General features: G+C 67.5%; 45 protein-coding genes (2 of these 45 running past the window's edge). 17 read left to right on the top strand and 28 right to left on the bottom strand.

Annotated features, from left to right (window positions below; all coding sequences use genetic code 11):
• From ACF8ME_RS21035 to ACF8ME_RS21020, 4 genes are all read left to right on the top strand, one after another.
• Window positions 1-2202 carry the 3' portion of a HAMP domain-containing sensor histidine kinase gene (locus ACF8ME_RS21035; protein ID WP_310041244.1) on the top strand. Its footprint begins 15 nt before the window's first position, so 2202 of the gene's 2217 nt are visible here — the last part of the coding sequence; its start codon lies off the left edge, out of view; it ends in the stop codon at window positions 2200-2202.
• A 41-nt stretch (window positions 2203-2243) separates the two neighbouring features.
• Window positions 2244-4280: a DNA primase gene (gene dnaG, locus ACF8ME_RS21030; RefSeq protein ID WP_392418071.1), complete on the top strand. Its 2037-nt coding sequence runs from the start codon at window positions 2244-2246 to the stop codon at window positions 4278-4280.
• 260 nt (window positions 4281-4540) lie between these two features.
• Window positions 4541-6976 carry an RNA polymerase sigma factor RpoD gene (gene rpoD, locus ACF8ME_RS21025; RefSeq protein WP_016447584.1) on the top strand — a complete coding sequence of 812 codons (2436 nt, stop codon included), beginning with the start codon at window positions 4541-4543 and terminating at the stop codon, window positions 6974-6976.
• 151 nt (window positions 6977-7127) lie between these two features.
• Window positions 7128-7607 carry a CYTH domain-containing protein gene (locus ACF8ME_RS21020; protein ID WP_310041236.1) on the top strand — a complete coding sequence of 160 codons (480 nt, stop codon included), beginning with the start codon at window positions 7128-7130 and terminating at the stop codon, window positions 7605-7607.
• Window positions 7608-7721: 114 nt separating this feature from the next.
• On the opposite strand, the gene ACF8ME_RS21015 is transcribed toward ACF8ME_RS21020, so the two are convergent.
• Both ACF8ME_RS21015 and ACF8ME_RS21010 read right to left on the bottom strand, forming a co-directional pair.
• Entirely contained in the window at window positions 7722-8228 is a 507-nt protein-coding gene (locus ACF8ME_RS21015) for a GNAT family N-acetyltransferase (protein ID WP_016447586.1), read from the bottom strand.
• Window positions 8229-8306: 78 nt separating this feature from the next.
• Window positions 8307-9815: a PLP-dependent aminotransferase family protein gene (locus tag ACF8ME_RS21010; RefSeq protein ID WP_046985635.1), complete on the bottom strand. Its 1509-nt coding sequence runs from the start codon at window positions 9813-9815 to the stop codon at window positions 8307-8309.
• A 156-nt stretch (window positions 9816-9971) separates the two neighbouring features.
• On the opposite strand from ACF8ME_RS21010, the gene gabT reads away from it, so the two are divergent.
• The 3 genes from gabT to ACF8ME_RS20995 all read left to right on the top strand — a co-directional run bounded on the left by gabT (window position 9972) and on the right by ACF8ME_RS20995 (window position 13872).
• Window positions 9972-11300, top strand: a complete 1329-nt coding sequence (gabT, locus tag ACF8ME_RS21005; protein ID WP_392418069.1) for a 4-aminobutyrate--2-oxoglutarate transaminase — start codon at window positions 9972-9974, stop codon at window positions 11298-11300.
• Between the two features lie 31 nt (window positions 11301-11331).
• Window positions 11332-12789: an NAD-dependent succinate-semialdehyde dehydrogenase gene (locus ACF8ME_RS21000; protein ID WP_392418067.1), complete on the top strand. Its 1458-nt coding sequence runs from the start codon at window positions 11332-11334 to the stop codon at window positions 12787-12789.
• Window positions 12790-12894: 105 nt separating this feature from the next.
• Window positions 12895-13872: a ketopantoate reductase family protein gene (locus tag ACF8ME_RS20995; RefSeq protein ID WP_392418065.1), complete on the top strand. Its 978-nt coding sequence runs from the start codon at window positions 12895-12897 to the stop codon at window positions 13870-13872.
• Here ACF8ME_RS20995 and ACF8ME_RS20990 read toward each other — a convergent pair.
• The 6 genes from ACF8ME_RS20990 to ACF8ME_RS20965 form a co-directional block, all read right to left on the bottom strand.
• On the bottom strand, window positions 13860-16040 hold the full coding sequence (locus ACF8ME_RS20990; RefSeq protein ID WP_289240924.1) for a TonB-dependent receptor domain-containing protein: 2181 nt from the start codon (window positions 16038-16040) through the stop codon (window positions 13860-13862). The genes ACF8ME_RS20995 and ACF8ME_RS20990 overlap by 13 nt on opposite strands.
• 229 nt (window positions 16041-16269) lie before the next feature.
• On the bottom strand, window positions 16270-17655 hold the full coding sequence (locus ACF8ME_RS20985; protein WP_392418063.1) for a sulfite reductase subunit alpha: 1386 nt from the start codon (window positions 17653-17655) through the stop codon (window positions 16270-16272).
• 45 nt (window positions 17656-17700) lie between these two features.
• Window positions 17701-18777: an FAD:protein FMN transferase gene (locus ACF8ME_RS20980; protein WP_392418061.1), complete on the bottom strand. Its 1077-nt coding sequence runs from the start codon at window positions 18775-18777 to the stop codon at window positions 17701-17703.
• A 41-nt stretch (window positions 18778-18818) separates the two neighbouring features.
• Window positions 18819-19637 carry a DUF4198 domain-containing protein gene (locus ACF8ME_RS20975; RefSeq protein ID WP_160851797.1) on the bottom strand — a complete coding sequence of 273 codons (819 nt, stop codon included), beginning with the start codon at window positions 19635-19637 and terminating at the stop codon, window positions 18819-18821.
• Between the two features lie 186 nt (window positions 19638-19823).
• Window positions 19824-20351, bottom strand: coding sequence for a DUF2271 domain-containing protein (locus tag ACF8ME_RS20970; RefSeq protein WP_016447595.1), 528 nt, complete (start codon window positions 20349-20351; stop codon window positions 19824-19826).
• Between the two features lie 20 nt (window positions 20352-20371).
• Window positions 20372-21010 carry a PepSY-associated TM helix domain-containing protein gene (locus tag ACF8ME_RS20965; protein ID WP_026062185.1) on the bottom strand — a complete coding sequence of 213 codons (639 nt, stop codon included), beginning with the start codon at window positions 21008-21010 and terminating at the stop codon, window positions 20372-20374.
• Between the two features lie 372 nt (window positions 21011-21382).
• On the opposite strand from ACF8ME_RS20965, the gene ACF8ME_RS20960 reads away from it, so the two are divergent.
• From ACF8ME_RS20960 to ACF8ME_RS20950, 3 genes are all read left to right on the top strand, one after another.
• Window positions 21383-22459: a tripartite tricarboxylate transporter substrate binding protein gene (locus tag ACF8ME_RS20960; RefSeq protein ID WP_016447597.1), complete on the top strand. Its 1077-nt coding sequence runs from the start codon at window positions 21383-21385 to the stop codon at window positions 22457-22459.
• 220 nt (window positions 22460-22679) lie between these two features.
• Window positions 22680-22985, top strand: a complete 306-nt coding sequence (locus tag ACF8ME_RS20955; RefSeq protein WP_012206858.1) for a helix-turn-helix domain-containing protein — start codon at window positions 22680-22682, stop codon at window positions 22983-22985.
• Between the two features lie 79 nt (window positions 22986-23064).
• Window positions 23065-23418, top strand: a complete 354-nt coding sequence (locus tag ACF8ME_RS20950) for an FKBP-type peptidyl-prolyl cis-trans isomerase (RefSeq protein WP_012206859.1) — start codon at window positions 23065-23067, stop codon at window positions 23416-23418.
• Between the two features lie 132 nt (window positions 23419-23550).
• Here the strand turns inward: ACF8ME_RS20950 and ACF8ME_RS20945 are convergent, their stop codons facing one another.
• The 4 genes from ACF8ME_RS20945 to ppsA form a co-directional block, all read right to left on the bottom strand.
• On the bottom strand, window positions 23551-24066 hold the full coding sequence (locus ACF8ME_RS20945) for a hypothetical protein (protein WP_016451268.1): 516 nt from the start codon (window positions 24064-24066) through the stop codon (window positions 23551-23553).
• A 203-nt stretch (window positions 24067-24269) separates the two neighbouring features.
• A complete protein-coding gene (locus tag ACF8ME_RS20940; protein WP_016447599.1) occupies window positions 24270-26360 on the bottom strand; it encodes a VC_2705 family sodium/solute symporter in 2091 nt (696 codons plus the stop codon).
• On the bottom strand, window positions 26353-26700 hold the full coding sequence (locus ACF8ME_RS20935) for a DUF4212 domain-containing protein (RefSeq protein WP_392418059.1): 348 nt from the start codon (window positions 26698-26700) through the stop codon (window positions 26353-26355). The genes ACF8ME_RS20940 and ACF8ME_RS20935 overlap by 8 nt, the downstream gene beginning before the upstream one ends.
• A 17-nt stretch (window positions 26701-26717) precedes the next feature.
• A complete protein-coding gene (gene ppsA / locus ACF8ME_RS20930; RefSeq protein WP_034396373.1) occupies window positions 26718-29108 on the bottom strand; it encodes a phosphoenolpyruvate synthase in 2391 nt (796 codons plus the stop codon).
• A 208-nt stretch (window positions 29109-29316) separates the two neighbouring features.
• Here ppsA and ACF8ME_RS20925 point away from each other — a divergent pair, with 208 nt between their 5' ends.
• Window positions 29317-30138 (top strand): pyruvate, water dikinase regulatory protein, encoded by an 822-nt coding sequence (locus ACF8ME_RS20925; RefSeq protein ID WP_016447602.1) that lies wholly within the window; start codon window positions 29317-29319, stop codon window positions 30136-30138.
• An 8-nt stretch (window positions 30139-30146) separates the two neighbouring features.
• Here the strand turns inward: ACF8ME_RS20925 and ACF8ME_RS20920 are convergent, their stop codons facing one another.
• Window positions 30147-31091, bottom strand: coding sequence for a LysR family transcriptional regulator (locus tag ACF8ME_RS20920; protein WP_046986611.1), 945 nt, complete (start codon window positions 31089-31091; stop codon window positions 30147-30149).
• A gap of 144 nt (window positions 31092-31235) precedes the next feature.
• Here ACF8ME_RS20920 and ACF8ME_RS20915 point away from each other — a divergent pair, with 144 nt between their 5' ends.
• On the top strand, window positions 31236-31517 hold the full coding sequence (locus ACF8ME_RS20915) for a DUF2798 domain-containing protein (protein ID WP_016447604.1): 282 nt from the start codon (window positions 31236-31238) through the stop codon (window positions 31515-31517).
• A gap of 36 nt (window positions 31518-31553) precedes the next feature.
• Here the strand turns inward: ACF8ME_RS20915 and ACF8ME_RS20910 are convergent, their stop codons facing one another.
• The 5 genes from ACF8ME_RS20910 to ahpC all read right to left on the bottom strand — a co-directional run bounded on the left by ACF8ME_RS20910 (window position 31554) and on the right by ahpC (window position 37920).
• Window positions 31554-32675 carry a hemin-degrading factor gene (locus ACF8ME_RS20910; protein WP_017404638.1) on the bottom strand — a complete coding sequence of 374 codons (1122 nt, stop codon included), beginning with the start codon at window positions 32673-32675 and terminating at the stop codon, window positions 31554-31556.
• On the bottom strand, window positions 32672-33025 hold the full coding sequence (locus ACF8ME_RS20905) for a hypothetical protein (RefSeq protein WP_016447606.1): 354 nt from the start codon (window positions 33023-33025) through the stop codon (window positions 32672-32674). Before ACF8ME_RS20905 ends, ACF8ME_RS20910 begins: the two co-directional genes overlap by 4 nt.
• Before the next feature lie 70 nt (window positions 33026-33095).
• A complete protein-coding gene (locus tag ACF8ME_RS20900; protein WP_392418057.1) occupies window positions 33096-35384 on the bottom strand; it encodes a TonB-dependent hemoglobin/transferrin/lactoferrin family receptor in 2289 nt (762 codons plus the stop codon).
• Window positions 35385-35695: 311 nt separating this feature from the next.
• On the bottom strand, window positions 35696-37252 hold the full coding sequence (gene ahpF, locus ACF8ME_RS20895; RefSeq protein ID WP_016447609.1) for an alkyl hydroperoxide reductase subunit F: 1557 nt from the start codon (window positions 37250-37252) through the stop codon (window positions 35696-35698).
• A 104-nt stretch (window positions 37253-37356) separates the two neighbouring features.
• Window positions 37357-37920, bottom strand: coding sequence for an alkyl hydroperoxide reductase subunit C (gene ahpC, locus ACF8ME_RS20890; protein WP_016447610.1), 564 nt, complete (start codon window positions 37918-37920; stop codon window positions 37357-37359).
• Between the two features lie 368 nt (window positions 37921-38288).
• Between ahpC and bfr the strand changes: the two genes are divergently transcribed.
• Window positions 38289-38765 (top strand): bacterioferritin, encoded by a 477-nt coding sequence (bfr, locus tag ACF8ME_RS20885; protein WP_016447611.1) that lies wholly within the window; start codon window positions 38289-38291, stop codon window positions 38763-38765.
• A gap of 94 nt (window positions 38766-38859) precedes the next feature.
• Here bfr and ACF8ME_RS20880 read toward each other — a convergent pair whose 3' ends face one another.
• The 3 genes from ACF8ME_RS20880 to ACF8ME_RS20870 form a co-directional block, all read right to left on the bottom strand.
• Window positions 38860-40158, bottom strand: a complete 1299-nt coding sequence (locus ACF8ME_RS20880) for a sensor histidine kinase (protein WP_016447612.1) — start codon at window positions 40156-40158, stop codon at window positions 38860-38862.
• A gap of 97 nt (window positions 40159-40255) precedes the next feature.
• Window positions 40256-40981, bottom strand: coding sequence for a FadR/GntR family transcriptional regulator (locus tag ACF8ME_RS20875; RefSeq protein ID WP_392418055.1), 726 nt, complete (start codon window positions 40979-40981; stop codon window positions 40256-40258).
• Between the two features lie 86 nt (window positions 40982-41067).
• Window positions 41068-42402, bottom strand: coding sequence for an MFS transporter (locus tag ACF8ME_RS20870; protein WP_016447614.1), 1335 nt, complete (start codon window positions 42400-42402; stop codon window positions 41068-41070).
• 216 nt (window positions 42403-42618) lie between these two features.
• On the opposite strand from ACF8ME_RS20870, the gene ACF8ME_RS20865 reads away from it, so the two are divergent.
• A complete protein-coding gene (locus ACF8ME_RS20865; protein WP_046238231.1) occupies window positions 42619-43161 on the top strand; it encodes an ureidoglycolate lyase in 543 nt (180 codons plus the stop codon).
• A 62-nt stretch (window positions 43162-43223) separates the two neighbouring features.
• Here ACF8ME_RS20865 and ACF8ME_RS20860 read toward each other — a convergent pair whose 3' ends face one another.
• From ACF8ME_RS20860 to ACF8ME_RS20850, 3 genes are all read right to left on the bottom strand, one after another.
• On the bottom strand, window positions 43224-44192 hold the full coding sequence (locus tag ACF8ME_RS20860; protein WP_016447616.1) for an alpha-E domain-containing protein: 969 nt from the start codon (window positions 44190-44192) through the stop codon (window positions 43224-43226).
• Entirely contained in the window at window positions 44193-45662 is a 1470-nt protein-coding gene (locus ACF8ME_RS20855; protein WP_016447617.1) for a circularly permuted type 2 ATP-grasp protein, read from the bottom strand.
• A 143-nt stretch (window positions 45663-45805) separates the two neighbouring features.
• The gene (locus ACF8ME_RS20850) at window positions 45806-48325 is read right to left on the bottom strand and encodes a DNA internalization-related competence protein ComEC/Rec2 (RefSeq protein ID WP_392418053.1); all 2520 of its coding nucleotides are present in this window, start codon (window positions 48323-48325) and stop codon (window positions 45806-45808) included.
• Window positions 48326-48499: 174 nt separating this feature from the next.
• Here ACF8ME_RS20850 and ACF8ME_RS20845 point away from each other — a divergent pair, with 174 nt between their 5' ends.
• Window positions 48500-48958, top strand: coding sequence for a RidA family protein (locus tag ACF8ME_RS20845; RefSeq protein ID WP_012206880.1), 459 nt, complete (start codon window positions 48500-48502; stop codon window positions 48956-48958).
• A gap of 40 nt (window positions 48959-48998) precedes the next feature.
• Here ACF8ME_RS20845 and ACF8ME_RS20840 read toward each other — a convergent pair whose 3' ends face one another.
• From ACF8ME_RS20840 to ACF8ME_RS20825, 4 genes are all read right to left on the bottom strand, one after another.
• Window positions 48999-50768, bottom strand: coding sequence for a methyl-accepting chemotaxis protein (locus ACF8ME_RS20840; protein ID WP_392418051.1), 1770 nt, complete (start codon window positions 50766-50768; stop codon window positions 48999-49001).
• 128 nt (window positions 50769-50896) lie between these two features.
• Entirely contained in the window at window positions 50897-53284 is a 2388-nt protein-coding gene (parC, locus tag ACF8ME_RS20835) for a DNA topoisomerase IV subunit A (RefSeq protein WP_392418049.1), read from the bottom strand.
• 39 nt (window positions 53285-53323) lie between these two features.
• The gene (locus ACF8ME_RS20830; protein ID WP_277848830.1) at window positions 53324-54205 is read right to left on the bottom strand and encodes a lytic transglycosylase domain-containing protein; all 882 of its coding nucleotides are present in this window, start codon (window positions 54203-54205) and stop codon (window positions 53324-53326) included.
• Between the two features lie 5 nt (window positions 54206-54210).
• Entirely contained in the window at window positions 54211-56193 is a 1983-nt protein-coding gene (locus ACF8ME_RS20825) for a DNA topoisomerase IV subunit B (protein ID WP_310041136.1), read from the bottom strand.
• 170 nt (window positions 56194-56363) lie between these two features.
• Between ACF8ME_RS20825 and ACF8ME_RS20820 the strand changes: the two genes are divergently transcribed.
• A complete protein-coding gene (locus tag ACF8ME_RS20820) occupies window positions 56364-57590 on the top strand; it encodes an MFS transporter (RefSeq protein WP_392418047.1) in 1227 nt (408 codons plus the stop codon).
• 1 nt (window position 57591) lies between these two features.
• A protein-coding gene (locus ACF8ME_RS20815) for a hypothetical protein (RefSeq protein WP_016447625.1) crosses the window boundary here: on the top strand, window positions 57592-57671 show its 5' portion. It continues 70 nt past the right edge of the window; only the first 80 of its 150 coding nucleotides appear in the window; it begins with the start codon at window positions 57592-57594; its stop codon lies beyond the right edge, outside the window.

The following is a 57671-nucleotide window of genomic DNA, read 5'->3' as shown; positions in this document are numbered from 1 at the left end:
AACCCCAAACTGGAGCTGCCCCGGCTGGAAGTGCCGCGCCTGGGCCTGGCCGCCTTCCGCCAGCGCATTCTGCTGCGCGGCGTGTTCGTGCTGCTGGCCGTGGCCACGGTGGCGCTGAGCGTGGTGGTGCTCAAGGATGAGAAGGAACGCGCCTGGCAGGCCTACCAGCACGGCTTTGTGCGCAGCCAGGCCGAGGTCATGGCGCGGCTGCGCCATCCTTCGGGACGCTTGGCCCTGCTCAATGCCGGACACCTGGGCCAGGGCGTGACACCGCTGGCGCCGCTGCTGCTGCCCTACGCGGCCATCGACTTCGACGATCCGCAAAAGTCCCAGCAGGCCGTGGAGATGGCCGGCTGCTCGGTGCAGTATCCCGATGGCGCCTCGCTGTGCGCGGCCATCGGCAACAATCCCTACGCAGGCGGCTTCATCTATCTGGTGGGCAGCTTCTTCGCAGGCGAGCTGACACCGCGCGAGCGCGGCTCGCGCGAGCCCGCCCAGGCGCACCGCGCCCGCATCACGCTGGACATGCGCGGCAGCACCTACCGCTGGATCGCCCCCTATGAGGCCATGCCGCAGCAGGGCAACAGGGCCGGCAACGGCGAGCACGGCCGGCTCACCGGCTTTGTGGACAACGGCACGCCCCAGCTTGACGCCCGCGCGCGGCCCGTGCGCGATTTCCGTGGCTGGCTCTGGCAGAACGGCCATTGCCGCGACCTGCCGCCTGGCGTGCAGGGCCATGCGGGCAATGACAAGACGCCCCCTGCAGCCGATTGCCTGCGCCGCACGCACTACTCCATCCGCCTGCCGGTCGAGCTGTTCCGCGAGGCCCTGTTCCGCAGGGACGTGCGCCCCGTCTGGCCGCCCGAAGACCTGGGCAGCATGCGTGTGCGCGTGGAAATGCTGGCCCCCGGGGACACGGAGCCGCCGCTGTTCGACAGCAATGCGCCGGGAGCGCAGCTTGCGGCCTCGCTCAACGACATCTCGCGCAGCCTGCTGCCCGGCGAGCGCGTGCAGATCCGCAAGGTGGGTGCCGACGAGGCCAGCACCATCACCCTCAAGGGCGTGGATGTGCAGGCCGCGCCGTCGGCGCCCTGGCTGCTGCGCCTGATCAGCTGGCTGCCGCTGCATGCGGCCGGCGTCTCCGCCGCCACCATGACCCCGGCAGTGCCCACGGGCCAGGACATTCTGGACACGCCCACGGGCAACTACACCGTCAGCTTCACCGGCCACCCGCGCGATGTGGAGCAGGGCCTGGCCGCCGTGGCCACGCGCCTGTCCTGGTACCTGGGCGCCATGCTGGCCGCCATTGCGCTGGCCTGGCTGATCGTCGAGCTGGGGCTGATCCGCCGCGTGACCGCCCTCACCCGGCGCGCCGCCGCCGTGTCGTACAACGTGCAGGACGGCCATGTCGGCCCACGCCTGGGCGACCTCGAAGTGTCGGACCTGCGTGGTTCCGACGAGCTGGGCATTCTGGCCGGCGGCCTGGCCGACCTGCTGCAGCGCGTGAAGGACGACCTGCAGCGCGAGCAGCTGCGCGCCCAGCAGGAACGCGACATGTGGCATGCCGTGGGCCACGAAATCATGTCGCCCCTGCAATCGCTGATGGTGCTGTACGGCCCCGACGACCCCGGCCACCGCTATGTGCAGCGCATGCAGCAGGCCGTGCATGTGCTCTACGGCACGGCATCGCCGGCCGAGGCGCTGCAGGCCGCCACCGTGCCGGAGGGCCGGCTGGACCTGGACGCCTTCCTCAGCCACGTGGCAGCCAACGCGCACTATGCGGGCATTGCCGATGTGGTCTACGAAGGTGGGAACAAGAGCGGGAGCGCGGGAGCCGCCGGCGCCGTGATCGTGCGCGCCGACGAATTTGCCCTGGAGGACGTGGTCACCCACATCCTGCGCAATGCCGACAGCTACCGTCCGGCCGGCACGGCCATCACGCTGTCGCTGTCGGCCTCCGAGTCCACCGCCAGCGCCACGCTGCACAACCAGGGCGCCACCATTGCGGAGGACCTGCTGGAGCGCATCTTCGAGCTGGGGGTGTCCGCGCCCCAGGAGCCTTCTGCCGCCAGCGGCGCCGAGCACCGGGGACAGGGCCTGTTCGTGGCCAGGACCTACATGGCCAAGATGGGCGGCACGATCAGGGCCCACAACACGCGCGATGGCGTGGCCTTCACGCTGACCTTCCAGCGCCTGGGCTGAGGGCCGGGCGCTGCCGGCCAGTGCCCCCGGGGCACGGCCGGATGGCCCCGCGAAGGCACAATACGCGGGTGTCCATTCCCCAATCGTTCATCCAGGAGTTGCTCGCGCGCGTCGACGTGGTCGACATCGTGGGCCGTTACGTACAGCTCAGGAAGGGCGGCGCCAACTTCATGGGCCTGTGCCCTTTCCACAGCGAGAAGTCGCCTTCCTTCACCGTCAGCCCCAGCAAGCAGTTCTATCACTGCTTCGGCTGCGGCAAGAACGGCAACGCCATCGGTTTTCTGATGGACCATGCCGGCATGGGCTTCGTTGAGGCGGTTCAGGATCTTGCCGGCCAGGTCGGCCTGCAGGTGCCGCAGGACGACATCAGCCCGGCCGAGCGCGAGCGCCAGGCCGCCCAGAAGCAGAAACAGGCCACCCTCACCGACGTGCTGGAAAAGGCCGGTGAATCTTTCCGCAAGCACCTGAAGGCCTCCCCCCAGGCCATCGACTACCTCAAGCGCCGCGGCGTCTCGGGCGAGACCGCCAAGCGCTTCGGCCTGGGCTACGCGCCTGCGGGCTGGCGGTCGCTGGCCAGCGTGTTCCCGCAGTACGACGATCCGCAGCTCGAAGAATCGGGCCTGGTCATCGTTGGCGAGGGCGACGACAAGCGCTACGACCGCTTCCGCGACCGGCTGATGTTTCCCATCCGCAACGTCAAGGGCGAGTGCATCGGCTTCGGCGGCCGCGTCTTCGGCGACGAGAAGCCCAAATACCTGAATTCGCCCGAAACCCCGGTCTTTCACAAGGGGCGCGAGCTCTACGGCCTCTTCGAGGCCCGCACCGCCCTGCGCGACATGGGCTATGCGCTGGTCACCGAAGGCTATATGGACGTGGTGGCCCTGGCCCAGCTGGGCTTTGCCAACGCCGTCGCCACGCTGGGCACGGCCTGCACGCCCGACCATATTCACAAACTGTTTCGATTTACCGAAGCCGTCGTCTTCAGCTTCGACGGAGACGCGGCGGGTCGGCGCGCCGCGCGCAAAGCGCTCGATGCGGCCCTGCCCTATGCCAGCGACACGCGCAGCGTCAAATTCCTCTTCCTGCCCGCCGAACACGACCCGGACAGCTTCATCCGCGAATACGGCAGCGAAGCCTTTGCCCGCTACGTGGGCGACGCGCTGCCGTTGAGCCGCTTTCTCATCGAAGCGGCCAGCGAAGGCTGCGACCTGGGCCAGGCCGAAGGCCGCGCCCACATGGCCAGCAATGCCCGCCCGCTGTGGACGGCACTGCCCGACGGCGCGCTCAAGCGCCAGCTGCTGGGCGAGATCGCCGAACTCGTGCAGCTCGATGCGCGCGACCTCTCCGACCTGTGGTCGCAGGAAGCCGCTCGCAGCGGCCCGGCGCGGGGCTCCATGGCCGGCGGTGCTTCCCATCCGGGCCAGCAGGCCGGCCATGCACCGGCCGCGCCCGACTGGGGCCAGCCTGTCGAATACGGCGCGCCTTCGGGCTGGCACGAGCGTGGCGGCCATGGAAGCGGCGCGGGCGGCTGGCGCAGCGGCGAGCCCGGGCGCGGCGGCAAAAAGCCCTGGCCGCGCAAACCCTGGGACAAGAATGGCCGGGCCGACTTCAACCCGTCCCCCATGGGCCCGCGTGGCGCGCCAGCCACACGCACCGACCAGGCGGCACGCCTGCTCATGGCGCACATGGAATTCATGGAAGAACTCACCCACGAGGACTTCGAGGCACTGGCGCACTGCTCAGGCGAACATGGCGCCATGTTCCGCTGGATGGAGGCACAGTTCCAGGAATCCGGTGCCCGGCCCTTTGCCGTGCTGCGCGAACAACTGCGCGGCCTGCCTCACGAAACGCTGGCAGACAGGCTCATGAGCGGCCCCCACGCGCACCCCGAGGGCGAACTGCCCGAGCTGCGCCGTGAGTTGCGTGATGTCCTCAATCGCATGGTCATCGTCCACATCAAGGCCCAGATCGACGAAGCCTTGCGCGACATGGCACGGGACCCCAGCGCCGCCCAGCGCTATCGCGATCTCTTTGCCCGACAGCAGGCCCTGGAAAACCAGATGCGCACTTCCTCTTGAAATCGAGGTAAGCAGATATAATTGGGGGCTATCGGCAAGAGCGACAGCAGCACCTCCGGACCGGGCCCCGTGACGAACTCACGTGATTGCAGCAACTGCACGGCCCAATTTCCCGCAAGGACTGCACACCAAATGATCGCCCAGACATCTTGCCTGGAATATGTACGCTTCCCTGGCGGGCCTAGTCCGTCCGCGCGCGCTTAGGCGGCGCTTGTTTGAGTTTCCCTTTGTGTGTGTTCGCTCCCGACCGTGAGGTGCTCATGCCCGTTTCAAAGTCCGTGAAGTCCAAGCAGGCCCCCGAAGCTCCAGCGAAGCCCAAGACTTCGACAACCTCTTCAGCCCCGGCCGTCAAGGCCGGTGCCGGCAAAGCCGCTGCAGGACCGAAGAGCGCCGCATCTGCGGCCAAAGCAAAGAAAGATACCGACGTGGTAACCAAGTCCCAAGCCGAACTCAAAGCCATGGCCGACGAACTGCTCGCCGCCGCGACGCCCAAGCGTGGCCGCAAGAAGGCAGCCGAAGGCGACGACGCCCCCGCCCAGACAGAAAAGAAGCCTGCTGCCGCCAAGAAGGCGCCGGCCAAGGCCGCCACCTCCACCGCTGCAGCCAAGACTCCCGCCAAGCGCGGCCGCAAGCCCAAGGCCAAGGAAGCGGGCGACGACATGGACGACGCCGACCTGTCGGACATCGATGGCGACATCGATGGCGAAGTGGAAGGCGAAGTCGAGACCGAAGTGGAAGTCGAGGTCGAGGCCTCCTCGGCCCCGGCTGAAAAGGTCAAGCCCCTGCGCATGAAGATCAGCAAGGCCAAGGAACGTGCCTTGATGAAGGAATTCGGCCTGGACGAAACCGTCCTGACCGAAGAGGAAATGTCCACCCGCCGCCAGCGCCTGAAGGCGCTGATCAAGCTGGGCAAGACGCGCGGCTACCTGACGCACAGCGAAATCAACGACCACCTGCCCGACAAGCTGGTCGATGCCGAGACGCTGGAAGTCGTGATCTCCATGCTCAACGACATGGGCGTGGCCGTCTACGAGCAGACCCCCGACGCGGAAACCCTGCTGCTGAACAACACGGGCCAGTCCGCCACCACCGAAGAGGAAGCCGAGGAAGAGGCCGAAGCCGCCCTGTCCACGGTGGACTCCGAATTCGGCCGCACCACCGACCCCGTGCGCATGTACATGCGCGAAATGGGCACGGTGGAGCTGCTGACGCGCGAAGGCGAGATCGAAATCGCCAAGCGCATCGAAGGCGGCCTGATGGACATGATGGAGGCCATCTCGGCCTCGCCCGCCACCATCGCCGAAATCCTGGCCATGTCCGAGGAAATCCGCGAAGGCAAGGTCGTCATCTCCACCATCGTCGACGGTTTCGTCAACGCCAATGAGAACGACGACTACGTGGCCGAAGAAGACTTCGACGAATACGACGAAGAGGACGACGACGACGGCAAGGGCGGCTCCAAGGCACTGACCAAGAAGCTCGAAGAACTCAAGAATGAGGCGCTGCGCCGCTTCGACGCCATGCGCGAGAACTTCGACAAGATGCACAAGGTGTACGACAAGGAAGGCTACGGCACGCCCACGTACATCAAGGTGCAGAAGGCCCTGACCGAAGAGCTGATGACCATCCGCTTCACGGCCAAGACCATCGAGAAGCTGTGCGACCTCGTGCGTGCCCAGGTCGATGACGTGCGCAAGAAGGAACGCGAGCTGCGCAAGATCATCGTGGACAAGTGCGGCATGCCGCAGGAAACCTTCATCGCCCAGTTCCCGCCCAACCTGCTGAACCTGCAGTGGGTGGTGGAGCAGGTCGCGGCCGGCAAGCCCTGGAGCAGCGTGCTGGAGCGCAATGTCCCGCCCGTGCAGGAACTGCAGCAGAACCTGATCGACCTGCAATCGCGCGTGGTCGTGCCGCTGGACGAGCTCAAGCGCATCAACAAGCGCATGAACGACGGCGAGCGCGCCAGCCGTGACGCCAAGAAGGAGATGATCGAGGCCAACCTGCGCCTGGTGATCTCCATCGCCAAGAAGTACACGAACCGCGGCCTGCAGTTCCTGGACCTGATCCAGGAAGGCAACATCGGCCTGATGAAGGCCGTGGACAAGTTCGAATACCGTCGCGGCTACAAGTTCTCGACCTATGCCACGTGGTGGATCCGCCAGGCCATCACGCGCTCGATCGCCGACCAGGCGCGCACCATCCGCATCCCGGTGCACATGATCGAGACCATCAACAAGATGAACCGCATCTCGCGCCAGCATCTGCAGGAGTTCGGCTTCGAGCCCGATGCGTCCATCCTGGCGGCCAAGATGGAGATCCCGGAAGACAAGATCCGCAAGATCATGAAGATCGCCAAGGAGCCGATCTCCATGGAAACGCCGATCGGCGACGACGACGATTCGCACCTGGGCGACTTCATCGAGGACACCAACAACACCGCTCCCGTGGACGCCGCCATGCAGGCCGGCCTGCGCGACGTGGTCAAGGACATCCTCGACGGCCTGACCCCGCGCGAAGCCAAGGTGCTGCGCATGCGCTTCGGCATCGAAATGTCCACCGACCACACGCTGGAAGAAGTGGGCAAGCAGTTCGACGTCACGCGCGAACGCATCCGCCAGATCGAGGCCAAGGCCCTGCGCAAGCTCAAGCATCCGAGCCGCTCGGACAAGCTGCGCAGCTTCATCGACTCGCTGTAAGGCGCTGTGGATGCCGCCCCCCCGGGCCGGCAACCGCCCCCCTGGAAAGCCCCGCACTCCCCTGCGGGGCTTTTTGTTTGTGGCCGGCCATCTGCCGGGCAGGGCGATGGTGGCGCGATAGACTGCCGCCTTTGTCTGCAAGGGCATCAGCATGGCTATCGAAATCGAACGCAAATACCTTGTGGCCGACCCCGGCGTCGTGACCGGCCTGACCGGCGTGCGCATGGCGCAGGGATACATCGCCGACAACGGCATGTGGGTGCGGGTGCGCATCGCCGGGGACACCGGATTTCTCACGCTCAAGGGGCCGGCACGCGGCATGAGCCGCGCCGAATTCGAATACCGGATTCCGCTGGCCGACGCCGAGACGCTGCTGGCCCAGCACTGCGCGCATGGCGCACTCGAAAAGGTGCGCTACATCGTGACGGTGGACGGCTTCGACTTCGAGGTCGATGTATTCGAAGGCCCGCTGGCCGGGCTGGTCACGGCCGAGATCGAACTGGCCAGCGAGGATATCCAGCCGCCCTCGCCCGCCTGGCTGGGAGCGGAGGTCACCGCTGATCTTCGCTACAGCAACGCGCAACTGGCCAAGACCCGGCAGGTGCCTTCACCGGCCGTGCTGCCGGGCTGATGCAGGACGGCCTTGTGGACGCCCCGGGGCTACGGGGGGGCTACACGGGGGCCACCAGGGGGCGACAGAGGCCGCAGGGACTGACTGCCGGAACTTCCTGCGCTGTGCAGCGGTTCAGCCGCCGGCCCGGTCCAGGGCCATCGTCTGCACGCGCAGTTCGCAGCCCTCGCGCAGCGGCTGCAGCCCGCCCACAGGCCGGAAGCCGTTCGCCAGGTACAGGCGCATGGCGGGAGAGTCGGCATCGGTCACACCCAGCCGCACACGCTGCATGCCCTTGTGCCAGGCCCAGGCGACGGCCTGGGCCAGCAGGGCCTGGCCCGCACCCCGGCCACGCACGGCGGGATCGACCCACATCTGGAAGAGATCGGCCACGCCGGGCTCGGGGGCACACAGCTTGCACCAGAGCAGGCCGCAGGCCTGGCCGCCGTTGACGGCGAAGAGCACCCTGTCCCTGCCGCCGGCAACGGCGGCCTGCAGCCGCGCAGCCCAGTCCGCGTCAACCCTTGCGGCCTCCGACTCCCAGGTGCTGCCGAAGGCGTCGGGCGCATCGCGCAGGGCACGCAGGCGGATATCCCGGTACTGCGGCCATTCATGGGGTTCAACGGGGCGGATGGAGATCATGGTGCGTCCTTAGGCAGACAAAAAAGGGTTGGCATCGGGAGCCAAGGCGGTGCCCGGCCGGATGGTCCGGCCCGGGCCTCAGCGCCGGCCATGCCGGGCTCCGAGCACTGCCAGCATGCGGAAGAAGGCTGCGCCTATCTCTTCCTCGGAAACGCAGGCGTACCCCAGCAGCAGGCCACGCCGCCGGTGCGGACCCGCGTAGTAGCGCGACAGCGGCTTGACGAAGATGCCGGCCTGCCGGAGGTCCTCGGCGAGCACGACATCATCGTCCTGCCCGGGCAGCTGCATCACGAAATGCAGCCCTGCGCCGCTGTCCACCCAGGGCAGGTGGTCGGCGCCCAGATAGCGCTCGATCAAGGCCATCAGCATGCGGCGGCGCTTGCCGTAGAGCAGGCGCATCTTGCGGATGTGGGCGGCGTAGTGGCCTTCCACGATCAGTTCGGCGATGACCTGCTGCGGCAGCTGGTGACCCTCTCGGTACAGCTCGGAATGGATGCGGCGCAGCGGCTCGGCCAGGGTCGGGGGCAGCACCATGTAGCCCATGCGCAGTCCCGGGTAGAGGGTCTTGCTGAAGGTGCCTATGTAGATGACGGGCGCGTCCTCCTCCATGCCCTGCATGCTGGGCACGGGGCTGCCGGAGAACCGGAATTCGCTGTCGTAGTCGTCCTCGACGATCCAGGCACCCACCCGGCGCGCGTAGGCGATCAGCGCGCGGCGCCGCGCCATGCTCATGACGGCGCCCAGCGGGTACTGGTGCGAGGGAGTGACGAAGATCAGCCGCGGCACGGGCAGGCCGTCCGGCAGATGCATGCCCTCCTCGTCCACTGGCACGCTGTGCAGGCTCAGCCCGTGCTGCATGCGCAACACGTTGGCGATGCCCCAGTAGCCCGGCTCCTCCATCCAGACGCAGTCGCCAGGGTCGGCAAGGCTGCGCACCACCAGGTCGATGGCCTGGTGCACGCCTTCTGTGATCAGCACCTGGTCGGGCGCGCAGTTCACCGAGCGCGCCACGCGCAGGTGCTCGGCCAGCGCCTGCTTGAGCGCCTCCACGCCGCCGCGCGTGCCATAGGTGAGCAGCTGCGGCCCGGCGTGTCGCAGCAGGCGGTTGTGGATGCGCGCGTAGGCGGCGCGCGGGAACTGCGTCACGTCGGGCACGCCAGGCATGAAGGCGCCCCATTGCTGCTCCGAAGCCTGGGCGGTTTTCAGCAAGGCCTGTGCCTGCACGGACAGGCCGCCGCCAGGCGCAGGCGCTGCGGCGGCAGCGCGGCGGGCGGGTGCACGTCCGCCGCTCAGCAGCATGGCCGCAGGCAGGGTGTCGACCACCTGCGTGCCACGCCCGACCTGGCTGCGCACATAGCCCTCCACCTGCAGCTGCTCATAGGCATGGTTGACGGTGTTGCGCGACACATCCAGCTCGCGGGCCAGGTCGCGCGAGGCCGGCAGGCGGCTGCCCGGCAACAGGGCCCCGCTGTCCACGGCCTGGCGCAGCGCCAGGTACAGGGCCCGGTTCAGGCGGACGCGGTCCCCGCCCAGCCCGCGCCAGTCCATCTGGAGGATGAGGTCCGCGCACACGGAAGGTTTTGCCATGTCTGCCTTGCCTGCGTTGCCTGCGTTGCCTGCCTTGTGGAAGCGATGGTGGCGAACTCGATTGGCACCATCATCTTTTCAAAAGATGGCTCCATTCATGGAACCAATCGCCACTATAACCGTAAGCATTGCAGCCACCTCAACGGAGACCTTCCCATGTCCAGCGCCGCCACCAACGACACCACCAGAGCCTCGTCCGTCAACCAGCAACTCCAGAGCCGGCGCACCGCCGCCATGCCGCGCGGCGTGGGCGTGATGTGCGGCTTCCACGCCGTGCAGGCCGACAACGCCTTGCTGACCGATGCCGAGGGCCGCCAGTACATCGACTTCGCGGCCGGCATTGCCGTGCTCAACACGGGCCACCGCCATCCGCGCGTGGTGCAGGTCGTGCAGCGCCAGCTGGAGTGCTTCACGCACACGGCCTTCCAGATCGTTCCCTATGAAAGCGCGATTGCGCTGGCCGAGCGCATCAATGCACTGGCGCCCATCGACGGCCCGGCCAAGACCGCCTTCTTCACCACGGGCGCCGAGGCGGTGGAAAACGCCGTCAAGATCGCCCGCCATGCCACGGGCCGCTCGGCCGTGATCGCCTTCCAGGGCGCCTTCCACGGCCGCACCCAGCTGGGCATGGCGCTGACGGGCAAGGTGGCGCCCTACAAGCAGGGCTTCGGCCCCATGCCGGGCGAAGTCTTCCACGCGCCCTTTCCCAGCGATGTGCAGGGCATCAGCGTGCAGCAGTCGCTGGACGCCATTGCCATGCTGCTCAAGACCTCGGTGGACCCGCAGCGCGTGGCAGCCATCATCGTGGAGCCCGTACAGGGCGAAGGCGGCTTCAACCCCGTGCCTGCCGCGCTGTTCACGGGCCTGCGCCAGCTGTGCGACCAGCACGGCATGCTGCTGATCGCCGACGAGGTGCAGACCGGCTTTGCACGCACGGGCAAGCTGTTTGCCATGGAGCACTACAGCGTGCGGCCCGACCTGATCACCATGGCCAAGAGCCTGGGCGGCGGCCTGCCGATCTCGGGCGTGGTCGGCCGCGCGGCCATCATGGACGCACCCCATCCCGGCGGCCTGGGCGGCACCTACGCCGCCAACCCGCTGGCCGTGGCCTCTGCCCATGCCGTGCTCGATGTGATCGATGAAGAGCGCCTGTGCGAGCGGGCCCTGGCACTGGGCAGCCAGCTGCGCTCGCGCCTGCAGGCATTGCAGACGCAGGATGCCGGCATCGCCGAAGTGCGCGGCCTGGGCTCGATGCTGGCCGTGGAATTCCACATTCCCGGCAGCGGTGCGCCGGACGCGCAGCGCGTGGCCGCCATCGTCCAGCGTGCGCAGCAGCAAGGCCTGCTGCTGCTGACCTGCGGCCTGTACGGCAACGCCATCCGCTTCCTCTATCCGCTGACGATTCCAGAGCCGCTGTTCGGCAAGGCGCTGGACATCATCGCCAACGCCATCACCCAGACCGCGCCCCAGCCGGTCGCGGCCTGAATCCATTCCACAGCCTGAGCCTTCCCGCACCATGAGTCTTTCACTGCAACGCCCCGATCTTTTCCGCCAGGCCTGCCTGCTTGCCCAGGGCTGGCACCCCGTGGGCTCCGGCCCCGCCATCGATGTCTTCAATCCCGCCACCGGCGAACGCCTGGGCCAGGTACCCGCCCTGCAGGCCGGCGAGGCCGAGGCCGCCATTGCCGCCGCACAGCGCGCCCTGCCCGCCTGGGCCGCGCTGACGGGCAAGCAGCGCGCCGGCATCCTGCGCCGCTGGTTCGACCTGATGCTGGCGCACCAGGACGATCTGGCGCGGCTGATGACGCTGGAGCAGGGCAAGCCCCTGGCCGAGGCGCGCGGCGAGATCGCCTATGCGGCCTCCTTCATCGAATGGTTTGCCGAGGAAGGCAAGCGCGTGGACGGCGAGCTGCTGCAGTCGCCCAACGCAGGCCAGCAGCTGCTCACGCTGCGCGAGCCCATTGGCGTGTGCGCCGCCATCACGCCCTGGAATTTCCCGGCCGCCATGATCACGCGCAAGGCCGGCCCGGCGCTGGCCGCCGGCTGCGCCATGCTGGTCAAGCCGGCCGAAAGCACGCCCTTCACGGCCCTGGCCCTGGCCGTGCTGGCCGAGGAGGCCGGCATTCCCGCCGGCGTCTTCCAGGTGCTGACCGGCCATCCGCAGGACATCGGCAAGGCGCTGACGCAAAGCCCCGTGGTGCGCAAGCTCAGCTTCACGGGCTCCACGGCCACCGGGCGGCTGCTGATGCGCCAGTGCAGCGACACGGTCAAGAAGCTGTCGCTGGAGCTGGGCGGCAATGCACCGTTGATCGTGTTTGACGATGCCGACATCGACCAGGCCGTGGCCGGCATCGTGGCCTCCAAGTTCCGCAACGCGGGCCAGACCTGCGTGTGCGCCAACCGCATCTATGTGCAGGACGGCATCCACGACGAACTGGCCCGCCGCCTGGCCCGTGCCATGGCGGGCTTCAAGGTCGGCAATGGGCTGGAGCCCGGCGTGACCCATGGCCCGCTGATCAACGAGGCGGCCGTGCAGAAGGTGGAAAGCCATGTGGCCGATGCGCTGTCCAAGGGCGCGCGCCTGCTGGCGGGCGGCAGGCGCCCGGTGCCGGGCCAGCTGTTCTTCGAGCCCACGCTGCTGGTCGATGTGAACGACAGCATGCAAGTCTGCGAGGAAGAGACCTTCGGCCCGCTGGCGCCGCTGTTCCGCTTCCATGACGAGGACGAGGTGGTGCGCCGCGCCAACGACACCATCTACGGCCTGGCCGCCTATCTGTTCACCAACGACAACCGCCGCATCTGGCGCGTGTCGCGCGCGCTGGAGTACGGCATGGTGGGCATCAACACCGGCCTGATCTCCAACGAGGTCGCGCCCTTCGGCGGCGTCAAGCAGTCCGGCCTGGGCCGCGAGGGCTCGCGCCACGGCATCGAGGAATACCTGGAGACCAAGTACCTGTGCCTGCAGACGGCATGAGGGCTGCCTGACGTCCGCAATGGCACCCGGCAGGGAAGACGGCATGGGCCTTCGACGGCAGCCTGGCTAGACTGGGCGCCATCAAAGGCCCATCCGATCTGCACCATGGACGCTTCTTCCGCCCGCCTCCCCTCTCCTTCCGAACCGCTGCGCATCGCCGTCATGGGCGCAGGCGCCGTGGGCTGCTATTTCGGCGCACTGCTGGCGCGCGCCGGCCACCAGGTCACGCTGATCGGCCGCCCCGCCCATGTGCAGGCCGTGCAGCAGCATGGCCTGCGGCTGGAGACGGCGGCACTGGACATCCAGGTGCCCATGCAGGCATCGACCGAGGCCAGCGCCGTGCGCGAGGCCGATGTGGTGATGTTCTGCGTCAAGTCCACGGCCACCGAGGAAGCGGCCCGCGAGATGCAGCCGCACCTGGCGCCGGGCACCCTGGTGCTGACCATGCAAAACGGCGTGGACAACGACGAGCGCGTGCGCGCCGTGCTGGGCCCGTCCGTGGCCGTGGCCGCCGCCGTGGTCTACGTGGCCACGGCCATGGCCGGCCCCGGCCATGTGCGCCATTTCGGCCGCGGCGAGCTGGTCATTGCGCCGTCCACACTCAGTGAACAGGTGGCCCTGCAGTTTGGCAAGGCAGGCATTGCCGTGCAGGTATCGCCCGACGTGCGCGGCGCGCTGTGGGCCAAGCTGGTGATCAACTGCGCCTACAACGCGCTGTCGGCGCTGTGCCAGCTGCCCTACGGCCCGCTGGTGCAGTCGCCCGGCGTGACGGACGTGGTGGACGACGTGGTGGCCGAATGCCTGGCCGTGGCCAGGGCCGACGGCGTGGCCCTGCCCGGCGACGTGCCCGCTGCCGTGCGCGGCCTGCCGGCCACCATGCCGGGCCAGTTCTCATCCACCGCCCAGGACCTGGCGCTGGGCAAGCCCAGCGAAATCGATCACCTCAACGGCTACGTGGTGCGGCGCGGCGAGGCCCTGGGCGTGCCCGTGCCGCTGAACCGCACGCTGCAGGTGCTGGTCAGGCTGGCCCCTTCACGCGTGCAGGCCAGCCAGGCGCCCCTGAACCCGCCTCAGAACTCGTAGTTGGCAGACACCCACAGGCGGCGGCCTTCCTGGTTGTTCGCGTAGCGGTTGCCAAAGATCACGGTGCCCTGGACCTGGCCCGGTACGTTGTAGGGCTGGTAGTCCACGAAATCCTTGTTGAACAGGTTGTAGATGGCCGCGTTGATGGTGAACTGCTTGCTCACGCGGTAGCTGCCGCCCAGGTGGAACTGGGTATAGGCCTTGTAGTTGCCCAGCGCGGCCTTGGCGGCCTGGGAGCTGGCGCTGGTGCCGGGGTCACGGTAGCGCTCGCTGCGGTACTCGGCGCGCAGCCACAGGTTCCACTGGGCACCCGGCTCCCAGTTCAGGCGGGCGTTGAGCGCGTGCCTGGGTGTGTCGCTCAGTGGGTTGCCACGGTTGGGGCCGCTCTTTTGCTCGCTCTTGGTGAAGGTGTAGTTGGCGCTGGCGTTCCAGCCGCGCGCCAGCGGCATGCGCGCACTCAGCTCCAAGCCGCGCGTGACGGCCTCGTCCACGTTGATGGACTGGCCGAAGGCATCCACCAGCGGCCAGTCGCCGAAGCTCACGCAGCCGGGGCGGTTGGGCGCTGCCGCAAAGTCGCAGTTGATCAGGCCCGGGCCGCTGGTGATCTTGTCCTTGAACTCGTTGTTGAACACCGTGGCGCTGCCCGCAAAGCCCGTGGGGCTGTCGAAATAGACGCCCAGTTCGGTGGTGCGGCTGGTTTCGGGCTTGAGGTTGGGGCTGCCCACCAGCGGCAGGCGGCCCTGCTGGCCGAAGCCGTTGATGCCGGGCGCCAGCTGCTCCACGCGCGGCGTCTTGTAGCCGTTGCTGACGCCGCCCTTCACGGTCCACTGCGGCGCGGCATTCCACACGCCGTAGATGCGCGGGCTGAGCTTGCCGCCGAAGAGGCTGTGGCGGTCATAGCGCGCGCCCATGGTGAGCTTGAAGGCGTCGGTCAGGCTCCATTCGTCCTCGGCAAACAGGGCCTTCTGCGTGAAGGCGAACTTGTTCGGCGCCACGCCGTCCTTCATCTCGGCATCCCACCACTGGCCGCCCAGCGTGGTCAGGTGGGCACCCCAGGGCAGGACCAGCTTGCTGTCCAGCACCTTGCTTTCCACCTCCAGCGTGCGCGCGGCACCTGGCGTCGCGCCCGGGGTTCCCCGGGGAATGGTCCGGCCGATGGTCTCGGTCCGGTTGACCATGAAGCTGGTGTCCCAGGTTCCGAAGCCGTAGCGACCGGTATGGGCCAGCGTGAGCTGGTCACGGTTGTATTTCTGCTCGGGGCTGTAGCCTCCCGTGCCCAGCGTGCCCAACTGGCCCTGCGAGTTGTCATAGGTCTGGCGGCCCGAGTCCAGGTCCAGCGTGATGTCGTGGTACCTGTTGGGCGTGAGCGCCAGGCGCAGGCCCAGGTTGTTGATCTCGGACTTGACGGGGTTGCCGCCCATGATGGGAACGGCTGGCTGGCCGTTGGCGCCCGCATAGGTGATATCCGAAGCGGCCCGGCGCTGGGTGCTGCCGCGGATCGACAGGCCCAGCAGGTCCTCCTTGATGGGGCCGCTCAGGTAGAACTTGCCGGACTTGATATCACCGAACTCCGACTCTTGCTGCAGCGTGTAGTCGGCGCTGACGCTGCCCGTCCAGGTCTTGCCGACCTTGCGCGTGATGATGTTGATCACGCCGCCCATGGCGTCGGAGCCGTAGAGCGTGGACATGGGGCCGCGGATGACCTCGATGCGCTCGATGGCGCCGATGGGCGGCATGAAGCTGGTCTGCGTCTCGCCAAAGCCGTTGGGCGTGACATTGCCGGCCGAATTCTGGCGGCGCCCGTCGATCAGCACCAGCGTGTAGTCGCTGGGCATGCCACGGATGCTGATGTTCAGGCCGCCGGTCTTGCCCGCGGGGGCGCCTACGTCGATGCCTTCCACGCTCTCCAGCGCGTCGGTCAGGCTGCCGAAGCGGCCCTTGGCCAGTTCCTCGCGCGGGATGACGGTGATGGAGGCCGGCGCCTCCTTGATGTCCTGCTCGAAGCCCGAGGCAGAGACCACGACTTCGCGCAACTCGGTGGTGGCAGCCGCATTGCTTTGCGATGGGGTCTGTGCCGATGCGGCACCCGAAGCACAGATGGCGGCCACCAGGAGGGCCAGAGGGGAAGGACGCGACGGAAGAACGCCGCGCAGATCGCGATACGACATGCAAACACTCCAGAAACGGAAAACGGGCTGTGAGGCCCGTGCAACTCGCTTTGAAATCTTTGGTTATGCGATGGGATGGGGATATGTAACGAAATTATATGAACATTGAGAATCATTTCCATTCTCATGATCACAATAGGATTTATCTGTCGCACGGATGCTACGTTCCTAGGAGCAGAAAGCGCTGACGGCACAAATGCTTGCGCTGGCGCAAGCTGCTCTCACCACCTCAATACACGTCACGCCGGTAGCAGCCGCTGCGCACCAGCTGGTCCATTTGCGCCTCACCCAACACGGCGTGCAACGCCTGGTCCACGCCCTGGGCCATACCCTGCAGGCTGCCGCACACATAGATGGCGGCGCCCTGCGCCACCCATTGGCGCAGCACATCGCCGGACTGCGCCAGCAGGTCCTGCACATAGGCGCGCGGCGCGCCTTCGCTGCGATCGCGCGAGAAAGCCAGGTCCAGGCGCTGCAGCACGCCGCCCTCGCACCAGGCCTGAAGCTCGTCGCCATAGAGCCGGTCATGCGCGGTATTGCGCTCGCCGAACAGCAGCCAGTTGGGCCCCAGGCCTGCTGCGGCACGCGCACGCAGGTGGCTGCGCAGGCCGGCCAGACCCGTGCCGTTGCCGATCAGCACCAGCGGGCGCTGCAGGTTGTCTTCCAGCCGGAAATTGCGGTGCGCACGCAGCCGCAGGGTGATGGCTGCCCCCAGGGGCGCGCCCTGCGTGAGCCAGCCCGAGGCCAGGCCCGGCGAGCCGTCCTCGCGCCGCGCCTGGCGCACCAGCAGGTGCACGCAGCCGTCCTGGGCGATGGAGGCGATGGAGTACTCGCGCGGATGCTGCGGGTCCGCAGGAATGCAGACCTGCGCCAGGTCGCCGGACTCCCACAGCGCGGCCTCCGTTGCAGGGGGCTGCAGCTCGATGTGGAACACCGGCTCGCCTGCGCTGCCCGGGTTCATATGCCGGCGCGCGGCCAGCGTCCATTCGCTGAATACCGGCATCTCCCACGCAGGCATGTCGCCCAGGCTGCTGATCTGGGTCAGCTGGTGCTGCCAGGCAGTCAGCGCCTGGGGCGCGCCGTTGTCCATTTCGATGCGCTCGAACCAGGGGCTGGCGCCTGCGGCGCGCAGCCAGCCGTCCAGCGCGCGGCCAAAGCCGCAGAACTGCGCGTACTGCCGGTCGCCCAGCGCCAGCAGGCCGTATTGCAGTTGGGACAGGTCCTGCGCCTGCGCCATGGAGTGCGCCAGGAACAGGGCTGCGTTGTCGGGCGGATCGCCCTCGCCATAGGTGCTGGCGATGAACAGCGCCCTTTGGGTCTGCGCCAGCAGCTTCACATCAACAGCATCGAGGGCGCACAGATGCACGCTCTCACCGGCCGTATGCAGCAGCCGCGCAGTCTCGCGTGCCAGCTCCTCTGCCTGGCCCGTCTGGCTGGCATAGGCCACAAGCAGGGGGAGCGCGCCCTCGCGCGCCGAGGCCAGCGCCGCGGCTTCGTGCTGCGCCCGCGCGCGCTGGCGGCGCTCGCGCCACCAGATGGCGGCGCACATGGCCACATACAGCAGTACCAGGACAGCGGCTGCGAGTATGCGCAGCCAGGATTCGGACAGGGACATGGCGTGACCGGAAAATCTACACGGCGCAGAAAAGGTTAGGGGCGCTCACGGCGCCAGCGCGGCAAGCGCCGTGGTCATCGCCATGGCAGGGCCCTGCGCCGTGCGCTCGCACAGCAGTGCGGCCACGCCGTGCTGCTCGGCAAAGTCCAGGCCCGCACGCGGCCCCAGCACGGTGAGCACGGTGGCCAGGGCGTCGGCCTGCATGCATTCGGCATGCAGAACGGTGACGCTGGTCAGGCCGTGCGCCACGGGCTCGCCGCTGCGCGGATCGATGGTGTGGGAGTAGCGGCGCCCGCCCTGCTCGAAGGCATGCCAGTGGTCGCCCGAGGTGGCGATGGCCATGTCGCGCAACGGCAGCGCCAGCGGCGTGGACTGGTCCGCCATGCTGGCCACGGCCACGCGCCAGGGCTGGTTGCCAGGGCGCTGACCGCAGGCCCGCAGCTCGCCTCCCACCTCGACGAGGAAATCGGTATGGCCCAGCGCCTGCAGGCGCTCGGTGACCAGGTCCACCGAATAGCCTTTGGCAATGCCGCTGAAGTCCACATGCACGGCGCCGGGCTGCAGCGCGCGCCGGCCCTCCAGGTCCAGCACGATGCGCTGGTAGCCCACGCGCTCGCGCACCCGCCGCAGTGCATCGGCATCGGGGATGCCGGCGCCCTGCGCCTTTTCCGCACGCGGGCCGAAGCCCCACAGCTCGACCAGCGGCCCCACGGTGGGGTCCCAGGCGCCGCCACTGGCCTGCGCCCAATCGAATGCACAGGTCAGCACGGTGAAGAATTCGGCAGGCAGCACATGCCAGCTGCCCGCCTCTGCGCGGTTGAAGCGCGAGATGTCGGAATCAGCCTCCCAGTTGCTCATCTGGCGCACGACCAGGGCCAGCGCAGCCTCTATGGCCTGGCGCGCCTCATCGAGCGGGCGGAAACCCGGGTTGTGCAGGCGAACGCTCCAGGTCGTGCCCATGGCCTCGCCGGTGAGTGTTTGCAGCGCGGCGGGGTCTGCCCGCCGCACGGCCTGCGGCGCGTAGCCGGAGACGGCAAAGGACGCCGCGCCCGTGGGCACAGGCGCGGCAAGGCCCCGGCCTGCGCTGCCCTGCAAAAGGGCCGGCGCGAAGCTCACGCGCACGGGCGCAGGCGCGGGCGGGGCCCCAGGTGGGGACGCAAGGCTCAGGGCAGCACCTCGAACGTGCCCACATAGGACAGGCGGCGCTCCTTGGCCTGGGGCAGCGAGGTCTTGTTGTCCTGGGCGTCGGCATCCACCCAGTACATGCCGGCGGTGGGCCAGGTCACGCTGAACTCGCCCTTGGCGTCGGTCGTGGCCTTGATCTCGCCCTTGTTGTCGCGGTAGCGCGTGGCGCCGGGCACCAGCACGACTTCCAGGTTGGCGGCGGGCTTGCCGTCCACATGGAAGGCGAAGGTGGCCTTCTCGCCCTTGACCAGGTCGTTGGGATGGGTCACGGGCACCAGCTCCAGCCCCTTGCCCGAAGGCTTGACGGCGCTGGGCTTGCCCACGGTCACGAAGGTCTCGATGCGGCCCACGGACTGGGTCACCTTCAGGTCCTGCGCGTCGGCGGGCACATCGGCGGCGAACTTCTCGGGCGAGCCGCGCCAGCGGCGGTTCTGGCCCGTGGCCTTGTCCTTCCAGGAGGCGAACAGGCCGTCGTTGACGATGGCCAGGCGGTAGGTCCCGCTTTGCTGCAGGTCCAGGTCGAACACGCTGCGCAGCTTGCCGCGATGGGCATTCTGCGGCGCGACGGCCGAGCCGTCCGGTGCCGAGACAACGAGGTTGTCCAGGCCCAGCGGCACGTGGTTGAAGAAGAACAGGTCGTTGGAGACGGCGGCATCCACCGTGATCCATTCGGCCTTGGACAGCACCGTGGTCGAGGGCAGCAGCCACAGGTTGTGGGCCTGGGCGGACTGGAAGGCGCCGCAGGCAATGGCGAGGCTGGCCGCCAGACGGATGGCAAAGCGGGTCTTGGACTTCATGAAGATTCTCCTTGGTTCGTGGATGGGGCTGGCACATGGGTGCCCCGCAAGATGCGTGGCCCGCCCACATGCAGGGCCCAGTTCAGGGATGCCGGGCAAGGGCCTGGCCGGCCGCGCCGCCCCGCAGCAATGGCGTCACCCGCCTCGTGAGGGGGAAGACGCGCAAGGCCTCAGGGGGTTTCAATTTCAAGGCTTGAGCTCGACGCTGATCTCGCCCAGCTCGCTGCTGCCCTTGGCGCTCAGTTGCTCGGCCTTGGCGGCAGGCCACTTGAAGGGCACGGTGACCACTTCGCGGCCGCCGACTTCGCGCGCGGCCTCGACCACGAGCTTGTACTCGCCGGGCGGCAGCTTGGCGAAGGGGTTGGCGCCTTCGGTGAAGCTCAGCTGGTGCTTGCCCACGGGACGCGTGGGGCTGGTCACGCCATCGATGGGCAGCGTCAGGTCGCGGCCCGTGCGGCGCCACCACTGGCGCATGTCCTTGAGCCACTTCGTGCCTTCGGCATTGCGCATCTTCACGTCGTACCAGACCGACAGCGTGGCGGCCACCGAGGCGTCGGCGCGCTCGATCCACACGGCCACATAGGGGCGGTGGTACTCGGCGACATCCAGGCGCGGGACCTCCACGCCCACGTTCAGGCCGGCGGCAAAGGCCGGGGCCGCGCCCAGGCAGGCGCCAAGCGCCATGGTGTAGCGCAGAGAGAAGTGCGGATTCATAGGCAAGGCTCTTTCGGTTCTCAGTGGATCAACAGGAGGGCCAGCAGCATGGGAATCACCAGCCCCATGCCGACCATGGGCCAGGTGAAGGGACGGTTGCCCGCGTGCATCTTCAGGATGAACAGCCCGGTGACGGTGAACACCAGGCAGGCTGCGGCAAAGATATCGATGAACCAGCTCCAGGCAGCGCCCGTGTTGCGGCCCTTGTGCAGGTCGTTCAGATAGGCGATCCAACCCCGGTCGGTGCGCTCGTATTCGGCCTCGCCATCGGCCAGTCCCACGCGCACCCAGGCATCGCCACCGGGGCGAGGCAGGGACACATACAGCTCGTCGGCCGTCCATTCGGCTTCGCGGCCCTCGGCTTCAAGCCCCCACTGGCCGCGCACCCAGTCCGCAAATGGCGCAGGCACGGGAGCACGGTCGCGCGACTGGCTGGCCTGCTGCCGGACCAGCTGCACGCGCAGCGCGTCCGGCAATGCCGCCTCGCCGCGCACGATGCGCGGCTTGGACTCGATCTGCCCCGCATGATTGAGCGTGAACCCCGTGACGGCGAACAGCAGCATGCCGATCAGGCACAGCGCAGAGCTGACCCAATGCCACTCGTGCAGTGTCTTGAGCCAGTAGGAACGGCGCCGAGGGTCCGGTTTGGGGGATGTCATCGCAACAGAGGCAGGCGGCAGCACCACGCGGCCACAACCATCACGGCGGCGGCCACGGGGAGCACAGGAAAGAAAAAGGCCGGGGGATTCTACCGCCCACGAATAAGAATTGATCGCATTTACACAAGCTTTACCGGCTTAATCGACATCTGTGTCACGGCGCTCCATCTCCGCTCCTTGCCCCCGGAGCGCGCATGCCCCCACGCATCCCGGGACAGCGATGCACCGTCGGTGGGCCCTCGCCTGAAGCATCTGGCACCCATGCCGCCAGACAGCCTGCGTTATGTCAACTAGCTGACGCACATGCTTACATAATCTGCTTTTCTGATTCATTTGCGCCCACAATGGCGCGCGAACCCGATTGGAGACTGCATGCGCCTTCCGAGCTTTTCGCAAACCACTGCCAACGCCGCCCCCTCCGGTGACGGCACGCGCCAGAACCGCCGCCAGCTGCTGGCACAGGGCGCAGCCCTGGCCATGCTGTGCTCCCCGCTGGCCCATGCCGCGCCGCCCACTGCAACGCCTGCGGCCCATGCGCCGCGCGCTGCCGCCGGGGGCCAGCGCGTGGCCGCCAGCCTGCGCATCGTCATTCCGGCCAATGCCGGGGGCGGCTGGGACCAGACCGGCCGCGCACTGGGCGCGGCCCTGGTGGCCTGCGGCGCGGCAGATCGCGTGGAGTATGAAAACCTGGGCGGCAAGGGCGGCACCATCGGCCTGGCACAGTTTGTCGAACGCCATGGCCAGGACCCCGATGCGCTGCTGATCGGCGGCATGGTCATGGTCGGTGCCGTGGCGCTGCAAAAGCCGGCCGTGAACATGTCGCACGTGCAGCCGATTGCCCGCCTGACCAGCGACTATCTGGTAGTGGCCGTGCCTGCCGACTCCCCCATCCGCAATGCCAAGGACCTGGTCGCCGCGCTGCGCAGCGATCTGGCCCACCAGTCGTTTGCGGGCGGCTCGGCCGGCGGCGTGGACCACATGTTTGCCGGCCTGCTCACGCGCGCCGCCAAGGCGGCGCCCGAGCAACTGGTCTACAAGCCCTTTCCGGGCGGCGCCCAGGTGGTGGAGGCCTTGCTCAAGGGCGATGCGCGCATGGGTGTGTCCGGCTACAGCGAGTTCAGCGAAGCCCTGGCCAGCGGCAGGCTGCGCGCCATTGGCGTGTCTTCGCGCCGCAGCCTGTTCGGCCTGCCCTCGTTCCGCGAACAGGGACTGGATGCCGACATGGCCAACTGGCGCGCCGTCTTCACGGGCAAGCAGGTCAGCGCCGCACGCGCCCAGGCCCTGCTGGGCGCCGTGGAGCAGGCGACCCAGCACGAAAGCTGGCAGCGCGCCCTGCGGCAGAACCGCTGGGAGCCTTCGTGGCAGGCAGGCCGCGATTTCAGCGGCTTTCTGGAGCTGGAGCACACCACGGCCAGCGTCATGACCTATCTGCTCAAACTCAAGAGCTGAGAAACCGAAGTCCAGCGGGCAGGTTGCGTGGCGGGCCTGCAACACTGGTTCGGAGATTCGCGTATTCCTCTAGCGAAGCGCATTGCCGCTGTGGGTTTTGAGCTACCAAACTTGTAGCAGAATGGATCCAGAGCTATAGTTCCCCGGGACTTGGCTCGGCGCGCGTCCCACCCGGATGCCCCCGCCGGCTCACACACACCATTGCGCAAGGAGAAGCGTCATGAGCTCCAAGGAAAACGCCGCCATCAACCAGCTGTTCGAGAAACTCGAATGCCGCTACGCGTTGCGCGTGCTGTGGGCTTTGCGTGACGGCCATCCTCAGACCTTTCGACTGCTGCAAGACAGCGTGGGCGGCATCACGCCCAACACGCTGAACACCCGCATCAAGGAACTGCGCGAATGCGGGCTGCTGGAGCATGGCTCCGACGGCTATACCGTGACGCTGGCCGGCCAGGACCTGCTCAAGCGCCTGTCCGATGTGCAGGCATTCGCCAACCGCTGGGTGGCCGCGCGCGCCAAGAAGTGATTCTTGCGGCCAGGCCCTTCGCCCTCTTGCCGCCGGACAGTCTTTTTCCCCCACCGTTTCTCTCTCAAGGAATACCACCATGGCTTTCACCACCACCGCATCCGGCCTGCAGTATGAAGACACCGTCGTGGGTGACGGCGCCGAGGCCCAGCGCGGCCGCAGCGTGACCGTGCACTACACGGGCTGGCTCTACAACAACGGCGTGCAAGGCGCGAAGTTCGACTCCAGCAAGGACCGCAACGATCCCTTCGTCTTCCCCCTGGGCGGCGGCATGGTGATCAAGGGCTGGGACGAAGGCGTGCAAGGCATGAAGGTGGGCGGCCAGCGCACCCTGATCATCCCGGCCGAACTGGGCTACGGCGCACGCGGCGCTGGCGGCGTGATCCCGCCCAACGCCACGCTGAAGTTCGACGTGGAGCTGCTGGCCGTCTGAGCCTGCACCCGCTGGCCCACGCAAGGGCAAGGCGCGAAGGCGCCTTGCCTTTTTTCATTTGCGGACCGTCCCAAGAGCCCCCAGGAGCATCGGACCTTGCGCGGCAAGGACAGCGTGGGGGCGGCTTCTCGCTCAGGGGGCTTTGCCGAACAGCGCCTCGTGCAGCGGCACATAGCTGGCGGGACTGGCAGCCTCGCGCAGGCGCGGGGCCAGCGCCACGAGCTGGTCGTAGCCCATGGCCGCCTCGACGGCCAGGTTGAGCCGGAATCCCTTGAGCCCCATATTGGCCGTGATGGCCACCGCCAGCGGATAGGCGTTGCGGTAGCGCACGGCCAGCGAAGGCTCGGATGGCGCAGACGCATCGCCGGCAGGCTGGGCCGGCGATGCGGCGGCAGCAGTGACGGCAGGCGCCGCAACGGCCACCACGCCCAGCCGGGGTTCGGCTGCATCGCGGGGCGCCAGCCATTCGCGCTCCACCAGCGCCAGGATTTCGTCCTGGGTCACGCCCATGCCGGCAACGGCCTGCAGCACCTGCGCCACGCTGCGTTGGCCGTCAAACAGCAAAAAGGCCGAGCGCAGCCGGGGAGAGAGATCGGCATGGCGTTCCTTGAATGCCTGTTGGCCGGCGGACGTTTTCACAAGATGCATGGCGGACGCAATTTTCTGCAGGGGATCGGATCGGACACGGCTCGCAGCGTGTCATGAGCCTCCGGCTCCCAAAAGCGGGTTTTCCAGCACGCGCGGGCTTCAGTTGGGCCGGGACTGATCCAGATCTGCCATCAAGACAAAAATTGGCAATTTCGTTGGCAATTTCGTTGGCAATTTCGTCGGCCCATGGAGCCCATGCCGCGTCAGGCCACGCGCCCTGGCACGGAGCGCGCCGCAGCGCGCCGGCGCGGGTCCAGGCAGCTGACCAGCCAGGTCACCAGCAGGCCCGCCGGCACGCCGAAGACACCCGAGGAAATCGGCTGTATGCCCCACCACAGGCGGGCATGCAGCGCCTCGGGCAACACAGGCTGCAGCGCGGGCACGTGCGAGACCATGTAGTAGACGGTGATGCCCAGGCCGGCCAGCATGCCGGCCACCGCCCCGCGACGCGTGGTGCCGCGCCAGAAGATGCCCAGCACCATGGCCGGAACAAAGGCCGATGCCGCCAGCGAGAACGAGGCCGTGACCATGGGAAGGATGTCCGAGGAACGGCGCGAGGCCACGAAGGCGGCCGACAGCGCCACCACCAGCAGCGCGAACTTGGACAGGATCACGCGCTGCTCGGGCGAGGCGCGGCGCCGCCGCGCGCGAAAGTACAAGTCGCGCACCAGCGCATTGCTGATGGTCAGCAGCAGGCCATCGGCCGTGGACAGCGCGGCGGCCAGGCCGCCCGCCGCGACCAGGCCCGAGACCACGTAGGGCATGCCACCCAGCTCGGGCGTGGCCAGCATGATGAGGTCGGCGCCCATGCGGATCTCGCCGAACTGCAGGACACCGTCGCCATTGACGTCTTCCACGGCCAGCAACGAGGCATCGACCCGGGCCCACTGCGCCATCCAGGTGGGCAATTCGTCGAAGCGTATGCCCACCAGGTTGTTCATGACCTCGAACTTGACCAGCACGGCCAGGGCCGGCGCGCTCATGTACAGCACGCCGATGAAGAACAGCGTCCAGCCCACCGAGGCCCGCGCCCCCGACACCGAGGGCGCCGTGTAGTAGCGCGTGAGCAAATGCGGCAGGCCTGCCGTGCCGGCCATGAGACAGAACATCAGTGCCAGGAAGTTGCGCCGGCTGTCCTCGTAGACCTGACGCTCCTCGGCCGATCCATCGGGGTTGCCGGCAAAGGGCAGGCTGTGCAGCGGAATGCCGCCCAGCGGCTTCTCGCGCTCGCGCATCTCCTGCAGCTGGCGTGTCCACAGGGCGCGCGCAGTCGCTTCGTCGCGCGGCATGGCGGCCAGTTCGCGGCTGGCCGCCATGATGGCGCCAATGTCGCCGCTGCGCGTGCGCAGATCGCGTATGCGCTCGGACAGCTGCTGGCGCTCGGCGGCCAGCACGCGCGGCACGTCCTTGAGCTTGTCCTCCAGCACCTCGGCGCGCAGGCGGTAGGCGGCGACCACTTCCTGTTCGGCCGGCGAGTCCAGCAGGCGCTGCTCCATCTCCGCGATCTGGCCGAGCTGGGCCGTATAGGCCAGCGGCGCCACGGGATTGCCCATCTGCCGGTAGGCCAGCCAGGACACGGGGATCAGAAAGGCCAGCAGGATGACCACGTACTGCGCGACCTGGGTCCAGGTGATGGCACGCATGCCGCCCAGGAAGGAGCACAGCAGCACGCCGCCCAGGCCCAGCATGATGCCGATCTCGAACTGCACGCCCGTCAGCCGCGAGGCAATGAGCCCCACGCCGTAGATCTGGGCCACCACGTAGGTGAACGAGCAGGTCACGGCAGCCAGCGCCGCGATCACGCGCGGCCAGCGCCCGCCGTAGCGCTGCTGGAAGAAGTCGGGAATGGTGTAGAGCTTCATCGCCCGCAGGTGCGGCGCGATCAGCATGGCGACCAGGCAAAAGCCGCCCGTCCAGCCCAGCAGGTAGGCCAGTCCGCCGGCCTGCCCCGGCACGCCGGCAAAGCCCTGCAGGTACAGCGCCCCCGACAGGCTGATGAAGGACGCCGCGCTGACCCAGTCCGCCGCTGCCGCCATGCCGTTGTAGAAGGGCGGGATGCGCCGGCCCGCGACGTAGTACTCCTCGGGATCGCTGGTGCGCAGGTACACGCCGATGGCCGCGTAGACCATGACGGTGAAGAACAGGAAGATGGGGCCTATCCAGTGGCGCGACAGGCCTTGCTGCTCGGCCCAGAACATGAGGGCCAGAAAGCCGAGCACGCCCAGCGTGTACAGGGCCACGATGCGGTGCAGCCGCCAGCGGGAGGCGGCCGTCAGCAGCGAGCGCTCAGCCATGGCCGGGAGGCGACGGCGGGGCGGCGGGTTCAGACGGGGCAGCGGCCCGGGCCTCGCGGCGCTCGAAATGGTCCATGGACAGACAATAGACGATGACGATGGCCAGGAACATCAGGACTGCCCCCTGGGCCGCGAACCAGTAGGCCAGCGGCCAGTCGGGGACCAGCGCCTGCAGGTCGCGTGCGTAGTAGCAGGCACCGAAGGAGACCGCGACCCAGACCGCGAGCAGCACGGCCTTGAGCCACAGATGGTGGATGTCGTGCAGGTCGGGGGCGAAGGTCTCGCCTTCGGACGGTCCCCCGACCGCGTCGTCATGCAAGTGCGCTTTCGGCGTATGCATGGCGACGCTGCCAGCCCTTACTGCGCCAGGCGCTGCCAGGTGGCGACCACGCTGTCGGGATTCAGCGAGATGGAGGCAATGCCTTCGTCAGCCAGCCATTGGGCGAAGTCCGGGTGGTCCGAAGGGCCCTGGCCGCAGATGCCCACGTACTTGCCCTGGTCCAGGCAGGCCTTGATGGCGCGCGACAGCATCTTGCGCACGGCCGGGTCGCGCTCGTCGAAGTCGGCGGCCAGCAGCTCCAGGCCGGAGTCGCGGTCCAGGCCCAGCGTGAGCTGGGTCAGGTCGTTGGAGCCGATGGAGAAGCCGTCGAAGAACTCGAGGAACTCGTCCGCCAGGATGGCGTTGGAGGGCACCTCGCACATCATGATGAGCTTGAGTTCGTTGTCGCCGCGCTTGAGGCCGTTGGCCGCCAGCAGCTGGGTGACGCGCTCGGCCTGCTTGAGCGTGCGCACGAAGGGAATCATGATCTGCACGTTGGTCAGGCCCATGTCCTCGCGCACGCGGCGCAGTGCCTCGCACTCCATGCGGAAGGCCTCGCCGAAGTCCTCGGAGATGTAGCGCGCGGCGCCACGGAAGCCCAGCATGGGGTTCTCTTCCTCGGGCTCGTAGCGGCTGCCGCCGATGAGCTTGCGGTACTCGTTGGACTTGAAGTCCGACATGCGCACGATGACGGGCTTGGGCCAGAAGGCGGCGGCAATCGTGGCCACGCCTTCGGCAACCTTGTCCACATAGAAGGCACGGGGCGAGGCATGGCCGCGGGCCACGGACTCGACGGCCTTCTTGAGGTCGGCATCGACGGCGGGGTAGTCCAGGATGGCCTTGGGGTGCACGCCGATGTTGTTGTTGATGATGAACTCCAGGCGGGCCAGGCCCACGCCCTCGTTGGGCAGCTGGGCGAAGTCGAAGGCCAGCTGGGGGTTGCCCACGTTCATCATGATCTTGGTCTTGATGGCGGGCATCTCGCCACGCTGCACTTCGGTGATCTCGGTCTCGATCAGGCCGTCGTAGATCTTGCCGGTATCGCCTTCGGCGCAGCTGACGGTGACCAGGGTGCCGTCCTTGAGCAGGTCGGTGGCGTTGCCGCAGCCGACCACGGCCGGAATGCCCAGTTCGCGCGCAATGATGGCCGCGTGGCAGGTACGGCCGCCACGGTTGGTGACGATGGCCGAGGCGCGCTTCATCACCGGCTCCCAGTTGGGATCGGTCATGTCGGTCACCAGCACGTCGCCGGGCTGGACCTGGTCCATGTTGGCGATGTCATTGACCAGGCGCACCGGGCCCGTGCCGATCTTCTGGCCAATGGCGCGGCCTTCGGCCAGCACATTGCCCGTGCCCTTGAGGGCGTAGCGCTGCTCGGCCTGGCCCTTGGCCTGGCTCTTCACGGTCTCGGGGCGGGCCTGCAGGATGTAGAGCTGGCCGTCCGTGCCGTCCTTGCCCCACTCGATGTCCATGGGGCGGCCATAGTGCTGCTCGATGACCAGGGCATAGTGGGCCAGCTGCTGCACGTCCTCGTCGGACAGCGAGTAGCGGTTGCGCAGCTCATGGGCCACGTCGGTGGTCTTGACAAGCTTGCCGCTGGCGGCCTTTTCCTCGGGCGAGGCAAAGACCATCTGGATCAGCTTGGAGCCCAGGTTGCGGCGGATCAGGGCCTTCTTGCCGGCCTTGAGCATGGGCTTGTGCACATAGAACTCGTCAGGATTGACGGCGCCCTGCACCACGGTCTCGCCCAGGCCGTAGCTGGAGGTGATGAAGACCACGTCCTCGAAGCCCGATTCGGTGTCGATGGTGAACATCACGCCGGCCGCGCCCAGGTCGGAGCGCACCATGCGCTGCACGCCGGCCGACAGGGCCACCACGTCGTGGGCAAAGCCCTTGTGCACGCGGTAGGAGATGGCGCGGTCGTTGTACAGCGAGGCGAACACTTCCTTCATCTTGTGCAGCACCGACTCGATGCCCACCACGTTCAGGAAGGTTTCCTGCTGGCCGGCGAACGAGGCGTCGGGCAGGTCTTCGGCCGTGGCCGAGGAACGCACGGCGAACGAGGCCGCCTCGTTGCCGCCCTGCAGGCGCACGAATTCCTCGCGGATGGCCTGCTCCAGATCGGCCGGGAAGGGCTGGTTCTCGACCAGGGCACGGATCTCGGCACCGACCTGGGCCAGGGCGCGGACATCTTCCACGTCCAGGGCGGCCAGCTTGGCACTGATCTTGTCGGCCAGGCCGTCGTGGGCCAGGAACTGGCGGAAGGCATGGGCCGTGGTGGCAAAGCCCGTGGGCACGCGCACGCCCTGCGGCAGCTGCGAGATCATTTCGCCGAGCGAGGCGTTCTTGCCGCCTACGGACTCGACATCGGTCATCCTCAGTTGTTCAAACGGAACGACGAGGGCGGTGGCCTCGAACAGTTGAGACATGGGAAAGCTCCAGAAGTTGAAAACCGTAGTGCGCCGCCCCGGCTGCCAAAGCCGGGCACGGTCGATCCACCCACGCAGGCGTGCGCGAGGCTTTGCTGTTCTGGTTGGAGGCCGGCAGCGAGCATGGATGGGAAATTGGGAATAATGGGCGCCATTGTAGGCGTTTGCCGTGAACCGACGGCAGCCCCCTGTCCAGAGCCCGACCACCATGCACACCCACACCATCTTCGTCATCTCCGATGGCACTGGCATTACAGCCGAGACCTTTGGCACGGCCATCATGGCCCAGTTCGACACCAAGTCGCGCCTGGTCCGCATCCCCTTCGTGGACACCATGGACAAGGTCCACCAGGCCGTGCGGCAGATCAACCATGTGGCCGAGTCGGAAAGCCACAAGCCCATCGTCTTCACCACCCTGGTCAACCAGGACATGCTCGACCTGATCGAGAGCCAATGCAAGGGCAAGGTATTCGACATGTTCGGCACCTTCGTGCGGCCGCTGGAGCTGGAGCTGGGCCAGAAGTCGCTGCACCGCGTGGGCCGCTTCGCCGACATCAGCGAAAGCAAGGAATACCTGGAGCGCATGGAGGCCATCAACTACACGCTGGCCCATGACGACGGCCAGACCCACCAGGACCTGACGGGCGCCGACGTGATCCTGGTGGGCGTCTCGCGCAGCGGCAAGACGCCCACCAGCCTGTACCTGGCCATGCAGTTCGGTCTCAAGGTGGCCAACTACCCGCTGATTCCCGAGGATTTCGAGCGCAAGCAGCTGCCGCCCGCCCTGGTGCCCTACCGCAAGAAGCTGTTCGGCCTGACCATCGACCCCCAGCGCCTGTCCAGCATCCGCAACGAGCGCCGGCCCGACTCCAAGTACGCCAGCCTTGCCAACTGCCGCTACGAGGTGGCCGAGGCCGAGTCCATGATGCGCCGCAGCGGCATCCAGTGGCTGTCCAGCACCACCAAGTCCATCGAGGAAATCGCCACCACGATCCTGCAGGAAGTCCTGCCCCAGCACCTGGGGCACTGAACCCGGTCTCAGGCCGAGGCGTTCCAGCGCAGCATGGGCTGCTGCGGCAGCGTCTCGACCAGGTAGTCCACCAGGGCACGCACCTTGGTCGGCACGTACTGGCGGTCGCGAAAGCAGGCGAAGAAATCCAGCGTGGTGTCCTCGAAATGCAGCTGCCCCTTGCGCGCCGGGCCCAGGGCCAGCGGCTGCAGCAGCCCTTCGCGCATGTACCGGTGGGCGATGAAGCTGCCGATCCAGACGATGCCGCCACCGGCCACGGCCATTTCGGTGAGTGCATCGACATCGCTGGCGATGGCGGTCACGCGCAGCTGCGGGTCCACGCGCTTGCCGTCGCGCGAAAACGGCCAGCGCATGAAGCGGCCATCGGCCTCGCGCCGGTACAGCAGGCAGGCATGGTCGAGCAGGTCCTGCGCGGTCTGCGGCCTGCCGTGGGCCTGCAGGTAGGCCGGCGAGGCGCACAGCACGCGCGGCACGGCCGCCAGCTGGCGCACGGCCATGCCGGGCTCCAGCACATCGCGGTAGCGCACGCTGATGTCCACGTCTTCCTTGAGCACATCCACCTGCCGGTCCACCACCAGCAACTCCAGCTCCAGCCGGGGATGCCGCGCGGCAAAGGCCGGCAGCAGCGGCGCCAGCACATGGCGGCCAAAGGCGGCCATGCAGGCGATGCGCAGCCGGCCCTGCAGTTCGCCATGCAGCTGCGACAGGTCGGACTGCGCTTTTTCCAGCTCCTGCAGCACAGGGCCCACGCGCGCCAGATAGCGCTCGCCGGCTTCGGTCAACGCCATGGAGCGCGTGGTGCGCGTGATCAGGCGCGTGCCCAGTTCGCGCTCCAGCCGGGCGATGTTCTGGCTGGCCGCTGCAGGAGAAATACCCAGCTGGCGCGCGGCCGAGGCGATGGAGCCGCCTTCCAGGGCTTTGACGAAGGTCTCGATGGAGCGCAGATTAGGCACAAAAACCTATGGATGAAAAATCAATTCATCAATATAGCTTACGAGTGCACCAAGCTGCAGCCCTCTACACGGCGGCCCGGGCCTTGCCTACAGTTGCGCACTTGCCGCGCCGAATCGACAAGCGGCCTGACCGGATACGCCTTCATGCCCGATACCTCTGCCTCCATAGCTCCCGCAACCCCTGCGGCGCCGCGCAGCCGCAAGCTGCACCGCCGCTTCGCGCCCATCGTCTTTGCCTTCTACATGTCGGCCATCATGGCGTTTCTGATGTGCTGCGCCATCGTCGGCGCCAACAGTGGCCTGGGCGCCGACTACCTGCGGCGCGTGATGCAGACCTATGTGCTGGCCATGCCCGTGGCCTTTGTCTGCGTGATGGTGGTGCGTCCGCTGGTGGGCAGGCTGGTGGCCGCCACCGTGCATCTCTGAGGCGGCCCGGCCGGCTCTTTCCAGGGCCCGGGCCGCTCAGGCCAGTGTCTGCACTGCCAAGCGCGGCAAGCCCGCCACCAGCTCGCGCCATCCCGGCAGTTCGGCCAGGCCCGGTTTGCGCTCGCCAAAGAACATGGCCATCAGATCGCCCTGCGCGTCGAAGGCCTCGACCGAGGTGACCACGCCATCGGCCGTGGGCTTTTGCACGGCCCAGACGCTGGCGATCATGTCGCAGCGCAGATGCAGGTTGAAGCCCGGGTCCAGCACATTGATCCATTGCGCGCCGCCGGGCGTGCCCATGGGCTGGATGTTGTGCACGGGGCCGGTATGGATCTGGATGCAGCCGCCGCTGTCCACGAAGACCATGATGGGCAGCCCGTCCACCGCCGCATCGCCCAGCAACTGGGCCACGGACTCGGGTGCCAGCCTCGCGCAATGGCCGGGGACCAGGCGGAAGGCTTGCTGGCGCTCCACGCCGAACCGGCGCAGCAGGTCGAAGAATTCATGCGTGTCCTGAAGGGCATCCCAGGCGGCGCTCAGGCCGTGCACGTCGATGACCTTGTCGGACTGCGGCAGCGCTCTGGGCCGGGCATGGCGAAACAGATAGCCCGCGCTGGGCTCGGCAAAGCGCCGTACCAGCGCATCCCACGCTGCCATGTCGGTGGACTCGCGCGCATGGACCTTGTGCACGGCGCGGCCGTGGGCATTGAAGAACTGCAGGCTGTGCGTGGCCGGCCTTCCAGCCTGGGCGGGCTGCTCGGTCACGGCATAGCCGGCATGCCATTGGGCAAAGAACAGGCGCAGGTCGATCTCGCGGCCCAGCGCCAATCCCACGCCACCGCTGGCCGAGAGCTTCTGGTACACGCCCGTCTTCTCATGCACCGTGGATTCATTGCGCGTGAGCGCCATCACGGTGCCGCAGTCCTGCAGCGCGCGCAGCACCTGCAGCCACTGCGCGCGCAGCGGCACGACCTGCAGGCCGCCGTCATGCAGGCCCGCGTGGGCGCCGATGGCGGCGCCTTCGGGCAGGCCCATGGATTCGGCGGCCTCCTTGGCACGCAGGCCGCTCTGGCGTGCCTGGGCAAAGCGCTGGCGCACGTCGGGCGCATTGACGGGAATCAGCAGGTCATCGCAGGCTGCGGCGGCGGTGGTGATCATTGCAGGGTCTCCAAAGGGGCATGCCAGAGCGCGTGGGCAACGGAGGGATGGCGGGTCTCGGCCGCCGCCTCGGCCCGGGGTGCGCGCTGCGCGGCGCTGGCCTCGGAGACCGCCTGCCAGCGCCGCTGCAGGCGTTGCAGCAAGGCCCGCATGTCCGGCGAAAAGCTGCTGTCGCCGGACAGGCCCTGCAGTTGATCGGCCACCTTGCCGGCAATGGCGGGCCGGTGGGCCTCGCAGCAACCGTGGCCGAAGCCGGTCATCAGCGCCAGCGTGGCGGCCAGCTGGGCCTCGCCTTCGGCCAGCAGGTATTCCTCGTCACGGGCAAGGCTTTCACTCTCGGTACGGTGCATGGGGCTCTCCTTGCGTTGCAAAACATCGTTGGGACACGGGTCGCGGCGCCTGGCCTTCAGGCGCCGGGCTTCAGAAATCCTTGATCAGCGAGACGCGCGCATGGCGCCCCGGCTGGCTGTAGGCGTCGGCAATCGCCGTGGTGGCCAGCAGGCCGCGCACATCGGACCAGCGCCAGTACTTCCTGTCGGTCAGGTTGTAGATGCCGGCGTTCAGGCGCAGGTCGGGACGGATGCGCCATTGCGCGCTCAGGTCCAGCACCGTGGCCGAGGGGCTGAGCCAGGCCGTGCTGCCGTTGGACACGTCGCCGGCCTTCTTGCCGCTCCAGTGCGAGACGTTGAACTGCACGCCCACGACAGAGCGCTCATAGCGCACGCCCAGCACCAGTTGCTGGGGCGAGATGGTGTCCAGCGGCTTGTCGGACTGCGTGTCCTTGCCGTCGGTGTAGCCGTAGGCCAGGCGCGTCTGCCAGTCGCCGCCGGCCCAGCGGCCCCAGTCGTAGTCGGCCTTGAGTTCGAAGCCGCTGATGCGGGCGCGGCCCACGTTGATGGACTGGTAGATGGCGGGGTTGGCCGCGTTGCCGGGCTGGCCCGCAACCAGTTGCTGGTCGACGATGAAGTCCTTGTAGCGTCCCGTGAACACGGCGGCGTCCAGGCGCAGCCTGTCCATGCGCCCGCGCAGGCCCAGCTCGAAGGTCTGGCTCTTTTCGGGCCGCAGGTCGGGATTCGGAATGTTGCGGTAGAACGCCACCGGGTTCTCGAAGAAGGCGTTGATCTGCCCGGCGTTGGGCGCCCGGAAACCTGCCGCATAGTTGCCATAGACGGACCAGACCGGGCTGGCCTGCAGCATCACGCCCAGCTTGGGCGAGAGCGCGGAGTCCGAGTTGCTGACCACGGTGGGCACAAAGCCGTTCTGCCGGGGCTTGATGCTGTAGTGCTCGGCGCGCAGGCCCGGGGTCACGCTCCAGGGGCCGTTGTGCAGTTCGGCCTGGGCGAACAGGGCGGTGGCGCTTTCGGTGGTGTCGGGGAAGCGCTTGAGCGGGAAGCTCTCGCCCACGGGCGGCGTGATGCCGTTTTGCACGTTGACCACCTTGTTGCGGAGGTAGTCCAGCCCGTACGTGAACTTGCCGCTGGCCGAGGAACTCCAGCGCAGCAGGCGGCTGGCCTGGGCGTGCAGCTGGATCGCGTCCTCGTCATAGGTCACGTCGCGCTCGCGGTACGGCAGACCGATGCGCGTCTCGGTGACGAATTCGCGCGCGTCGGACTTCTGGTAGCTGGCCATCAGCTGCAGTTCGTCGGCCAGCGCCGTGCCCAGCTGCTGCCACTGGCCCTGCCAGCTGGCCCGCCAGCGCTTCATGTCGGTGCGCGAGTCGGAATTGGCCACGGTGGCCGAGCGCGCGGACAGCAGGGCATAGTCGGCGCGCTTGTCCACGTTCTCGAAGGTGAAGACATGCTTTTGCACGGCGCTGGGCGTGAAGACCAGGCGGCCCATCAGCGATTCGCTGCGGTCTTTCTCGGGATTGGGCGTGGTGCGCGCCGCGCCCGTCACGTTGTTCGTGCCCATGTTCTCCAGCGCACGGGAGCGGCCCAGGCCCGCCGACAGCAGCCAGGCCCATTCGGGGCTGGCTCGGCCCGCCACGGTGGCGCCCAGCTTGCGGCCGTTGTCCGAGCCGTCATAGCCGGCAGCCACGCGGCCGGCGATGCGCTTGTCCCTGCCCAGCAGATCATCCGGCTGCACGGTCACGAAGTTGACCAGGCCGCCCATGCCGTCCGATCCATACAGCGCGGGCGTGGAGCCGCGCAGGATTTCCACGCGCTGCACCAGGCCCAGGTCCAGGTAGTCGCGGCCGAAGCTGTTGGCGCTGAAGCTGTAGCTGCGCGGCAGGCGCACGCCATCGACCAGCATGAGCACGCGGTTGCCATCCAGGCCACGGATGTTGAAGCCGCTGTTCTGGTCACGCCCGGCCGACGAGGTCGCCAGCGAGAAGCGCGCCGGGGCGCGCGGCACATCGACATTGGGCAGCAGGTTGACCATCTCGCGGATGTCGCTGGCCTGCTCGCGCTCCATGCGGCCGGCGTCGATCACGTCGATGCTCATGGGCAGGGTGTCAGGGTCCTGCACCTCGCGCGAGGCGCTGATCACCATCTCCTTGAGGGCCGGGGCACGGGTCCGTGCCCCGGGTGCGGCCTGCGCCAGCAATTGCGTGTCGGCATCTCCGGCGTTTGCGGCATTTGCCGCGTCTGCGGCGGCCTGCCCCGGCTCCTGGGCCAGGGCAGCGGAGGCGCACAGCAGCGCGCAGGCGGCGGCCAGGGGATGGCGCGCCCGCCGGGCGCATGATTGCATTGCGAAGTCGTAAGCCATTGCGAAGGCCTCTCTCTCTCTGATCAACATGGATGTGCGAGAGCTGGCTTCTGGTTGCAGCGGCTGGCGGTTGGCCCGCCAGCCGTTGGCGCGTCATGTGCTGGCTGGATGAAGAAAAATTATATGCGAATAGTTCTCATTCATTGATTTGATCTGGCGCACAGGCCCTGGAGCAATCCCTGCTGGCACACCGGGCTGCTGGACAGCCATCTGTGTGCCACCTGCGCCGGCAAGGCACGCGCCTGACAGCGCCGGAATGAAAAAAGGCCCGGATGCCGAGGCATCCGGGCCCTTTCTCACGCCTGTTCAGCTCAGTGGCGGATCAGGTGGTCGAAGGCCGACAGCGCCGCCGTGGAGCCGGCACCGGCAGCGATGATGATCTGCTTGTACGGCACGTTGGTGCAGTCGCCTGCGGCGAACACGCCGGGCACGCTGGTGTGGCCCTTGGCATCGATCACGATCTCGCCGAAGCGGGTCAGCTCCACCGTGCCCTTGAGCCAGTCGGTGTTGGGCAGCAGGCCGATCTGCACGAAGATGCCTTCCAGCGCCACGGTCTTGACCTCTTCCGTCGTGCGGTCCTTGTAGGTCAGGCCGGTGACCTTCTTGCCGTCGCCGTTGACCTCGGTGGTCTGGGCGTTGAGGATGACGGTCACATTGGGCAGGCTCTTGAGCTTCTTTTGCAGCACGGCATCGGCCTTGAGCTCGCTGGCGAACTCCAGCAGCGTCACGCTGCGCACGATGCCGGCCAGGTCGATGGCCGCTTCCACGCCCGAGTTGCCGCCGCCGATGACGGCCACATTCTTGCCCTTGAACAGCGGTCCGTCGCAGTGCGGGCAGTAGGTCACGCCCTTGGTGCGGTACTTGTCCTCGCCGGGCACGTTCATGTTGCGCCAGCGCGCGCCGGTCGAGAGGATGACGGTCTTGGCCTTGAGGCTGGCGCCCGAGGCGGTCTGCACCTCGATCAGCCCGCCTTCCGTGGCAGCCGGAATCAGTTTGGAGGCCGTCTGCAGGTTCATGATGTCCACCTCGTAGTCGCGCACATGGCGCTCCATGGCGGCGGCCAGCTGAGGGCCTTCGGTCTTGGAGACCGAGATGAAGTTCTCGATGTCCACGGTGTCCAGCACCTGGCCGCCGAAGCGCTCGGCGGCAATGCCGGTGCGGATGCCCTTGCGTGCCGCATAGATGGCAGCGGCCGCGCCGGCGGGGCCGCCACCGACGATCAGCACGTCGAAGGCGTCCTTGGCGGAAATCCTGGCCGCTTCACGCGAAGCGGCGCCGGTGTCGACCTTGGCGACGATCTCGGCCAGCTCCATGCGGCCCTGGCCGAAGCGCTCGCCATTGACGAAGACCGTGGGCACGCCCATGACTTCGCGCTGCTCAACTTCCTTCTGGAACAGCCCGCCGTCGATGGCGGTGTGGCTGATCTTGGGATTGAGCACGGACATCAGGTTCAGCGCCTGCACCACGTCCGGGCAGTTGTGGCAGGACAGCGAGTAGTAGGTCTCGAAGTGCAGCGGCACGTCGATGTTGCGCACCTGCTCCAGCAACTCGGCCGATTCCTTGGACGGATGGCCGCCGACCTGCAGCAGGGCCAGCACCAGCGAGGTGAATTCATGGCCCAGGGGGACGCCTGCGAAACGCACGCCGCTGTCCACGCCGGGATTGGTGATCAGGAAGGAGGGCTTGCGCACCTGGGCATCGTTGTGCTCGACAACGGTGATCTTGTCGCTCAGCTCGCGGATTTCCAGCAGCAGCTCCTTCAGCTCGCGCGCACCCTGGCTGTCATCCAGCGAAGCCACCAGCTCCACCGGACGCTGCAGGCGCTCCAGGTAGGCCTGCAATTGGGCTTTCAGGTTGTTGTCAAGCATGTCGGACTCCTCTGGAAATACGAAATTCTGGGAAAAAAAAGCCCGGGCGCCAGGCACCCGGGCGTCTTCAACAGTTCAACTGTGAACAGGAAGCGGTGTACCGCTTAGATCTTGCCGACCAGGTCGAGCGAGGGAGCCAGGGTCTTGTCGCCTTCTTCCCACTTGGCGGGGCAGACTTCACCGGGGTGGTTGCGGACATACTGGGCAGCCTTGACCTTGCGCAGCAGGTCGACGGCGTTGCGGCCGATGCCTTCGGCGGTGATTTCCACGGCCTGGATCACGCCATCGGGGTCGACGATGAAGGTGCCGCGGTCAGCCAGGCCCTGGCCGGGACGCAGGACTTCGAAGTTGTTGCTGATTTCCCAGGTGGGATCGCCCAGCATCGTGTACTTGATCTTGCGGATGGTGTCCGACGCGTCGTGCCATGCCTTGTGCACGAAGTGGGTGTCGGTGGACACGGAGAAGACTTCCACGCCCAGCTTTTGCAGTTCGTCGTAATGGTCGGCCACGTCGCCCAGTTCGGTGGGGCACACGAAGGTGAAGTCAGCGGGGTAGAAGAAGAACACGGCCCACTTGCCCAGGACGTCCTTTTCGGTCACTTCGATGAACTTGCCATTCTTGAAGGCCTGCGTCTTGAAGGGCTTGATTTGGGTGTTGATCACGGACATTGCTGTTTCCTTTGTGGTTGGTGAGTGAACACAGGACGAAGTCTAGGCCCAGGCCATCGATTGATCCAATGAATTGATTGAATTCATCCGATTGCCAAAAACTATGTGAACATCCTTGTCTCCAGGCCTGCGGGCTTGACCAGCCCGCCACCGGCCTGAAGAGGCTATTTTGGGCCGAAATATGACAAGGCAATGCAGCAACCCCGCAGCCGCGTCAGCATGCCGGCCCGCAAACGAGAACGCGCCTCATAAGCAGCCAATGCGTGATAACAGGGGTTTGCTTGATCTGACGCAGAAACCCTAGACAATCCACCCCTATAGCGGCCGGCGATCGGCGCGGTCCCCCACGTACAACAAAGGAGTTCCCCATGCAAGGCGACGCACAAGTCATCACCTGGCTGCAAGCCCAGCTCAAGAACGAGCTGACGGCCATCAACCAGTACTTCCTGCACTACCGCATGTACAAGCACTGGGGCTTCGACAAGCTGGCCAAGAAGGAATACAAGGAGTCCATCGGCGAGATGAAGCACGCCGACTGGCTCATGGACCGCATCTTCGTGCTCGACGGCCTGCCCAACCTGCAGGACCTGGGCAAGCTGCAAGTCGGCGAGGACGTGCCCGAAGCCCTGGCTTGCGACCTGAGCAGCGAGAAAACCGCGCAGCAGACCATCAAGGACGGCATCGCCCACTGCGAAAGCGTGCGCGACTACGTCTCGCGCGACCTGCTGCAAAAGATCCTGGACGATACCGAGGAGCACATCGACTACCTCGAAACCCAGCTGGACCTGATCGACAAGGTCGGCATCCAGAACTATCTGCAGTCGCAGATGGACGAAGAGTCCTGAGCACCGGACTCAGGGGTGGCGGCACAGGCTGCGCCCCGCACGCGAAACGACGGGCCTGTGTGCCCGTTTTTTCATCTCATGGCCCAGCTATCGGTCACTCGTCGGCGTATCGCAGCGGAAACAGAAGCAGAAAGGTCGTGCCGGTCTGCGCGGCCGACTGCACCTCGATCGTGGCGTCCAGCAATTCCGCCAGCCGCTTGACGATGGACAGGCCTATCCCCTCGCCTGCGCCGCTGCGGTAGCGGGCCGCCGCGACGCCGGGCCGTGGCTCGCCCCCGGCGCGGACCTCTGCGGAGGCCGCCGACGTCAGATGGCCCGAAGGGTCCAGGTCCGTGGCGTGCTTGAGGGCAGCAACCAGGGGCGCCGCCGGCTCCATGCCGGGACCCGTATCTCCGATGGAGAGCATCCAGCGGCGCTGGTCCTCCCCATCACCAAGGGCCCATTTCACCGTGACGCCGCCCTCCTGGGTGTACTTGAGCGCGTTGAGCACCAGGTTCTGCGCGATGCGGCGCAGTTTCAAGGCATCCCCCTCCACCGGCATCGTCCCCGGCCCCTGCAGGTGCAGGTACAGGCCGCGATCGTTGGCCAGGGCCTGCAGTCCCTCGCACAGATGGGTGATCACCTGGGCTGCGTCAAAGGAGGTCAGCTGGCGATGCTCGCGCCCGGCATGCAGCTTGGCCAGCTCCGTCACGTCATCCAGCAGATGTCGCAGCGACTGGACGTTGCGGTCCAGCATGCGCAGGAGTTTCTCGCGCGACTGCGCCGGCGCATGCTGCATGCCCAGGCCATGCGTCACATTGGCCACCACGCCGACGTTGCTGCGCAGGTCATGCGCAACCTGCTCCCACAATTGCGAGCGCTGCAGGTCCAGCGCGCTCAGGTCATGCAGCGCCGCTTCCAGGTCCCGGACATGGCCCTCGGCCTCCTGCTGCTGCAGGCGGAAATACTGGGTGCTGCTGTCCTGAACGTCGCGGGTATAGGTGGCGGCCCAGGCCTTGCGCGCAACGGGCATGGCGACGTGCGCATCAGGGCGCCCCTGGGCATAGTCCTCCAGCTGCGCCACCATGACTTCGTTGAGCAGCCCCAGCTCGCGCACGACTTCATGCAGGTCATAGCCCTGCTGCCAGCGGTGCAGGCCGTGGGCGGCGGCCTGCTCGCCATCGCCCGGCGGCTCGGCGGTGTCTGCCGGTGCACCGCCCAGGGTCCGCAGTTGCTGCTCGAACGCGGCCAGCACGGCCGGGATGTGATCGTTCAGCTGGGTTCGGGGAAGCGCCTCACCAGCGGTCAGCGCCGGGTCCCGCCTGACGGCCTTGCGCCATGTCTGCAAGAGTCCTTCGCGCTGCGCCTCTAGGGCGTCTGCCAGTATGCAGAGTTCATTTCCTTGGCTTGTCATGGATCGGCATCCGGGCGGTCTGTGGATAGGGAAAAAATGCGCTGCGCCGATGATGGTAAGGCCAAAAACCCGGCCGATCAGGCACGGGCTGGCGTGCCTACAGGCCGGTGGGAAAGTGCACGCCCGCGCGCTGGGCCGCCTGCACGATGTGGGTGGCCATGGCCTGCTGGGCCAGCTCGGGATGGCCGCGGGACAGGGCATCGATGATGGCCGCATGCTCCTCGGTGGTCGCATGCCGTGCGCCCCGCTTGTAGAACGGCAGGCGCTGGCTTTCCTGCATGACCTCGCCGCTGCCGCGCAGCACGTCGGCGATGGCATGGTTGCCCGAGATGGTGGTGATCTGCAGGTGGAACTCGAAATCCAGTCGCGTGGCCTGCACGAAATCGGCCAGCTCTATGCTCTGCTGCATGGCCTGCAGATTGGCCTGCAGGGCCTGCACATCCTCAGGCTGCACCACCAGGGCCGCAAGGCGCGCCACAAAGCCCTCCAGCGCGTAGCGCAGCTGATAGACATCGGTGAGCGCATGCGAGTCGGCAAAGCGCCAGGCGTCTGCGGCCGCAGCCTCGGGCGCCTCGGTCACGTACATGCCCTTGCCAGGCCGGGCCACGACCAGGCCCAGCCCCTGCAGCGTGGACAGCGCCTCGCGCAGCGAGGTGCGGCTGATGCCCAACTGCTCCGACAGGTCGCGCTGCGAAGGCAGGAGCGAGCCCACCGGATACACGCCGCCCTCGATCCACTCGCGGATCACGCGGGCGGCATTGCCGGCAACGGCGGTGCTGGCAGGGTTGCCGGCGGGTGTGCTGATGGCGGTGCTGGGTTCCATGCGTTGGCGGATCTCTGGCCCGGGGGCGGTGCGCCGATCTTAGCGACTGCGCGCCTCGCCCGCCGGTTCACGCGCCCTGTCCGGCGCTACTTGTTGACCAGTTTGGCGGGCACGGTATAGGTCAGGAAGGCCCCGAACAGCAGCACGCCGGCCAGCACGAACATGGCCGCATTGGTGCTCTGCGTCGCATCCTTGATGAGGCCGATCATGTAGGGGCTGATGAAGCCGGCCAGGTTGGCGAAGGAGTTGATCAGCGCAATGCCGGCCGCAGCGCCTGCGCTGGACAGGATGGCCGTGGGCAGGCTCCAGAACAGTGGCGAGGTTGCCAGGCTGCCGCCCGCGGCCAGCGCCAGGGCGGCCAGCGACAGGTAGACGTTGCCGCTGAAGATGGCCGACAGCATCAGGCCCGCCGCGCCCACGCAGAACGGAACGATCAGGTGCCAGCGGCGCTCGCGCATGCGGTCCGAGCTGCGGCTGACCAGGTTCATGGACACCACGGCCACCGAAAACGGCACGGCCGTCAGCAGGCCGATCTGGAAGGCACCCTCCACGCCCGACTGGCGGATCAGGCTGGGCAGCCAGAACGTGAGCCCGTACTGGCCCATGACGGTGCAAAAGCAGATCATGGCCATCTTGATGATGCGCGGGTCGGAAAACAGTGCGCGCAGCGTGACGTGGCTGTCGCTCTTGCTGGCGTTCTCGCGTGCGATGTTGCGCTCCAGCAGGGTCTTTTCCGCCTCGGTCAGCCAGCGCGCTGCGCGGATGCTGTTGTCCAGGTACCAGAGCACGGCCAGGCCCAGGATCAGCGAGGGAATGGCCTCGATCAGGAACAGCCATTGCCAGCCGCGCAGCCCCGCCACGCCCTGCATCAGGTCCATGATGCCGCCCGACAGCGGTCCGCCCAGGATGCCCGAGACCGGGATCGCGCACATGAACAGCGCCACCATGCGGGCGCGCCGGTACGAGGGAAACCAGTAGGTCATGTACAGGATCATGCCGGGGTAGAAACCGGCCTCGGCCGCGCCCAGCAGGAAGCGCAGCACGTAGAACTGCGTGGGCGTGGTCACGAACATCATGGCCGCCGAGATCAGGCTCCACATGATCATGATCCGCGAGATGGTGGCCTTGGCTCCTATGCGGTGCATCAGCATGTTGCTGGGCACCTCGAAGAAGAAATAGCCGATGAAGAACAGCCCCGCGCCCAGGCCGTACATGGCCTCGCTGAACTGCAGGTCGGCCAGCATGTGCAGCTTGGCAAAGCCCACGTTCACCCGGTCCAGATAGGCCGCCACGTAGCAGGCCATGATGAAGGGAAGCAGGCGCCAGGCCACCTTGCGGTAGACGGCTGCCTCGGCCGGCGTTTCGCTGGACAGCGCCGGGGCCGCGCCGGCGGCCTCGGCGGATGCGGGAAGTGATGACATCAGGAAGTCCTTGGTTGAAGGGTTGCGATCAACTGGTATGACCGGTCTGACAATACGGAGCGAATGTTGCCTTTCCCGCCGGCCAATGCAAACTCGCATTTACCCGAACCACCGCAAATGATGCGCATGACATCGGCTGGCGTCACTCAGATTTGACAAAATCCCCAGGCAACAGCAAACTGGTAATACCAGTATGAAAACAAGAGGCAGTACTTCGTGAATACCTTGTCAGAGACCCGCCCCGCCCGCCTTCGCCTGCGCGTCCAACCGCTGACCGCCGAAGCCTTTGCCGAGTTTGGCGAGGTCATCGACAGTGCAGGCCACACGCCGCTGCTGATCAATGACGGCATGACCGAGCGCTACCATGCCCTGGCCCGCGTGGACACGGGCGGCAGCGAGGGCCATGCGCTGATCAACCTGTTCCACGCCCGCCCCTATGCGCTGCCCCTGCAGCTGACGAGCATGGAGCGCCATCCCCTGGGCAGCCAGGCCTTCATGCCGCTGGACGCCCAGCCCTTCATCGTGGTGGTTGCGCCCCTGGGAGAGCAGGTGGCGCCCGGCGACCTGCGCGCCTTCATCACCAACGGACGCCAGGGCGTGAACTACCGCCGCGGCGTCTGGCACCACTCGCTGATTGCCCTGAACGCGCCCGCGCGCTTCATCGTGGTGGACCGGGGAGGCCCTGGCGACAACTGCGACGTGGTGCCCATCGGCGATGCCGAAGGCGTTGTGCTGGAGCTGGACAGCGCGCAGGACTGAATGGCCCTGCCCCAATGAACAAAGCCGCCCGAGGGCGGCTTTGTTCATTGGGCGACGGCGGCTCAGGCAGGCACCAGGAAGTCGCGGCTGATGCCCTGACCCAGGTCGTGCACGCGATCCAGGAACTGCGTGAGATAGGCGTGCAGGCCCGTGGCCAGGATTTCGTCGATGCGCGCATAGCGCAGGTCAGCCAGCAGGCGGCCCGCCTTGCGCTGGGTCTCGCGCGACTGGTCGTTGGCCACGCTTTCCAGGTTGGCCACCACTTCCAGCATGCTGGCCAGCAGCGAGCGCGGCATGTCGCTGCGCAGCATCAGCAGCTCGGCCACGCGCTCGGGCGTGATCACGTCGCGGTAGACCTTGCGGTAGACCTCGAAGGCCGAGACGCTGCGCAGCAGCGCGCTCCAGTGGTAGAAGTCGAAGGGCGTGGCCCCTTTGCCCGACGCTCCGTTGCGCGCGCTGCCATGGTAGTCGCGCTCGATGGCGTGGAATTTCACGTCCAGCAGGCGCGCCGTGTTGTCGGCGCGCTCGATGAAGGTGCCCAGGCGCAGGAAGTGGAAGGCCTCGTCCTGCAGCATGGTGCCCAGTGTCACGCCGCGCGACAGGTGCGAGCGGTGCTTGACCCATTCGAAGAACTGGCCCGGATCGCGCTCCCAGTCCCCCTCGGCCAGCAGGCGCTTGAGTTCCAGCCAAGTCTGGTTCTGGGTCTCCCAGGCCTCGGTGGTCAGCGCCCCGCGCACGGCACGCGCATTCTCCCGCGCAGCGCGCAGGCAGGAGGCGATGGACGAGGAGTTGCTCTCGTCGCGCACCATGAAGTGCAGCACGGCCTCTCGCTGCACCTCGCCGTGGCGGGAGGCATAGGCGGGGATCAGCTCGCTGATGGACAGCACGCCCTGCCAGGCCTTGCGCGCCGCCTGAGGCGCCTGGGGCAGCATGGAAGTGTCATAGGAGACGTTGAGCATGCGGGCAGTGTTCTCCGCACGCTCCGTGTAGCGGGACATCCAGTACAGATGATCGGCAGTACGGCTGAGCATTCAATGTCCTCCCTCGTTTGACTCACCGGCCCCGAGCACCCAGGTGTCCTTGGTGCCGCCGCCCTGTGATGAATTGACCACCAGCGAGCCTTCCTTGAGCGCCACGCGCGTGAGGCCGCCGGCCACCATGCGTACCTGATTGCCGCTGAGCACGAAGGGACGCAGGTCGATATGCCTTGGCGCGATGCCCTGCTCCACCAGGGTGGGGCAGGTGGACAGCGCCAGCGTGGGCTGCGCGATGTAGCCGCCGGGATTGGCGATGAGCGCGCGGCGGAAATCCTCTATCTCGCCGCGCGAGGCGGCAGGCCCGATCAGCATGCCGTAGCCACCGGCGCCATGGACTTCCTTGACCACCAGCTCATCCAGGTGGTCGAGCACGTAGCGCAGGTCGTCGGGCTTGCGGCACAGCCAGGTCGGCACGTTCTGCAGAATGGGTTCCTCGCCCAGGTAGAAGCGGATCATCTCCGGCACATAGGGATAGACCGATTTGTCGTCGGCCACCCCCGTGCCCGCCGCATTGCAGATGCTGACGTTGCCCGCGCGGTAGGCGCGCATGAGGCCGGGGCAGCCCAGCGTGGAGGTGGGACGGAAGACTTCGGGGTCCAGAAAATCATCGTCCACGCGCCGGTAGATCACGTCCACGCGCTGCAGGCCGCGCGTGGTGCGCATGTAGACCACGTCCTTGTCCACCACCAGGTCCTGGCCCTCGACCAGCTCCACGCCCATCTGCTGGGCCAGGAAGGCGTGCTCGAAGTAGGCGCTGTTGTACATGCCGGGCGTGAGCACCACCACCGTGGGCTCGGGCGTGCCGGCCGGAGCGCTGGCGCGCAGCGTCTCCAGCAGCATGTCGGGATAGTGGGCCACGGGCTCCACGGGATGACGGGAGAACAGGTCGGGGAACAGCCGCATCATCATGCGGCGGTTCTCCAGCATGTAAGACACGCCCGAAGGCACGCGCAGGTTGTCCTCCAGCACGTAGTACACGCCCTCGCCCTGGGCATTGGCGGCACGCACGATGTCGATGCCGGCGATGTGGGCGTAGATGCCGCCCTGCACGGCAAGGCCCCGCATCTCGGGGCGGTACTGGCTGTTGTTCAGCACCAGCTCGCGCGGCAGCAGGCCCGCGCGCAGGATTTCCTGGTCGTGGTAGACGTCGTGCAGAAAGCGGTTGAGCGCCGTCACGCGCTGCACCAGGCCTGCCTGCATGCGCTCCCATTCATGGGACGGGATGACGCGCGGAATCAGGTCGAAGGGAATGAGGCGCTCGGTGCCGGCGCCACTTTCATCCTTGTCGCCGTAGACGGCGAACGTGATGCCTACGCGCCGGAAGATGATCTCGGCCTCGGCGCTGCGCGCTCGCAGCGTCTGTTCGGACTGGCGCGCAAGCCATTGCGCATAGTCCTTGTAGTGCAGGCGCACATCGCTGCCGTCGAACGGCGTCATCGTGTACATCTCGTCAAATGGATGCATTCGTCACCTCCTGTCGCTGCATGTGTACGAGGTAAAGCAAGCTGCGGGCCAGCCCTCGTATCGCACCAGTGTAGCGATAGGTAACCTCAATCCGGACAAGCGGTATCCAGCATATGCCGGCTGCGCGGCCATCGGCGCCCGTCCTATCCGCCCTGCCTCTGCGTGATGTGCCTGACGTGCGTGACATGCATGTCCCAGTAACGGCGCGCCCGCTCCCGCTCGCAGACCAGCTGTGCGGGATCGGCAGAGCGCCAATGCGCTGCGCCGCAGCGGGCCGACTGCACCACGCTGGAGCCGTTGGCCTCATAGCGCCGCACCACCTCGGGGACCGGGTGTCCATAACGGCTGCGGTATCCCGCCTGAACCATGGCCCAGCGCGGTGCCAGGGCCTGCACCAGAGCAGTGCTCGATGAGGTGCGGCTGCCGTGGTGCGGCACCAGCAGCCACTGCACGGGCGTGAGGGCGCCGGCCTGCGCCAGCGCCCTTTCCTGTGCAGCCTCGATATCGCCGGCCAGCAAGGCCTGCACCCCGGATGCCGAACGCAGCAGCAGCACGCAGCTGCCCGCATTGGCGTGGGCCAGGGCCTGCGCGGCCGGCAGCGGTTCGCCCGCGGGTGGATGCAGCACCTGCATCTGCACGCCATCCCACTCCCACTGCTGGCCGGCCTCGCAGCGGCGCACGGCGCCCAGGCCGGCCAGAGCGGGGTCCAGGATCACGGAGTCCGATCCCCAGACCTCGGCCTGCGGCTGCGCGGCATGCACGGCCAAGGCACCGCCCGTATGGTCGCCGTCGCGGTGGCTGAGCCACAGCGCATCCAGGCGCAGCCCCAGGGCCTGCAGCAGCGGCACCAGCACCCGTTCGCCGGCATTGCTATCCATGCCGTACTGCGGACCCGTGTCATACAGCAGGGCGTGCCGGGCCGTGCGCAGCAGCACGGCATTGCCCTGGCCTATGTCCACGGCCATCAAATCGAACTCGCCATGTGCCGGTGCGGCCGGCGGCCACCACAAGGCCGGCAGGCACATGGCCAGGCCCCAGCAACGCCATCCGGCCGGCACCGGAGCCACCAGCGCCAGGCCTGCACCCAGCGCAGCCAGCCCCGCCCACAGCGGCGGCTGCGGCAGCTGCAACACGGCCCAGCCCCACCGGTCCAGCCACTGCAGCAGTTCCAGCAGCGGCGCCAGCGCCAGCGCCGCGCCCGTCCAGAACGGGGGCCACAAGGCCCCCAGCAAGGCCAGTGGCGTGACCACGAAAGTCACCCAGGGAATCGCGGCCAGATTGGCCAGCAGCCCCGACAGCGACAGCTGGCCAAACAGCATCAGCCCCAGCGGCGCCAGCGCCAGAGTGATGCGCCACTGCTCACCCCACAACGCCAGGGCACGGGCGGGCAGCGACGGCCGCACCGCGCCCTGCATGCGTGCATCGGTCGCCAGCAGCACGCCCACGGCGACAAAACTCAGCCAGAAGCCCGCCTGCCACAGGGCCCAGGGATCGAGCACGACAACCACGGCCAGCGCCAGGCACCACACTGCGGGCCAGGGCCAGCGCAGCCCTGTGACGCGCAACGCGGCCACCGTTGCCAGCATGCACACCGTGCGCTGCGCCGGCAGACCCCAGCCGCTGAACAGGGCATAGCCGCCCGCCAGCAGCACGCCAGCCAGCAGGGCCGCCTGCGGCGCCGGGCACCACAGGCAGGCCCGGGCACTGCAACGCCACAGTCGCCCCACGACCAGCGCAGCCAGCCATGCGAACAGGGTGATATGCAGTCCGGAAATACTCATCAAATGGGCCACGCCGGTATGGCGGAACAGCGTCCAATCGTCACGCGCAATGGCCTGCTGATCGCCCATGGCCAGGGCGGCCACCACGCCCAGCATGCGCGGCGACTGCGCGGGGTCCATGCCTACGCGCTGCATGGCTTGCGCGAGTGCGGCTGCCCGGTTCACGATGGCCTCGCGCATCTGCTGGCGCCAGCGCTGCAGGGCGTAGGCGCCGGTGTCGGCCAGCAGGCTCGCCGCTGGCTGTTCGCGCACATAGCCCGTGGCCTGCACGCCCTGCTCCCACTGCCACAGCTCATAGTCGAAACCGTGGGGATTGCGCGCGCCATGCGGGCGCTTGAGCCGCACGGTCAGGTCCCAGCGCTGGCCCGGGCGCAGGACGGGCAGCGACGCTGCGGCGCCCTTGGACGCCCGGCCCCGGGCTGCGAACCAGGACAGCTCGATCAACCCGGGAAACGGCGCCAGGGCCTCTTCGCTGCCCGCGATCTGCGCCTGCTCCACGGCCATGCGCCAGCGCACGCCCTGGGCCATGTTCTGGGACAGCGATGCCACGACGCCGACGATGCGCAGGTCACGCCCTTCCAGCTGCGGCGACAGCGCGTGGCCCGCAAAGTCCTGGGCACGCCAGCCTGTCAGGCCGGCCACCAGCGAGGCTGCGCAAGCGGCGACCCACAGGCCGCTGACCGCGCCGCGGCGGCCGCCGGCCCGGGCCCGCCGGACCTGTCCTGACAGATACAGCAAGGCCAGGCCCATCATCAGCAGATACATCCACAGCGGCCACAGCTGCGGCTGCGTGACCTGCCAGGCGGCACCGACCACGCAGCCGAGCAGCCACGGCGTCCACGAAGACGATGAAGGAGTGGGTGCAGGGGCCACAGCGCGCATCCAGGCATGCTAGAAGCAGGTGCCTCGAAGCCACCGTGCTCCGACTCAGATTCGGACAAGAATCAGACTGGCGCATGCCCAGCCCCTGACATGCCAAGGTGCACGGGGGCTGTGTCACACTGTCCGCCACCCCGGCACTGGCGCCGGATTTTTCTTGTCTCGAAGGAATCAACGATGAGCGTTTACGAACAACTGAAGGCCCTGAACATCGAACTGCCGTCGCCTGCCATCCCGGCGGCAGCCTACGTGCCCTATGTGCAGACGGGCAATCTGGTGTTCCTGAGCGGACATATCGCACGCAAGGACGGCAAGGTCTGGGCAGGCCAGCTGGGCCGTGATCTGCAGACTGCCGACGGCCAGCAGGCCGCGCGCGCCATCGCCATCGACCTGATGGGCACGCTCCAGCACGCCGCCGGCGGCGACCTGGGCCGCGTGCGCCGCATCGTCAAGCTGATGTGCCTGGTCAACTCCACGGGCGACTACACCGAGCAGCACCTGGTAGCCAATGGCTGCAGCGAGCTGCTGGGCCAGGTCTTCGGCGATGCCGGCACGCATGCGCGCAGCGCCTTCGGCGTGGCCCAGATCCCGCTGGGCTCCTGCGTGGAAATCGAGCTGATCGCCGAACTGGCCTGATCGGCATGCCGCCGCACGGCGCCGCCGTGCTCGCAGGCGGCTAGAAACTCTCCCATTGGCCATCCTCGGCTGCCGGTGCGGCGGGCCGGGGCGCCGAGGCCAGCTTGGGCGCCGCCTCCCTTGCTGCGGCAGGCCGCGCGGCAACCGGCCCGACAGCCGCAGGCGCCACGGCTGCTGCCGGCCGCCTTGGCGCTGCGGCCGCGCTGTGCGCAGTGCGCACCGCCGGCGCAGCCTGCCTTGCGAGCGTCGTCGGCGAGGGCGCCAGGTGCGCCACCTTGAACACCGCCACCGTCCGCGACAGCTGCTCGGCCTGCTCACGCAGGCTTTGCGCCGCGGCCGCGCTTTGCTCGACCAGGGCCGCGTTCTGCTGCGTCATCTGGTCCAGCTGTCCCACGGCCTGATTGACCTGGGCCACGCCCGCGCTTTGCTCCGAAGAGGCCGCCGTGATCTCGCCGATGGTGTCGGCCACGCGCTGCACGGACTGCACGATGCCCTCCATGGTGGTGCCGGCATCGCCCACCAGGCGGGCGCCGTCCTCCACCCGTTCCACCGAAGCGCCGATGAGCTGGCGTATCTCCTTGGCAGCCGCCGCGCTGCGCTGGGCCAGCGTGCGCACCTCGCTGGCCACCACGGCAAAGCCCCGGCCCTGCTCGCCGGCGCGGGCCGCCTCCACGGCGGCGTTCAGCGCCAGGATATTGGTCTGGAAGGCAATGGAGTCGATGACGCCGACGATGTCGGCAATCTGCCGGCTGCTGTCGTTGATGCCTTTCATGGTCTCGACCACCCGGGCCACGACCTCACCGCCGCGCTGGGCCACCTGTGACGCGCCCGCCGCCAGGCTGCTGGCCTGCTGCGCACTGCTGGCGCTTTGCTGCAGCGTGCTGGTGAACTGCTCCATGGCGGCCGCGGTCTCCTGCAGGTTGCTGGAGGTCTGCTCGGTGCGCACGGACAGGTCGTGGTTGCCGGTGGCAATCTCGGCACTGGCGATGGCAATGCTGTCCGTGCTCTGGCGCACCTGCTGCACCATGCCCGACAGCGATTCGCTCATGGCCTGCAGCGAGCGCAGCAGGTCGCCGAATTCGTCAGCGCGCTGTGTCTGTCCCTGCGCCGCTGCGCTCAGGTCGCCTGCGGCAATGCGTTCGGCCAGTTCCCTGGCCTGGGCCAGGGGACGGCGGATGCTGGCAATCAGGAAATGGGCGCCGATGACGATGCACAGCAGCAGCACGCCCACGGCCGCAGCGGCAAAACCCACGGTGAGCCTGCGCGAGGCTGCCGTCTCTTCCTGGCTGCTGCGCACCACCTGCTCCTGCATCTGCACGAAGTCGCGCAGCGTCTGCAGATAGGCATCCACGGCAGGGTTGTAGGACTGCTTGACCAGGGCCAACGCCTGCTCCTGCCGGCCATCGGCCTTGAGCTGGCGTGCCTTGGCACGCAGTTCGATCATGGTCTTGCGGGCTGCCGCAATCCTGGCCATCTGCGCCTTGTCTGCGTCGGACAGGGGCATGGCTTCCAGTGATTTCTGCACCTCGGTGATCCGCGCCGAGGTGGCGCTGATCACGTCCTTGAACTCGGCCTCGACGGCAGCATCACTGCTGACCACCAGGGCCTGGGTGCGGGCCGCATTGGTTTCGGTCAGCCCCATCCAGCGCACGGCGGCCTGGACCCGCGCCTGCATCTCCTGGGTGACGGCCTCGGACCGGGCCTGGACCTGGGCCGAGCGATAACCCGACAAGCCGACCACGCCCACCAGCGCCACCACGATGGCGGCCACGGCAAGCCACAGCTTGTGTGCCATACGAAGTCGCAGCATATCCAGTCTCCCTCATGTTGGAAGACTCCATGTTGAGGCCTGCAGCAGGGCCCGGAGGCCGGAAAAACCCAGAGAAAACCCCTGATCCGCCCCTTTCGCGGAAGGCATTGCAGGGGCAGATGCGCTCTTTACTCCACGCGCGTCACGCTTTGCGGCTTGAAGCCCAGGTCGGCCGACTTGCCCTTGCGGCCGCGCGTGCCACGGGCATTGTTGAGACTGCGGATCTCCAGCGTCTCGCTGCGCTCCTTGCCGCCGCGGCCCAGGCCATCGATGCGGATGCTGCGCGTGTAGGCGGCAGCGCCCGCCAGGGTGTCCTTGTCCTCCAGGTCGAGCAGCATCAGCCCGCGACCGCCCTTGGCCATGTGCTTGAGGCTGGCGATCTCGAAGGTGAGGATGCGGCCGCCAGTGGAGGCGCAGATCACATGCGTGGCCGGCAGCAGCAGGCCCGCGCCCTGCTCGCCTTCCTGCGGCTCGGCACGTGCGCCCATGGGCACGCCGTAGGCCGTGGATGGGGCGCACAGCGTCTCGCCATCGGCCAGCGTCACGAAGGCCTTGCCCGCCTTCTGGCGCGAGACCATGTCGCCCACCATGGCCACGAAGCCGTAGCCGCCCGACCCCGACAACAGCAGCGCCGTTCCTTCGGCTCCCGCGAAGTAGTACAGGATCTGGGTGCCGGCCTCCAGCTCGATGAGCGTGGTCACGGGCTGGCCATCGCCGCGCCCGCCGGGCAGCTGCGACACCGGCACCGAATAGACCCGGCCATTGCTGCCGAAGGCCAGCAGCTGGTCCACCGTGCGGCACTCGAAGGTGCCGTGCAGGCTGTCGCCGGCCTTGAAGCTGAGCGTGCCCGCATCGACGCCATGGCCCTGGCGCGTGCGCACCCAGCCCTTGTCCGAGATGATGACCGTCACGGGCTCATCGACCACCTTGACTTCGGCGACCACCTTCTTTTCTTCCTGGATCAGCGTGCGGCGCGCATCGGCGAACTGCTTGGCGTCGGCCTCGATCTCCTTGCAGATCAGGCGGCGCATGACGCTCTCGCTGCCCAGGATGTCTTCGAGCTTGCCCTGCTCGACGCGCAGTTCCTTGAGTTCCTGCTCGATCTTGATGGCCTCCAGCCGCGCCAGCTGGCGCAGGCGGATTTCCAGAATGTCGTCGGCCTGGCGCTCGGACAGCGCAAAGGCATCGATCAGCGCCTGCCTGGGCTCGTCGCTGGCCCGGATGATGGCGATGACCTTGTCGATGTTCAGCAGCACGGCCTGACGGCCTTCGAGGATGTGGATGCGGTCCAGCACCTTGGCCAGCCGGTGCTGGCTGCGCCGCGTGACCGTGGTCTGGCGGAAGGCGATCCATTCCTCGAGCATCAGGCGCAGGCTTTTCTGCACCGGCCGGCCATCGAGGCCGATCATGGTCAGGTTGATGGAGCTGGACGACTCCAGGCTGGTGTGCGCCAGCAGCGCCGTGACCAGCTCCTGCTGCGGCACCTTGCCGGTCTTGGGCTCGAAGACCAGGCGCACGGGCGCATCCTTGCTGGACTCGTCGCGCACGCCGTCGAGCACGGCTAGCATGCTGGCCTTGAGCTGGGTCTGTTCCTGGCTCAGCGTCTTCTTGCCGGTCTTGACCTTGGGATTGGTGATGTCCTCGATCTCTTCGAGCACCTTCTGCGCCGAGACGCCGGGCGGCAGCTCGGTCACCACCATCTGCCACTGGCCGCGCGCCAGCTCCTCGATCTTCCAGCGCGCGCGCAGCTTGAGGCTGCCGCGCCCCGTGCGGTAGGCATCCTGGATGTCGGAGGCGCTGCTGATGATCTGCCCGCCGCCCGGATAGTCGGGGCCGGGGATGATCTGGAACAGTTCCTCGTCGCTGAGCTGCGGCCGCTTGATCAGGGCCACGCAGGCGTCGGCCACCTCGCGCAGGTTGTGGCTGGGGATTTCCGTGGCCAGGCCCACGGCAATGCCGCTGGCGCCGTTGAGCAGGGCGAACGGCAGGCGCGCGGGCAGCTGCTGCGGCTCCTGCGTGCTGCCGTCGTAGTTGGGCACGAAGTCCACCGTGCCCATGTCGATCTCGTCGAGCAGCAGGCCCGTGATCTTGGACAGGCGCGCCTCGGTGTAGCGCATGGCCGCTGCGCCGTCACCGTCGCGGCTGCCGAAATTGCCCTGGCCATCGACCAGCGGATAGCGCTGGTTGAAGTCCTGGGCCATGCGCACCAGCGCGTCGTAGGCCGACTGGTCGCCGTGCGGGTGAAAGCGACCCAGCACATCGCCGACCACGCGCGCGCTTTTGACGGGCTTGGCCGCCGTGTTGTGGTTGGGGCCGCTGTAGCTCAGGCCCATGCGGTCCATGGCGTACAGAATGCGCCGCTGCACGGGCTTGAGGCCGTCGGTGACATCGGGCAGTGCCCGGCCCTTGACGACAGACAGTGCGTATTCAAGGTAGGCGCGCTGTGCGTACTGGCCCAGGTCCAGGGCATCGCCGGCCGCCTGTTGGGCCAGATCCAGAGTGTTTTGATCGCTCATGAAGAAATTCGTGATCTCAATAAATGCAGTGAAGGCCGCTCATCGCGGCGATGGCAGCCCTGTGGACAAGGTCATCCGTATCCGGGGCGCTGTGCCAGGCTGTGCCGCCACCGCAGGCGCTGCCTGGCCCGCACGCTGGCGCCCGCCCTGCAGCTGCTCGTAGATACCGAGCACGGCCTTCACGTAATTGCGGGTTTCCTGATAGGGAGGAATGGCCTGCCCCGCACGCCGCACAGCACCCTCGCCCGCGTTGTAGGCGGCCAGCACCAGGTCCAGCCGCCCGGGGAACAGCCCCATCAGATGGTTGAGGTAGCGCGCGCCGGCCGGCACGTTGACGGCCGGGTCGGCCAGTTGCTGCTGCACGCTGCGCTGGCGGCTGGCCTCCACGCCGAAGCGCTGGGCCGTGGCGGGCATCAGCTGCATCAGGCCGACTGCGCCCTTGGGCGAGATGGCCTGCGCGTCAAAGCCCGACTCGACGGCAATCACGGCCTTGAGCAGGTCGTAGTCCACCCCCGTGTGGTCCGCCGCCTTGCGCAGGTGGCCGCGCACGCTCTTGTAGCGCGGCGAGATGTCGAAGAAGCTTTGCATCCGCGTGCTCGCCTGCAGCCTACGCCCGGCATCGCTGCCGCCGTCATCGTCGGCAGCGGCCTCGGCTTCCACCAGCGGGGGCTTGAGTCCCTGCTCGGTGCTGTCATACAGCGAGCCGCGGAAGTAAAGCTTGTAGCGCTCGTCCAGCGCCTGCGCAGCGAAGTGCGTGATGCCGCGCTCGTCCACGAAGGCCCAGAGATCGGCATGCGCGGGCTGCGCCACCCCCCACAGCGCCAGGGCCGCGCCCAGCGCTGCAAGCGCGCGCGCGGCAGCGGCGCGCGCAGGGTGCGGGCGGTGCGGAAGGTGCTGTGGGGCAGCCGGGCGCAGGGGCATGGGGATCAGATATCCACTTCGATGGCGTCGCCGTGCAACTCCATCAGCTCGCGGCGCGCCGCAGCCTCGCCCTTGCCCATCAGCTTGGTGACGACCTGCTCGGCCGCCGCAAAGTCCAAATTCATGAACTGCACGGGCAGCAGGCGGCGCGTGTCGGGGTTGAGCGTGGTTTCCCACAGCTGCTCGGCATTCATCTCGCCCAGGCCCTTGAAGCGGCTGATCTGGCATTTCTCGCGCGGCACGCCATCCTTGGCGGACTTGTCGAGGATGGCGGTCAGCTCGCCCTCGTCCAGCGCGTACATCTTGGCTGCTGGCTTCTTGCCGCGCGCAGGCACATCGACGCGGAACAGCGGCGGAAGCGCCACATGGATGTGGCCGGCCTCGATGAGCTTGGGGAAGTGGCGGAAGAACAGCGTGAGCAGCAGCACCTGGATGTGCGAGCCGTCCACGTCGGCATCCGAAAGAATGCAGATCTTGCCGTAGCGCAGGCCGGACAGGTCGGGCGTGTCATGGGGGCCATGCGGGTCCACGCCGATGGCCACCGAGATGTCGTGGATCTCGTTGTTGGCGAACAGGCGGTCACGGTCGACTTCCCAGGTGTTGAGCACCTTGCCGCGCAGGGGCAGCACGGCCTGGGTTTCCTTGTCGCGTCCCATCTTGGCGCTGCCGCCGGCCGAGTCGCCCTCGACCAGGAAGACCTCGTTCAGGCTCAAGTCGCGGCTTTCGCAATCGGTGAGCTTGCCGGGCAGCACGGCCACGCCCGAGCCCTTGCGCTTTTCGACCTTCTGGCCCGCCTTCTGGCGGGTCTGGGCAGCCTTGATGGCGATCTCGGCCAGCTTGCGGCCCCATTCCACATGCTCGTTGAGCCACAGCTCCAGCGCAGGGCGAACGTAGCCGCTGACCAGACGCACGGCATCGCGCGAGTTCAGGCGCTCCTTGATCTGGCCCTGGAACTGCGGGTCCAGCACCTTGGCGTTGAGCACATAGCTGGCGCGCGCGAAGACGTCGTCAGGCATGAGCTTGACGCCCTTGGGCAGCAGCGAATGCATCTCGATGAAGGCCTTGACCGCCTGGAACAGGCCGTCGCGCAGGCCGCTGTCGTGCGTGCCGCCGGCCGTGGTGGGGATCAGGTTGACATAGCTTTCGCGCAGCGGCGCGCCATCCTCGGTGAAGGCCACGCACCAGGCGGCGCCCTCGCCTTCGGCAAAGCTGTCGTGGTGGCGGTCGGCAAAGCCCTCGCCTTCGAACAGGGGGATGACGGCCTCGCCATGCAGGCTTTGTTGCAGATAGTCGCGCAGGCCGCCCTTGAACTGCCAGGTCTGGGTGTCGCGCGTCTTCTCGTTGACCAGGGTCACCGACACGCCGGGCATGAGCACGGCCTTGCTGCGCAGCAGATGCATCAGCTCGCCCATGGGCAGCTGGGAGGATTCGAAGTAGCGGGCATCGGGCCACACGCGCACGGTCGTGCCCTGTTTGCGCTCGCCCGCGGCCAGCGGCCGCGATTGCAGGGGCTCGACCACGTCGCCGCCCGAGAAGGCGATGGTGGCCACCTTGCCCTCGCGGTGGATGCAGGCCTCAAGGCGCGTGGCCAGCGCATTCGTGACCGAGACGCCCACGCCATGCAGGCCGCCCGAGAAGCTGTAGGCGCCGCCCTTGCCCTTGTCGAACTTGCCGCCCGCATGCAGCCGCGTGAAGACCAGCTCCACCACGGGCGCCTTTTCCTCGGGGTGCATGCCGAAGGGGATGCCCCGGCCGTCGTCCTCGACGCTGTAGGAGCCGTCGGAATGCAGGGTGAAGCGGATTTTCTTGCCGAAGCCGGCCAGCGCCTCGTCGGCCGCGTTGTCGATCACCTCCTGCAGCACATGCAGGGGGTTGTCGGTGCGCGTGTACATGCCAGGACGCTGCTTGACGGGCTCCAGGCCCTTGAGCACGCGTATCGAGCCTTCGGAGTATTCGCTGGCGGAAGTGGGAGATGGTTTGACTGCCATGGGGGCGGATTGTAGTGCGCAGCCCGGCTCAGTGCTGGATACATTCACAGTCATTGACATTGACTATCCCGAAAAGGCCAGTGCCGCCAAGGGCTACGAAGTGCCGCGCTGGCGCATGGGCGACCCACGCATCGCAGCGCAAAACCCGGAGTTTCGCTAAAGTTTGCCGCATGCACAAAAACAACCAACCCATGTCCATGGTGCAGATACTGCTGTGCGGGGGCGCAGTCGTGACGCTGTCCATGGGAATCCGGCACGGCTTCGGCCTGTGGCTGCAGCCCATCACCCAGGAGATGGGCTGGACGCGCGAGTCCTTCGCGCTGGCCATTGCCATCCAGAACCTGTCCTGGGGCGTGCTCGGCATCTTCGGCGGCATGCTGGCCGACCGCTTCGGCGCGTTCCGCGTGCTCCTGGTGGGCGCGCTGCTGTATGCGCTGGGCCTGGCCGGCATGGCCATGGCGCCCACGACAACCTGGTTCGCCCTGACGGCCGGCGTGGTGATAGGCGCAGCCCAGGCCGGCACCACCTATGCCGTGATCTACGGCGTGCTGGGCCGCCAGATTCCCGTGGCGCGGCGCAGCTGGGCCATGGGCGTGACGGCGGCGGCGGGCTCCTTCGGCCAGTTCTTCATGGTGCCCGTGGAAGGCAGCCTGATCTCGAACTTCGGCTGGTCCAACGCCCTGCTGCTGCTGTCGCTGTGCGCCCTGATGATCATTCCGCTGGCCTTCGGCCTGCGCGAGCCGGGCTTCACGGCCGGCAATACCCGGCCCGTGCGCGACCAGAGCGCAGCCCAGGCCGTGGCCGAGGCCCTGCGCACACCCAGCTTCGTGCTGCTGACGGCCGGCTACTTCGTCTGCGGCTTCCAGGTGATGTTCATCGGCGTGCACATGCCCAGCTACCTCAAGGACTACGGGCTGGCACCGCAGGTGGCCAGCGTGTCGCTGGCGCTGGTGGGGCTGTTCAACATCGTCGGCACCTATGTGGCCGGCAACCTGGGCCAGCGCCTGCCCAAGCGCTACCTGCTGTCCACCATCTACTTCACGCGCTCGGTGGTGATCGTGCTCTTCCTGCTCGCGCCGCTGACGCCCTGGTCGGTCTACATCTTCTCGGCCGCCATGGGACTGCTGTGGCTGTCCACCGTGCCGCTGACCAATGCCACCGTGGCCCAGATCTTCGGCGTGCAGCATCTGTCCATGTTGAGCGGCATGGTGTTCTTCAGCCACCAGGTCGGCAGCTTCCTGGGTGTCTGGCTGGGCGGCTATCTGTATGACCACACCGGCAGCTACCAGGTGGTCTGGTACCTGGCCATCGGCCTGGGCGTGGCCGCCGGCCTGCTGAACCTGCCGATACGCGAAGCCCCGGTGGCAAGGCCGCGTGCGGCGCAGGCGGCGGCCTGACATGACGACAGCCACCACGCCCCGCCCACAGCTGCTGCGCAGGCTGGCGCTGTGGGCCGCCGTGCTGCTGGTGCTGGGCCT

This window comes from Delftia sp. WSY_7 (assembly GCF_043104845.1).
Classification (GTDB): Bacteria; Pseudomonadota; Gammaproteobacteria; order Burkholderiales; family Burkholderiaceae_C; genus Comamonas; species Comamonas tsuruhatensis.
Note: the sequence above shows the minus strand (reverse complement) of the source record. Positions and strands in the feature narration are given on the sequence as shown.

Coding starts and splice junctions, on each gene's coding strand:
- ACF8ME_RS20945 (WP_016451268.1), bottom strand. CDS start 24,066: ATGCATCTTGTGAAAACGTCCGCCGGCCAACAGGCATTCAAGGAACGC.
- ACF8ME_RS20840 (WP_392418051.1), bottom strand. CDS start 50,768: ATGCTGCGACTTCGTATGGCACACAAGCTGTGGCTTGCCGTGGCCGCC.
- ppsA (WP_034396373.1), bottom strand. CDS start 29,108: ATGTCTCAACTGTTCGAGGCCACCGCCCTCGTCGTTCCGTTTGAACAA.
- ACF8ME_RS20845 (WP_012206880.1), top strand. CDS start 48,500: ATGAGCGTTTACGAACAACTGAAGGCCCTGAACATCGAACTGCCGTCG.
- ACF8ME_RS20860 (WP_016447616.1), bottom strand. CDS start 44,192: ATGCTCAGCCGTACTGCCGATCATCTGTACTGGATGTCCCGCTACACG.
- ACF8ME_RS20975 (WP_160851797.1), bottom strand. CDS start 19,637: ATGAAGTCCAAGACCCGCTTTGCCATCCGTCTGGCGGCCAGCCTCGCC.
- ACF8ME_RS20870 (WP_016447614.1), bottom strand. CDS start 42,402: ATGTCATCACTTCCCGCATCCGCCGAGGCCGCCGGCGCGGCCCCGGCG.
- ACF8ME_RS20910 (WP_017404638.1), bottom strand. CDS start 32,675: ATGATCACCACCGCCGCCGCAGCCTGCGATGACCTGCTGATTCCCGTC.
- rpoD (WP_016447584.1), top strand. CDS start 4,541: ATGCCCGTTTCAAAGTCCGTGAAGTCCAAGCAGGCCCCCGAAGCTCCA.
- ACF8ME_RS20995 (WP_392418065.1), top strand. CDS start 12,895: ATGGACGCTTCTTCCGCCCGCCTCCCCTCTCCTTCCGAACCGCTGCGC.
- ACF8ME_RS21020 (WP_310041236.1), top strand. CDS start 7,128: ATGGCTATCGAAATCGAACGCAAATACCTTGTGGCCGACCCCGGCGTC.
- ACF8ME_RS20940 (WP_016447599.1), bottom strand. CDS start 26,360: ATGGCTGAGCGCTCGCTGCTGACGGCCGCCTCCCGCTGGCGGCTGCAC.
- ACF8ME_RS21015 (WP_016447586.1), bottom strand. CDS start 8,228: ATGATCTCCATCCGCCCCGTTGAACCCCATGAATGGCCGCAGTACCGG.
- ACF8ME_RS20965 (WP_026062185.1), bottom strand. CDS start 21,010: ATGACATCCCCCAAACCGGACCCTCGGCGCCGTTCCTACTGGCTCAAG.
- ACF8ME_RS20830 (WP_277848830.1), bottom strand. CDS start 54,205: ATGCCCCTGCGCCCGGCTGCCCCACAGCACCTTCCGCACCGCCCGCAC.
- parC (WP_392418049.1), bottom strand. CDS start 53,284: ATGAGCGATCAAAACACTCTGGATCTGGCCCAACAGGCGGCCGGCGAT.
- ACF8ME_RS20925 (WP_016447602.1), top strand. CDS start 29,317: ATGCACACCCACACCATCTTCGTCATCTCCGATGGCACTGGCATTACA.
- ACF8ME_RS20915 (WP_016447604.1), top strand. CDS start 31,236: ATGCCCGATACCTCTGCCTCCATAGCTCCCGCAACCCCTGCGGCGCCG.
- ACF8ME_RS20855 (WP_016447617.1), bottom strand. CDS start 45,662: ATGCATCCATTTGACGAGATGTACACGATGACGCCGTTCGACGGCAGC.
- bfr (WP_016447611.1), top strand. CDS start 38,289: ATGCAAGGCGACGCACAAGTCATCACCTGGCTGCAAGCCCAGCTCAAG.
- ahpF (WP_016447609.1), bottom strand. CDS start 37,252: ATGCTTGACAACAACCTGAAAGCCCAATTGCAGGCCTACCTGGAGCGC.
- dnaG (WP_392418071.1), top strand. CDS start 2,244: ATGGCCCCGCGAAGGCACAATACGCGGGTGTCCATTCCCCAATCGTTC.
- ACF8ME_RS20985 (WP_392418063.1), bottom strand. CDS start 17,655: ATGTCCCTGTCCGAATCCTGGCTGCGCATACTCGCAGCCGCTGTCCTG.
- ahpC (WP_016447610.1), bottom strand. CDS start 37,920: ATGTCCGTGATCAACACCCAAATCAAGCCCTTCAAGACGCAGGCCTTC.
- ACF8ME_RS20850 (WP_392418053.1), bottom strand. CDS start 48,325: ATGCGCGCTGTGGCCCCTGCACCCACTCCTTCATCGTCTTCGTGGACG.
- ACF8ME_RS20900 (WP_392418057.1), bottom strand. CDS start 35,384: ATGGCTTACGACTTCGCAATGCAATCATGCGCCCGGCGGGCGCGCCAT.
- ACF8ME_RS21010 (WP_046985635.1), bottom strand. CDS start 9,815: ATGGCAAAACCTTCCGTGTGCGCGGACCTCATCCTCCAGATGGACTGG.
- ACF8ME_RS20905 (WP_016447606.1), bottom strand. CDS start 33,025: ATGCACCGTACCGAGAGTGAAAGCCTTGCCCGTGACGAGGAATACCTG.
- ACF8ME_RS20820 (WP_392418047.1), top strand. CDS start 56,364: ATGCACAAAAACAACCAACCCATGTCCATGGTGCAGATACTGCTGTGC.
- ACF8ME_RS20935 (WP_392418059.1), bottom strand. CDS start 26,700: ATGCATACGCCGAAAGCGCACTTGCATGACGACGCGGTCGGGGGACCG.
- gabT (WP_392418069.1), top strand. CDS start 9,972: ATGTCCAGCGCCGCCACCAACGACACCACCAGAGCCTCGTCCGTCAAC.
- ACF8ME_RS20950 (WP_012206859.1), top strand. CDS start 23,065: ATGGCTTTCACCACCACCGCATCCGGCCTGCAGTATGAAGACACCGTC.
- ACF8ME_RS20955 (WP_012206858.1), top strand. CDS start 22,680: ATGAGCTCCAAGGAAAACGCCGCCATCAACCAGCTGTTCGAGAAACTC.
- ACF8ME_RS20825 (WP_310041136.1), bottom strand. CDS start 56,193: ATGGCAGTCAAACCATCTCCCACTTCCGCCAGCGAATACTCCGAAGGC.
- ACF8ME_RS20960 (WP_016447597.1), top strand. CDS start 21,383: ATGCGCCTTCCGAGCTTTTCGCAAACCACTGCCAACGCCGCCCCCTCC.
- ACF8ME_RS20880 (WP_016447612.1), bottom strand. CDS start 40,158: ATGACAAGCCAAGGAAATGAACTCTGCATACTGGCAGACGCCCTAGAG.
- ACF8ME_RS21000 (WP_392418067.1), top strand. CDS start 11,332: ATGAGTCTTTCACTGCAACGCCCCGATCTTTTCCGCCAGGCCTGCCTG.
- ACF8ME_RS20990 (WP_289240924.1), bottom strand. CDS start 16,040: ATGTCGTATCGCGATCTGCGCGGCGTTCTTCCGTCGCGTCCTTCCCCT.
- ACF8ME_RS20875 (WP_392418055.1), bottom strand. CDS start 40,981: ATGGAACCCAGCACCGCCATCAGCACACCCGCCGGCAACCCTGCCAGC.
- ACF8ME_RS20970 (WP_016447595.1), bottom strand. CDS start 20,351: ATGAATCCGCACTTCTCTCTGCGCTACACCATGGCGCTTGGCGCCTGC.